The organism is Kaistia terrae (genome assembly GCF_026344005.1).
In the GTDB taxonomy this organism is placed as follows: Bacteria; Pseudomonadota; Alphaproteobacteria; order Rhizobiales; family Kaistiaceae; genus Kaistia; species Kaistia terrae.
Genome location: NZ_JAPKNH010000010.1, coordinates 56635 through 114305, shown reverse-complemented (window position 1 = coordinate 114305; position 57671 = coordinate 56635). Strand labels below are relative to the sequence as shown.

Annotated in this window: 51 protein-coding genes and 1 tRNA gene (2 of these 52 only partly in view); 20 read left to right on the top strand and 32 right to left on the bottom strand. The window is 64.5% G+C overall.

Features of this window, described 5'->3' with window-relative positions; translation table 11 throughout:
* Both OSH12_RS21835 and OSH12_RS21830 read left to right on the top strand, forming a co-directional pair.
* A protein-coding gene (locus tag OSH12_RS21835; RefSeq protein WP_380224839.1) for a transglycosylase domain-containing protein crosses the window boundary here: on the top strand, window positions 1-2476 show its 3' portion. 29 nt of this gene lie to the left of the window's left edge; 2476 of the gene's 2505 nt are visible here — the last part of the coding sequence; its start codon lies beyond the left edge, outside the window; it ends in the stop codon at window positions 2474-2476.
* A gap of 143 nt (window positions 2477-2619) precedes the next feature.
* Window positions 2620-3321 carry a DnaJ domain-containing protein gene (locus OSH12_RS21830; protein WP_266345742.1) on the top strand — a complete coding sequence of 234 codons (702 nt, stop codon included), beginning with the start codon at window positions 2620-2622 and terminating at the stop codon, window positions 3319-3321.
* Between the two features lie 58 nt (window positions 3322-3379).
* Here the strand turns inward: OSH12_RS21830 and OSH12_RS21825 are convergent, their stop codons facing one another.
* The 5 genes from OSH12_RS21825 to phaZ form a co-directional block, all read right to left on the bottom strand.
* Window positions 3380-4234, bottom strand: coding sequence for a sugar phosphate isomerase/epimerase family protein (locus tag OSH12_RS21825; protein ID WP_266345741.1), 855 nt, complete (start codon window positions 4232-4234; stop codon window positions 3380-3382).
* Window positions 4235-4307: 73 nt separating this feature from the next.
* Window positions 4308-5066 (bottom strand): M48 family metallopeptidase, encoded by a 759-nt coding sequence (locus OSH12_RS21820; RefSeq protein WP_266345740.1) that lies wholly within the window; start codon window positions 5064-5066, stop codon window positions 4308-4310.
* 141 nt (window positions 5067-5207) lie between these two features.
* The gene (locus OSH12_RS21815; RefSeq protein ID WP_266345739.1) at window positions 5208-5660 is read right to left on the bottom strand and encodes a DUF3597 domain-containing protein; all 453 of its coding nucleotides are present in this window, start codon (window positions 5658-5660) and stop codon (window positions 5208-5210) included.
* 173 nt (window positions 5661-5833) lie between these two features.
* Entirely contained in the window at window positions 5834-6310 is a 477-nt protein-coding gene (locus OSH12_RS21810; protein WP_266345738.1) for a DUF2852 domain-containing protein, read from the bottom strand.
* A 67-nt stretch (window positions 6311-6377) separates the two neighbouring features.
* Window positions 6378-8072, bottom strand: coding sequence for a polyhydroxyalkanoate depolymerase (gene phaZ / locus OSH12_RS21805; protein ID WP_266345784.1), 1695 nt, complete (start codon window positions 8070-8072; stop codon window positions 6378-6380).
* Between the two features lie 222 nt (window positions 8073-8294).
* Here phaZ and OSH12_RS21800 point away from each other — a divergent pair, with 222 nt between their 5' ends.
* On the top strand, window positions 8295-9662 hold the full coding sequence (locus OSH12_RS21800; protein ID WP_266345737.1) for an ActS/PrrB/RegB family redox-sensitive histidine kinase: 1368 nt from the start codon (window positions 8295-8297) through the stop codon (window positions 9660-9662).
* 133 nt (window positions 9663-9795) lie between these two features.
* A complete protein-coding gene (locus tag OSH12_RS21795; RefSeq protein ID WP_266345736.1) occupies window positions 9796-10353 on the top strand; it encodes an ActR/PrrA/RegA family redox response regulator transcription factor in 558 nt (185 codons plus the stop codon).
* A gap of 71 nt (window positions 10354-10424) precedes the next feature.
* On the opposite strand, the gene OSH12_RS21790 is transcribed toward OSH12_RS21795, so the two are convergent.
* From OSH12_RS21790 to OSH12_RS21735, 12 genes are all read right to left on the bottom strand, one after another.
* The gene (locus OSH12_RS21790; protein WP_266345735.1) at window positions 10425-10775 is read right to left on the bottom strand and encodes a RidA family protein; all 351 of its coding nucleotides are present in this window, start codon (window positions 10773-10775) and stop codon (window positions 10425-10427) included.
* 83 nt (window positions 10776-10858) lie between these two features.
* Window positions 10859-11341: an MmcB family DNA repair protein gene (locus OSH12_RS21785; RefSeq protein ID WP_266345734.1), complete on the bottom strand. Its 483-nt coding sequence runs from the start codon at window positions 11339-11341 to the stop codon at window positions 10859-10861.
* Between the two features lie 95 nt (window positions 11342-11436).
* Complete coding sequence (locus OSH12_RS21780) at window positions 11437-12333, bottom strand: lipid A biosynthesis lauroyl acyltransferase (RefSeq protein ID WP_266345733.1); 897 nt, start codon at window positions 12331-12333, stop codon at window positions 11437-11439.
* A 43-nt stretch (window positions 12334-12376) separates the two neighbouring features.
* On the bottom strand, window positions 12377-13402 hold the full coding sequence (locus OSH12_RS21775; RefSeq protein ID WP_266345732.1) for a zinc-binding dehydrogenase: 1026 nt from the start codon (window positions 13400-13402) through the stop codon (window positions 12377-12379).
* 91 nt (window positions 13403-13493) lie between these two features.
* Window positions 13494-14780, bottom strand: a complete 1287-nt coding sequence (locus OSH12_RS21770; protein WP_266345731.1) for a beta-ketoacyl-ACP synthase — start codon at window positions 14778-14780, stop codon at window positions 13494-13496.
* Between the two features lie 14 nt (window positions 14781-14794).
* Window positions 14795-16012 (bottom strand): beta-ketoacyl-ACP synthase, encoded by a 1218-nt coding sequence (locus tag OSH12_RS21765; RefSeq protein ID WP_266345730.1) that lies wholly within the window; start codon window positions 16010-16012, stop codon window positions 14795-14797.
* Window positions 16009-16476 carry a 3-hydroxyacyl-ACP dehydratase FabZ family protein gene (locus OSH12_RS21760; protein WP_266345729.1) on the bottom strand — a complete coding sequence of 156 codons (468 nt, stop codon included), beginning with the start codon at window positions 16474-16476 and terminating at the stop codon, window positions 16009-16011. The genes OSH12_RS21765 and OSH12_RS21760 overlap by 4 nt, the downstream gene beginning before the upstream one ends.
* A 22-nt stretch (window positions 16477-16498) precedes the next feature.
* Complete coding sequence (locus OSH12_RS21755) at window positions 16499-16780, bottom strand: acyl carrier protein (protein WP_266345728.1); 282 nt, start codon at window positions 16778-16780, stop codon at window positions 16499-16501.
* 205 nt (window positions 16781-16985) lie between these two features.
* Window positions 16986-17879, bottom strand: coding sequence for a transglutaminase family protein (locus tag OSH12_RS21750; protein WP_266345783.1), 894 nt, complete (start codon window positions 17877-17879; stop codon window positions 16986-16988).
* A 2-nt stretch (window positions 17880-17881) separates the two neighbouring features.
* Complete coding sequence (locus OSH12_RS21745; RefSeq protein ID WP_266345727.1) at window positions 17882-20392, bottom strand: circularly permuted type 2 ATP-grasp protein; 2511 nt, start codon at window positions 20390-20392, stop codon at window positions 17882-17884.
* 5 nt (window positions 20393-20397) lie between these two features.
* On the bottom strand, window positions 20398-23775 hold the full coding sequence (locus OSH12_RS21740) for a transglutaminase family protein (RefSeq protein ID WP_266345726.1): 3378 nt from the start codon (window positions 23773-23775) through the stop codon (window positions 20398-20400).
* 114 nt (window positions 23776-23889) lie between these two features.
* The gene (locus tag OSH12_RS21735) at window positions 23890-24864 is read right to left on the bottom strand and encodes an isopenicillin N synthase family dioxygenase (protein WP_266345725.1); all 975 of its coding nucleotides are present in this window, start codon (window positions 24862-24864) and stop codon (window positions 23890-23892) included.
* Window positions 24865-24950: 86 nt separating this feature from the next.
* On the opposite strand from OSH12_RS21735, the gene OSH12_RS21730 reads away from it, so the two are divergent.
* Together OSH12_RS21730 and OSH12_RS21725 are read left to right on the top strand one after the other, a co-directional pair.
* Window positions 24951-25985: a heparan-alpha-glucosaminide N-acetyltransferase gene (locus OSH12_RS21730; protein WP_266345724.1), complete on the top strand. Its 1035-nt coding sequence runs from the start codon at window positions 24951-24953 to the stop codon at window positions 25983-25985.
* 18 nt (window positions 25986-26003) lie between these two features.
* Window positions 26004-27119, top strand: a complete 1116-nt coding sequence (locus tag OSH12_RS21725; protein ID WP_266345723.1) for a mannitol dehydrogenase family protein — start codon at window positions 26004-26006, stop codon at window positions 27117-27119.
* A gap of 101 nt (window positions 27120-27220) precedes the next feature.
* On the opposite strand, the gene acs is transcribed toward OSH12_RS21725, so the two are convergent.
* From acs to tsaD, 7 genes are all read right to left on the bottom strand, one after another.
* Window positions 27221-29161: an acetate--CoA ligase gene (gene acs / locus OSH12_RS21720; RefSeq protein WP_266345722.1), complete on the bottom strand. Its 1941-nt coding sequence runs from the start codon at window positions 29159-29161 to the stop codon at window positions 27221-27223.
* 57 nt (window positions 29162-29218) lie between these two features.
* Window positions 29219-29863 (bottom strand): class I SAM-dependent methyltransferase, encoded by a 645-nt coding sequence (locus OSH12_RS21715; protein ID WP_266345721.1) that lies wholly within the window; start codon window positions 29861-29863, stop codon window positions 29219-29221.
* Window positions 29864-29912: 49 nt separating this feature from the next.
* Complete coding sequence (locus OSH12_RS21710; RefSeq protein WP_266345720.1) at window positions 29913-30341, bottom strand: EVE domain-containing protein; 429 nt, start codon at window positions 30339-30341, stop codon at window positions 29913-29915.
* Window positions 30342-30377: 36 nt separating this feature from the next.
* Window positions 30378-30656 carry a YciI family protein gene (locus tag OSH12_RS21705; protein WP_266345719.1) on the bottom strand — a complete coding sequence of 93 codons (279 nt, stop codon included), beginning with the start codon at window positions 30654-30656 and terminating at the stop codon, window positions 30378-30380.
* Between the two features lie 82 nt (window positions 30657-30738).
* On the bottom strand, window positions 30739-31707 hold the full coding sequence (locus OSH12_RS21700) for an NAD(P)H-dependent glycerol-3-phosphate dehydrogenase (RefSeq protein WP_266345718.1): 969 nt from the start codon (window positions 31705-31707) through the stop codon (window positions 30739-30741).
* Window positions 31704-32159: an NUDIX hydrolase gene (locus OSH12_RS21695; RefSeq protein WP_266345717.1), complete on the bottom strand. Its 456-nt coding sequence runs from the start codon at window positions 32157-32159 to the stop codon at window positions 31704-31706. The genes OSH12_RS21700 and OSH12_RS21695 overlap by 4 nt, the downstream gene beginning before the upstream one ends.
* Window positions 32156-33247 carry a tRNA (adenosine(37)-N6)-threonylcarbamoyltransferase complex transferase subunit TsaD gene (tsaD, locus tag OSH12_RS21690; RefSeq protein ID WP_266345716.1) on the bottom strand — a complete coding sequence of 364 codons (1092 nt, stop codon included), beginning with the start codon at window positions 33245-33247 and terminating at the stop codon, window positions 32156-32158. Before tsaD ends, OSH12_RS21695 begins: the two co-directional genes overlap by 4 nt.
* A 124-nt stretch (window positions 33248-33371) precedes the next feature.
* On the opposite strand from tsaD, the gene hemC reads away from it, so the two are divergent.
* The 11 genes from hemC to OSH12_RS21635 all read left to right on the top strand — a co-directional run bounded on the left by hemC (window position 33372) and on the right by OSH12_RS21635 (window position 45922).
* Window positions 33372-34310 carry a hydroxymethylbilane synthase gene (gene hemC, locus OSH12_RS21685; protein WP_266345715.1) on the top strand — a complete coding sequence of 313 codons (939 nt, stop codon included), beginning with the start codon at window positions 33372-33374 and terminating at the stop codon, window positions 34308-34310.
* Window positions 34311-34316: 6 nt separating this feature from the next.
* Window positions 34317-35048 carry a uroporphyrinogen-III synthase gene (locus OSH12_RS21680; RefSeq protein ID WP_266345714.1) on the top strand — a complete coding sequence of 244 codons (732 nt, stop codon included), beginning with the start codon at window positions 34317-34319 and terminating at the stop codon, window positions 35046-35048.
* A gap of 47 nt (window positions 35049-35095) precedes the next feature.
* Window positions 35096-36337 (top strand): COG4223 family protein, encoded by a 1242-nt coding sequence (locus OSH12_RS21675; protein ID WP_266345713.1) that lies wholly within the window; start codon window positions 35096-35098, stop codon window positions 36335-36337.
* Window positions 36338-36347: 10 nt separating this feature from the next.
* Window positions 36348-37919, top strand: a complete 1572-nt coding sequence (locus tag OSH12_RS21670) for a heme biosynthesis protein HemY (protein ID WP_266345712.1) — start codon at window positions 36348-36350, stop codon at window positions 37917-37919.
* A 105-nt stretch (window positions 37920-38024) separates the two neighbouring features.
* Window positions 38025-38100 (top strand) — tRNA-Thr (locus tag OSH12_RS21665).
* Between the two features lie 1270 nt (window positions 38101-39370).
* Window positions 39371-40303, top strand: coding sequence for a MurR/RpiR family transcriptional regulator (locus OSH12_RS21660; protein WP_323180707.1), 933 nt, complete (start codon window positions 39371-39373; stop codon window positions 40301-40303).
* A gap of 286 nt (window positions 40304-40589) precedes the next feature.
* On the top strand, window positions 40590-41600 hold the full coding sequence (locus OSH12_RS21655) for an ABC transporter substrate-binding protein (protein ID WP_266345710.1): 1011 nt from the start codon (window positions 40590-40592) through the stop codon (window positions 41598-41600).
* Window positions 41601-41734: 134 nt separating this feature from the next.
* The gene (locus OSH12_RS21650) at window positions 41735-42313 is read left to right on the top strand and encodes a hypothetical protein (RefSeq protein ID WP_266345709.1); all 579 of its coding nucleotides are present in this window, start codon (window positions 41735-41737) and stop codon (window positions 42311-42313) included.
* Window positions 42314-42392: 79 nt separating this feature from the next.
* Window positions 42393-43229, top strand: coding sequence for an ABC transporter ATP-binding protein (locus tag OSH12_RS21645; protein WP_266345708.1), 837 nt, complete (start codon window positions 42393-42395; stop codon window positions 43227-43229).
* Window positions 43226-44830 carry an ABC transporter permease gene (locus OSH12_RS21640; protein ID WP_266345707.1) on the top strand — a complete coding sequence of 535 codons (1605 nt, stop codon included), beginning with the start codon at window positions 43226-43228 and terminating at the stop codon, window positions 44828-44830. The genes OSH12_RS21645 and OSH12_RS21640 overlap by 4 nt, the downstream gene beginning before the upstream one ends.
* Before the next feature lie 150 nt (window positions 44831-44980).
* Window positions 44981-45922, top strand: a complete 942-nt coding sequence (locus tag OSH12_RS21635) for a beta/alpha barrel domain-containing protein (protein WP_266345706.1) — start codon at window positions 44981-44983, stop codon at window positions 45920-45922.
* A 784-nt stretch (window positions 45923-46706) separates the two neighbouring features.
* Here the strand turns inward: OSH12_RS21635 and OSH12_RS21630 are convergent.
* Window positions 46707-47936, bottom strand: coding sequence for a multidrug effflux MFS transporter (locus tag OSH12_RS21630; RefSeq protein WP_266345705.1), 1230 nt, complete (start codon window positions 47934-47936; stop codon window positions 46707-46709).
* Between the two features lie 117 nt (window positions 47937-48053).
* Here OSH12_RS21630 and OSH12_RS21625 point away from each other — a divergent pair, with 117 nt between their 5' ends.
* Both OSH12_RS21625 and OSH12_RS21620 read left to right on the top strand, forming a co-directional pair.
* Window positions 48054-49034 carry a LysR family transcriptional regulator gene (locus tag OSH12_RS21625; RefSeq protein ID WP_266345704.1) on the top strand — a complete coding sequence of 327 codons (981 nt, stop codon included), beginning with the start codon at window positions 48054-48056 and terminating at the stop codon, window positions 49032-49034.
* Between the two features lie 769 nt (window positions 49035-49803).
* The gene (locus OSH12_RS21620; protein ID WP_266345703.1) at window positions 49804-50220 is read left to right on the top strand and encodes a VOC family protein; all 417 of its coding nucleotides are present in this window, start codon (window positions 49804-49806) and stop codon (window positions 50218-50220) included.
* A gap of 634 nt (window positions 50221-50854) precedes the next feature.
* Here OSH12_RS21620 and OSH12_RS21615 read toward each other — a convergent pair.
* The 7 genes from OSH12_RS21615 to OSH12_RS21585 form a co-directional block, all read right to left on the bottom strand.
* Window positions 50855-51898 carry a Gfo/Idh/MocA family protein gene (locus tag OSH12_RS21615; protein WP_266345702.1) on the bottom strand — a complete coding sequence of 348 codons (1044 nt, stop codon included), beginning with the start codon at window positions 51896-51898 and terminating at the stop codon, window positions 50855-50857.
* A 5-nt stretch (window positions 51899-51903) separates the two neighbouring features.
* Entirely contained in the window at window positions 51904-52911 is a 1008-nt protein-coding gene (locus OSH12_RS21610; RefSeq protein ID WP_266345701.1) for a Gfo/Idh/MocA family protein, read from the bottom strand.
* 10 nt (window positions 52912-52921) lie between these two features.
* Window positions 52922-53701 carry an SDR family oxidoreductase gene (locus OSH12_RS21605; protein WP_266345700.1) on the bottom strand — a complete coding sequence of 260 codons (780 nt, stop codon included), beginning with the start codon at window positions 53699-53701 and terminating at the stop codon, window positions 52922-52924.
* A gap of 37 nt (window positions 53702-53738) precedes the next feature.
* Window positions 53739-54071: a hypothetical protein gene (locus OSH12_RS21600; RefSeq protein ID WP_266345699.1), complete on the bottom strand. Its 333-nt coding sequence runs from the start codon at window positions 54069-54071 to the stop codon at window positions 53739-53741.
* 264 nt (window positions 54072-54335) lie between these two features.
* Window positions 54336-55463, bottom strand: coding sequence for an ABC transporter substrate-binding protein (locus OSH12_RS21595; protein ID WP_266345698.1), 1128 nt, complete (start codon window positions 55461-55463; stop codon window positions 54336-54338).
* Window positions 55464-55499: 36 nt separating this feature from the next.
* The gene (locus OSH12_RS21590) at window positions 55500-56351 is read right to left on the bottom strand and encodes an ABC transporter permease (RefSeq protein WP_266345697.1); all 852 of its coding nucleotides are present in this window, start codon (window positions 56349-56351) and stop codon (window positions 55500-55502) included.
* A gap of 31 nt (window positions 56352-56382) precedes the next feature.
* Window positions 56383-57186 carry an ABC transporter ATP-binding protein gene (locus OSH12_RS21585; RefSeq protein ID WP_266345696.1) on the bottom strand — a complete coding sequence of 268 codons (804 nt, stop codon included), beginning with the start codon at window positions 57184-57186 and terminating at the stop codon, window positions 56383-56385.
* Window positions 57187-57567: 381 nt separating this feature from the next.
* Between OSH12_RS21585 and OSH12_RS21580 the strand changes: the two genes are divergently transcribed.
* Window positions 57568-57671, top strand: the beginning of a protein-coding gene (locus OSH12_RS21580) for a MurR/RpiR family transcriptional regulator (protein WP_266345695.1). 832 nt of this gene lie beyond the right edge of the window; the window shows 104 of its 936 coding nt (coding positions 1-104); its start codon is at window positions 57568-57570; its stop codon lies off the right edge, out of view.

Below are 57671 nucleotides of genomic sequence, written 5' to 3'. Positions count from 1 at the left end.
GGAAAAGCCTGAACCGGACACCGCTTCCCGCGCAGGGCGCGAGCGACGCGAGCCAGAACTAGGCGCCGCCGACCGCCGCCGCCACGCGGGCGAACCCGATTCTGCCCCCTTTGAACACGACATTGAGGATGCGGAATTCATCGATCTCGGTGAAGATGACCCCATGGCAGTATCCCGACGCTCCAAATCGCGCCGCCCCACCAAGGCGCCCGCCCGCAAGAAGGCGCGCTCCGGCGGTCGCAAGCGGTCATCGGGCGGCTCGGGTATCGGCAAATGGGTGCGCCGCGGCATCAAGTGGTCCGTGATCCTGATGTTCTGGGGCACGATCGCGCTGGCTGGCGGTATCGCCTGGTACGCGACGCAATTGCCCTCGACGGCCAACTGGTCGGTGCCCAAGCGCCCGCCCAATATCAAGATCCTCGCCAATGACGGCACGCTGATCGCCAATCGCGGCGATACCGGCGGCGAGTCGGTACGCATCAACGAATTGCCGCCCTATCTGAGCCAGGCGGTGATGGCGATCGAAGATCGGCGCTTTGAAAGCCATTTCGGTGTCGATCCGCTCGGCCTGCTGCGCGCGGCCTATGTCAATTTCCGTTCCGGCTATATCGTGCAGGGTGGTTCGACCGTCACCCAGCAGTTGGCCAAGAACCTGTTCCTGAAGCCGGAACGCACCATGGATCGCAAGATCCAGGAAGCGATCATGGCGATCTGGCTGGAGACGAAATACTCCAAGGCGCAGATCATGGAATCCTACCTGAATCGCGTCTATCTCGGCGCGGGCGCCTATGGCGTCGACGCCGCGTCGCGGCGCTATTTTGGCAAGTCGGCCCGCGATATCTCGCTGAAAGAGGCGGCAATGCTCGCCGGCCTGCTCAAGGCGCCGTCGCGCTTCGCGCCGACCAGCGACCAGGAGGCCGCCAATTCGCGCGCCAATGTCGTGCTGGGCGCGATGCGCGAAGCGGGTTTCATATCCGCCGAACAGGCCAAGCAAGCCGCCTCGATCACCATCAAGGCGCAGCCCGAGGGCGAAGGTGGCGCCGGCCGCTATGTCGCCGACTGGGTCGCCGATCTGGTGCCGGAAGTCGTCGGCGCGCTCGACCAGGACGTGATCGTCGAGACGACGATCGATCCGCATCTGGAAGAGAGCGCCGGCAAGGCGTTGACCGAGGCGCTCGACAAGAGCGGCAAGTCGTTCGGCGTGTCGCAAGGTGCGCTGGTGGCGATTGACGGCACCGGCGCGGTGCGCGCCATGGTCGGCGGCCGCGACTACCGGAAAAGCCAATTCAACCGCGCCGTCGAGGCAAAGCGCCAGCCGGGTTCGGCCTTCAAGCCGTTCGTCTATCTGTCAGCGCTGGAATACGGCCTTGTTCCCGAGACCATCCGCGTCGACGAGCCGACCCGGATCGGCAATTGGGAGCCAAAGAATTACGAGAGGATGTACAAGGGCCCTGTCTCCCTGCAGACCGCCCTGGCGCTCTCGATCAACACGATCGCCGTGCAGCTTGCCAACGAAGTCGGCCCAGACCGTGTCATCAAGACGGCCGAGCGGCTCGGCATCACCTCACCGCTGCAGCCCAACCCGTCGATTGCGCTCGGCAGCTCCGAAGTGAGCCTGCTGGAGCTGACCGACGCCTACGTGCCTTTCGCCAATGGCGGCTATAGCGCCAAACCGCATGTCATCGCGCGGGTGAAGAACGTCGCCGGCAAGACGCTGTACGAACATCCCTCCGTCAAGGCGACCCAGATCATCGACCCGCTCTATGTGGGCATGATGAACAGCATGATGACCGACACGCTATCGCGCGGCACCGGGCGCAAGGCGGCGATCGCCGGCTGGCAGGCGGGCGGCAAGACCGGCACGAGCAACGATTCGCGGGATGCCTGGTTCGTCGGTTACACGGCCAATCTCACGACCGGCGTCTGGCTCGGCAACGACGATTCAAAGCCGACCAAGCGCATGACCGGCGGCACGCTGCCGGCGCTGATCTGGAACCGATTCATGACCGAGGCGCACAAGGGCGTCGCGGTCGCGGCGCTGCCCGGCAACTACGCCTATCGCGACCCGGCCGCGATGGCGGAGGAAATGTACCAGAACGGACAGTATGTCGGCCCCGAGCAGGGTGGGCTGGTCGATGAATACGGCCAGGTGGTCGGCAGCGGCGCGCCGCAGCAGCAACCGGGGCAACAGCCGCCCTATGGTCAACAGGAACCGCAGTACCAGCCGCAGCAACAGGCCAACCAGCCGAACTATGGCGGCTCAAACGATCCGGAAGCGATCGATGACGGCTGGAACGATGGCGGCTACCAGGCGCCGCCCCCGGGCGCCCGCATCTATCGCGAAGGCGATCCGTCCTATGGCGACGACCGCAACGGCCCGGTTCCGCCGGGATCGGTCGGCGAAGACGGCCAGGCTGGCGTCTATCAGGCTCGTCCGCATCGGCGCAATTTGATCGACCGCCTGTTCGGCGGCTGATCGAGTACCCCCGCTGCCACGGCGCGGTGGACATTGCGGGCCAGCCGTGGATAGTGGCGACGCGCCGGTTCGCGGCGCTTCATTTCAAAGTTCGCCTCTCCGCGAGGAGAGGCCGGGCGCCCGGCCCAGGGAGTCATCCGGCAATGGCCGACAAGCGCAAACTGTACCGCGAGTTGGCGGTCGAACCCGACGCGACCCCGGCCGAAATCGACAAGGCCTATCGCCAGCGCGCCCGCGCCGCCCATCCCGATGCCGGCGGCACTGCCGAGGCTTTTCACACGCTCAGCCATGCCTATGCGATCTTGTCCGATCCCGACCGCCGCAAGGCATATGACGAGAGCGGCTATGAGGGTGAACTGGCAATCGACGATATCGCCGGCCGGGCAATGGAGCGTATCCACGCGCTGGTCGCCTCGGTACTCGAAAGCGACCTCCCCTTCGAAGCGGTAGACCTGATCGCGCCGATCCGCGACACGCTGACCAAGCAGAAGGGCGATATCGGCGTCGGTATCCGCAAGCTGGAGCGCCAGGCGAAGCGCGCCGAGGCGATGGCCGCCCGCTTCCGCAAGCGCGAGGGCGACAACATCATTCGCAAGGTGCTGGAACGCCGCGCCGCCGACACGCGCGAGCAAGCGGAGAAGACACGTCGCGAAGAAGCGATCTTCGCCAAGGCGATCGAGCTGCTCGCCGACTATTCCTTCGATTTCGAGCCGCCCAAGGCCGTTGAACCCAAGGTGGCCGAGCCTGCGAAGCCGGCCCCCGCGGCCGAGCCGGCCCGGCCCGCAGCCGAAGCACACAAGCCGGCCCCAAAGCCCGGCACGAGGACGCTGAACCTGGTCCGCTAGAGCGTTTTCTTAAGGAAGTCGGTTCGGGTTCGCGCAGAGAAAACGCGACGAGGCGCGCCTAGACCAGATTAACGCGCGCTTCCTCAAAATGACGCCGGATGAAATCGCGCTCGATCAGCAGATGGGCGAATTCGTCGTCGTCGGGTCCATCATAGATCAGCGTGAACGGGCCACGGAAACCGGCGGCGTCCGCCGCCGCCAGGCAGCGCCGGTAATCCTCGGCATGCAGGACTCCGCCGCCGAAATCCGCCTTGGCATGGCAGCAGGTGGCGAGATCGAAGATCGCCTCCAGATCGGAATATTTGGTCGGACCCGACCAGTTGCCGAAATCGCCGTTGAGAGCCACCGTCTCGTCCAGCCGATCGAACATGTAGCGCACTTCGCGCGGACCGGGCAGAAGCTCGTACCAATTCTCGGTAATGATGCGAACCCCGCGCGCCTCGCCGTAATGGCCGAGACGTGTCAGGCCGGTGATGCTCGCGTCGAGCGCGGTGCGGGTTGGCAGGGCGCGGCCGGCGATGACGCGCGCTTGCTCGGCCCCGAACAAGGCTGCCGTGTCGATCCAGCTCTCCATCCAGGCCAGGTCACGCTCGCGCGTCGCCGGATCGGTGATGTCGCCATATTCGATCAGCAGGGTCTGAAAGGTGACGCCGGCTTCGTCCAGCGCCGCCCTGAACGCCGCCGCATAGTCTGCGTCGCGGCTGGGGAGATGGAACGAGCAGACCTCGATGCGCTGGATACCAAGCGCCGCCACCGCGCGGGGCATGTCGATCAGTGCCATCCGGCCGGAGCCATAGGTCGCCTCGGGCGGCGGTACGACGTCATGATCGGGCCGGTTCGGATAGGTCAGGCCAAGGGCTCGGTGCAAGCTCCAGCTCGATACGGCGAACACAGGCGACATTTCGGCTGACATGATATCGGTCCCCCTACCAGGGTATCAGCTTCAATCATAGCCGGAGCCCATCCGCAAGGAGCGACGCTGCCCGTCACTCCGCTCCAACGGCGTGCAGCGACGCGCCATGACGGGTGAGCCATGACTTGGCCTCCTCCATGGCGGGGCAAATCGATTTGACATGCCGCCAGAAGCGAGCCGAATGGTTCATCTCACGCAGATGCGCCACTTCATGAGCGGCGAGATAGTCGAGCACAGCGGGCGGCGCCAGGATCATCCTCCAGGAATAGGCAATCGTTCCGGACGAGGAGCAGGAGCCCCAGCGGCTGGTCGGATCGCCGAGCCGGATGGCCTTGACCGTAACGCCGAGCGACGCCGCATGTCGGGCCGTCGCAATCTCGAGATCGCGGCGCGCCTCGCGCTTCAGGAAGTCGGTGACGCGGCGCGGCAGGTGGGCAATCTCGCCGGGTACGACGAGGACCGTTTCACCGTCGCTATCCTGCAGGCTGACAACACCGCGACCCTGTTTATGGACGATGCGCACAGGCGTGCCGCGCAGCGGAATGGAAGCGCCGTCTGCCAGCGGCGTCGCCACCGGCAGGGCAGCGAGACGCGCCTGAAGCCAGCCGCGATTACGATCGAGAAAAGCACGCGCTTCGGAAAGCTTGCCCCGGGCGGGAATGGTGACGACGGGCTCACGCACGGAGCCACGCAGTCGAAGTGTGTAGCGCCGGGCGCGCTCGTTCCAGAGCAAGGTCACCCGCACCGGCTCGCCGTCGATCTCGACATGGCAATGATCCGGCTTGGCGGCGACGCGCGTGGCACTACCGGTGATGCGCTCGAAAAAACCCATGGGTCGTCGGTCAGATGGCTCGTTGATCAAGTGATTCGTCGGTCAAGGATCGCATGAAAGTGTCACAAGCCGAATCCACGACGACGAAGGGCCACACGGTAAGGTGCGGCCCTTCGAAACATTGCCGGAATATAGAGGATATCAGTCCCTAAGATCGGCCGGGACCTTGCCGCCGTTTTCAGCCAGCTTCTTCATCACGGCCTTGTGTAGCCAGATGTTCATCGTCGCCGAGTCGCTGGTGTCGCCGGTGTAGTGAAGCTCTTCAGCCAGCGCCTTGCGGGAGGCCAGACTGCTGTCGAGATCGAGCAGCTTGAGGAGGTCGACGATCGACTTCTTCCAGTCGAGCTTCTGGCCGGATTTGGCGCTCAGCGCCGTCAGCACCACGACGACATCAACGGTCGCCTGGGGAGCCGGGGTCGATGCGGGAGCGGACGACGGTGCGGCTGGCTGCGTAGGCGCCGCTGCCGTGGGCGTCGGGGCAGCGCTAGCCGGAGCCTGGGCCTGCGGAGCGGCTTTCGCCTCCGGGGCGACTTCGGCCGCCTGCGCGTGTCCGGAGCCGAAGATCTTGTTCTTGATCGAACTGAATAGGCTCATGCCACTCTCCCATTGGATGGATCCTGCACCACCAAGTCGCGACGATCATTTCGGTTCCAATCCCGGCACGGCGCTAGGATTGGCCTGGCAGTCTCACAGATCTGGTTGAAAGCAGGACGGTCCATGGAAAAAGGCCGCGCTTGAGGCGCGGCCTTCTCAGTCTCAGCCAGCGATCAGAGATCGATCACCGGCCCCGAGGGGTTCGAGTCGCCCCGCGTGGGGGGCGTCTGGTTCCGACGTGCCGCGGCGCGTTCGGCAGAGAAACGATCGAACTCTTCCTGGTCGCGAGCGCGACGCAGGTTGCGGACGAAGGTTTCAAATTCGGCGCGCTCTTCATCCAGCTTCCGGCGCTCTTCGTCGAGCCGCTTCAATTCGGCTGCGCGATAGTCGTCGAAGGCGGCATTGCCGCTCTGGCTGTAATACGCGCCACCGTTCGACTCACGCCGGCTCTGCCAGCCGCAGCCGGAAAAAGAGCGCTTGAAGTCGTTGCGCATTCCCTCGGCGTTGCGACGAAACTCGGGTAGCCGGTCGCCCCAGATGATGTAGGCGAGCATGGCAAGGCCGAGCGGCCAGAACACAAAGAAGCCGAGGACCATCAACGCGATGGTGAGCGGCGTCCATCCCGGACGCAAGGCCTGAGTATGAGACATTGAACCTTCCTCTCTCGCACCCCCAGAAACGGAAGTGGGAAAGGACGCCCCCCGATTCAAGAAGTATTTATTTGACCGATGCCGTAGCGGATCCCTGGCTCGTCGAGCCCGCCTCTGCCAGAAGCTCTTGCAAAAGCCCCTTGGCCTGCTCGATCCATTTGTCGCGCGCGACACGCCCCTTGAGCGCGAGGCGGGTATCGAGCGCGGTCGCCTGCTTGACGGTCAGCCGGGCGATCTGGGCGAGGCGGGTGATGCCGGCGGCATTAAGGCTCGCCTCGAGCTTTGGACCGATGCCGGCGATCCGCTTCAGATCATCCGCCGGCGCTTCTGTTGCGGCGACCTCGACTGGCTTGGCAGCCCTTGCCTTCGGCCTGGCGGCCACCGGCTTGCCGGCGGCGATGGGTTTGGCTGTCACAGCCTTTGCAGGCGTCGGCTTCGTCGCAACAGCCTTGACCGGCGCTGTATTGGCTTGAGCCGCCTTGGCCTGGGCAGACTCGACGGGAACGGGCTTGCCCGACGGACGAGCGACATCATGCGTCAGGACGAAATCACTGATGCGCGGTGCAATCTCGGCCCGGAAACGCGAGCCATTGAAGACGCCGTAGTGGCCGACCTTGGGCTGCATGTAGTGCGCCCGCATGTCGTCCGGGATGTTGATGCAAAGGTGCTGCGCCGCTTCGGTCTGGCCGACGCCGGAGATGTCGTCGTTCTCGCCCTCGACGGTGAGTAGCGCGACGTTGCGGACCGCTGTCAGGTCGACGGGAACGCCGCGATGGGTCATTTCCCCCTTGGGCAGCGCATGGGTGATGAACACCGTATCGACCGTCTGCAGGTAGAATTCCGCCGTCAGGTCCATGACCGCCAGATATTCGTCATAGAAGTCGCGATGCTTGGTGGCGCTGTCGCCGTCGCCGGCGACCAGATGCTTGAACAGATCCTGATGCGCCGTCACGTGGCGATCGAGGTTCATGCTCATGAAACCGGAAAGTTGCAGAAAGCCCGGATAGACGTCGCGCAAACAGCCTGGATGCGGGAAAGGCACCTGCATCACGACGTTCTCGGCGAACCAATCAAGGCTCTTGCCCTGTGCCATCTCGTTGACGGCGGTCGGATTGATGCGGGTGTCGATCGGGCCGCCCATCAGCGTCATCGAGCGCGGCGCGAAACGGTCGCCGGCCGCCTCCATCAGCGCCACGGCCGCGAGAACCGGGACCGCCGGCTGGCAGACGGCGATCACATGCACGTCGTCGCCGAGGAAATGCAGCATCTCGACCAAGTAGTCGATGTAGTCGTCGAGATCGAAACGCCCGTCCGACAGCGGCACCATGCGGGCGTCGATCCAGTCGGTGATGTAGACGTCATGGCGCGGCATCATTGCCTCGACCGTGCCGCGCAGCAGTGTGGCGTAGTGGCCAGACATCGGCGCGACGATCAGGAGCTTGGGATCGCGGCGGGGTCGTTCAAGCTGGCGCTCGAAGTGAATCAGATCGCAGAACGGCTTCTGCCAGACGACATGCTCGGTGACCGGAACGCGCATGCCGCCGACGAGGGTCGAGGGCAGGTCGAAAGCGGGCTTGGCGTAGCGTCGGGTCGTCCGCTCGAACAGCTCCAAACCTGCCTGCCAGTTACGGCCAAAAGGCGTCTGGCTCATGGGATTGAGCGGGTTCTTCAGCATCTGACCGAACATGTCAGCGGCCGCGCGCATCGGCGACAGCGCCGCGTGATTCAGCTCATAGAGCTGATAGTAGGATAAGGGACCCATCATGCCGTCCACCTGCCGCTCCGCGAAGGGATCGGACCGGCCGGGTATTCCGTCGGGCAGTAAGGGCGGCGGCCAGCCTTGTGCAATGCAATATGTAAGGGCGATTTTAGCCCGGATGCAAGGGTATTGCGGTCGAGAGCCCGTGCGGGATCGCCCATTATCGCCTGCCTCGTGCTATAAGCCGGCCAAACTAAGCAAATTCCAACTTCAGGTGATGCGACAATGCCGGAGCAAGCTTTCCCCTCGCACGGGTTCGGCGCGCGCCGTCTGAAGCTCGATACGCTGGTTCGGCTGCGCTGGCTCGCCATCATCGGCCAGACGGCGACAGTGGTGTTCGTGCGCTTCTGGCTGGAATACCCGATGCCGATCGGGCTCTGCCTGGCGGCGATCGCTCTGTCGGCCTGGCTCAACCTGTTCATCAAGATCCGCTATCCATCCAGCCTGCGCCTGCAAGGCCGTACGGCAGCGCTGCTGCTGGCCTATGATGTGCTGCAGCTTTCCGTTCTGTTGTCGCTGACGGGCGGATTGCAGAATCCGTTCGCCGTGCTGATCATCGTACCGGTCATCGTGTCCGCGACGACGCTGGCCCCCCGCCTGACCGTCATGCTGGGCGGGCTGGTCATCGCCGCGGTGACGGCGCTCGCTCTCTGGCACATGCCCCTGCCCTGGCCCGAGGGCGAGACATTCTCGATGCCGTTCCTTTATGTGGTCGGCTTCTGGCTCGCGCTGGTTTCGGCAGTGTTCTTCATGGGCGTCTACGCCTTCCGCGTCTCCGAGGAGGCACGCCAGCTTGCCGATGCCCTGACGGCGACGGAGCTGGTATTGGCCCGCGAGCAGCACCTCTGGGCGCTGGATGGGCTCGCCGCCGCCGCCGCGCATGAACTCGGCACACCGCTCGCGACCATCGCGCTTGTGACCAAGGAGCTGGAGCGCGAACTGCCGGCAGACAGCCCCTATGCCGAGGATATCGCCCTGCTGCGCAGCCAGTCCCAGCGCTGTCGCGACATTCTGGGCAAGCTGACCTCGCTCTCGACCGAGCCTGGCCAGCATATCGACCGCCTCCCCGTCAGCCATATGCTGGCTGAAGTGGTTGAGCCGCATGCCGATACCGGCATCGACATCCAGGTAAAGTTCGTCGGTGACCGCGACAGCGAACCAGTCGGCCGGCGCAATCCTTCAATTCTCTACGGCATCGGCAATCTGGTCGAGAACGCCGTCGACTTCGCCGAGACGACCGTCGAGGTTACGGCGGTGTGGAATGCAGACGAGGTGGCGCTGACGATCGCCGATGACGGACCGGGGTTTGCGTCCGAAGTGATCGACCATATCGGCGAGCCCTACGTGACGACACGAGCGCGCACGACGGAAGGCTTGGAGGATCATGAAGCCGGCGGCCTTGGCCTTGGCTTCTTCATCGCCAAGACGCTGCTGGAGCGCACAGGCGCGCGGCTTGCTCTCTCCAATCGCGAAGCGCCGGAGCATGGCGCAATCGTCCGCATTGTCTGGCCGCGCGACGCCATGGACCGACTCGGTATTTCGGGCAGATCGGACGAGCGCAAAGGCCTGGAAAGCCATTCAATGGACAGTTGACCGCGAGAGCGGCCCTTTGAGCGCGCGGTTTTGACCATTCTGGTTGCATGGCGGCCTTGGCGCGGGGGCTTGGGATGCCTATAACCCGGATGGAAGGAAAAGATAATTCGGGGAGGCGCGGAGTTAAACGTCTATGACAGACCTGGAATCTGCCGGTCTCGCCGGCACTGATACCTCGCTCATCATCGTTGATGACGACAAGGCTTTCCTGCAGCGACTGGCCCGCGCAATGGAAACACGCGGCTTTGCCGTGGAAACGGCTGATTCGGTCGCCGAGGGCCTGCGCAAGGTGGACCAGAAGCCGCCGGCATACGCAGTTGTCGACATGCGTCTCGAGGACGGCAACGGCCTCGACGTGATCGAACTCCTCCGCAAGCGCCGGCCTGAATCACGCATGGTCGTGCTGACCGGCTACGGCAACATCGCAACGGCCGTGACCGCCGTGAAGCTCGGCGCCGTCGACTATCTCGCCAAGCCCGCCGATGCCGACGAAGTTTTTTCGGCGCTGACCCGCGATCCCGCCGAACGCGCACTTCCGCCGGACAATCCCATGTCGGCCGACCGCGTGCGCTGGGAGCATATCCAGCGCGTCTACGAGCTTTGCGAGCGCAATGTCTCCGAGACGGCACGCCGCCTCAACATGCACCGCCGCACCCTGCAGCGCATCCTGGCGAAGCGCGCACCGCGCTGAACGAACGGCCATACGGACGGAATATGAAAACGGGCGCCGAGGCGCCCGTTCGCAGTTCAAGGTCGTGGCGCTCAGGCGAGCGCGGCGACGACGATGATTTCGACGAGATGCGCGGGGGTTGCGAGCTTGGACTCACCCGTGGCGCGTGCCGGCGGGTTGGCCTTGTCGACCCATGCATCCCAGACGGTGTTCATGGTGCCGAAATTGGCCATGTCGGCCAGCCAGATCTGAGCCGACAGGATGCGCGACTTGTCGGTGCCGGCCTCGGCCAGCAGACGGTCGATGGTGTCGAGCACGGTCTGGGTCTGGGCTGCGACGTCGTCGCCCGGATTGCCGACCTGGCCAGCGAGATACACGGTGTTGCCGTGGACGACGCCTGCGCTCATGCGGGGGCCCGGCTCGATGCGACGAATGCTGCTCATGGGTTTTTCCTTTTGCGAATTGGCCGATCCCGTCTAGCGGCATCGCGCCAACGCTTCAAGCCCGCAGCGTCAACGACATCGGATCAAAGGATCTCACGAAACCCGGCTTCGGGGTCGAACAGGCCATGCAGCCGGTAGGCGGCAGCCTGGGCGAAGCGCAGCGTCATCGCTTTTCTGCGCGCGGCGACCAGCGGCGAAAGCGGCGCCTCCCGGAGAATTTCAGCGCCATAGGCATCGGCCAGGATCAGTCCTGCCTGTTCGGGGAATATTTCCCGGGGCACGCCGGCATGGCTGGCGAAATAGAGCCGGTCGCAATAGAGCGCATAGTCCGGCCATTTGCCGTCGGCGCGAAAATCGGCGATCGACGACTTGATCTCGACGATGGTGATTTCGCCGGAAGGCCCGAGCGCGATGACATCGGCCCGTCGCCCCGTCGCCAGTACCAGTTCCGTCACGACGGCGTAGCCATGCGCGCGAAAGAGGCGGCCGACGCCGCGTTGGATCGCCAGCGCCGTTTCCGACTGACGGCCGTCGCGCGGCACGGCAAGGACAGGAGAATGAACCATGAACAGAGTTTGCCACGCGGCGGCGCGGATTTAAAGGCTGGTGTCCGGCAGTTCTGCCGGGACGTGGCCCGAAGGCCGAGGACGAAAGAGGAAACCTAACGCCAGCGATTGTGCAGCCAGAGCCATTGCTCCGGATTTTCGCGTACCCAGCCTTCGACGACGGACATCACCTTGGCCGTGCCGGCATCGACGTCGATCAAGCCCTCTTCGTCGCGGGGCATGTCGACCGGCGGCGTCAGCTCAACGCGAAAACGGCCGTCGGGCAGGCGGATGGTGCGTGCGCCGTGCACCGGGCAATCATAGTGCCGGGCCAGGCGCGCCACGAGCGGATTGGCATGCACCAAGCGGCCGAAAAACGGCACCTTCGGTCCGCGGCTATGGTGCTGGTCACACAGCATGCCGATATGCTCGCCGCGATCCAGCGCCGCGCCGACCTCGAAGGTAGCGCCGCGGTTGGAAGCGACAAGCTTGCCCATCATCTGCTCGCGCTGCCGCATCAGGTCTTCGGCGATGACGTTGTTGGTTGGCGCGCGGAACAACGATACGACCGGCAGGCCGAAGCGCGCCGCGACAACAGCGAGGATCTCCCAGTTGGCGAGATGGGCCGAGAAGATGATGCCCGGCTTGCCGTCGTCGCGCATCGCCAGGAACTGATCGACGCCGACAACGTCGATCCGCCCTTCGCCAAGACGCTCGGGATCGATATCGACCAGCTTGTCGAGGAAGACATATTCCGCGACCGTGCAGCCCAGATTGTTCCAGACGCCCTGCAGGATCTGCTCCCGCTCGGCATCGGATTTCTCCGGGAAGGCGACGGCCAGATTGCGTCGCGCCAGCTTGGATTCCGGCACGAAGCGGCCGATGAAGCGCGCCACCGAACCGGCGACGCGGCCGGCGCGCTTTTCGCCGAGGCTACGCACGCCGACGATCAGCCCGCGCACGCAGAAGGCGATGACGGCATGGGCCGGACGGCTGCGCGTGACGCGCCGCATCCAGGTCTTTATGGGGTTCTTCTTGCCAGGCAGGGCCATTGGATCAGAGCGTGACGATGATCTTGCCGAAGACCTGGCGTTTCTCGATGCGGTCCAGTGCATCGCCCATGTCATCGAGCGGAACGACGGTATCGATGACCGGCGTGACGACGCCCGCCGCGATCTTGGCGAGCGACTGGGCGATGTTCTCGATGCGGCAGCCGAACGAGCCGATCAGACGCAGTTGCTGCTGGTAGAGCTGGAACAGATTGATCTCGGTCGAAATGCCGGTGGTCGATCCGCAGGTGACCAGCGTGCCGCCCTTGCGCAGCGAGAACATGCTCCCGGCCCAGGTATCGACACCGACATGCTCGAACACGACATCGCAGCCGCGCTTCTTGGTGATCTTGCGGACGACGCCCTCGAAGCGGTCCTCGCGATAGTTGATGACGTGGTCCGCGCCGAGCGCCTTGGCCTTCTCGCCCTTTTCGTCGCTGCCGACGGTGGTGATCACCGTCGCGCCGACCGCCTTGGCGAGCTGGATCGCCGCTGTTCCGATGCCGCTGCCGCCCGCCTGGATCAGGATGGTCTGGCCGGCTTCGAGCTTCGCGTTGTCGAACAGCATGTGCTGGACGGTGCCGAAGGTGACGGGCGTGCAGGCAATGTCGTGAATGGCGACGCTGGCGGGCGCCACGACGACATGGCGGGCCTTGAGAGTCACGTATTCGCAGGCAAGGCCATCGATGTGGAAACCGCGCACGCCAGCGACGTTCTCGCAGAGGTTGTCTCGACCGGCATGGCATGCGGGACAGGTGCCGCAGGTCTCGGCGCCATAGATGGCGACGCGGTCGCCGACCTTCACGCCCTCGACGTCGGGGCCGATCGACTCAACGGTGCCAGCGGCTTCCGCGCCAACGGTGAGCGGCAGCTTGCGCTTGGCGAACGCCATGCCGCGCCAGCCCCAGACGTCGATGTGGTTGAGCGCCACGGCGCCCATTGCCACGCGGACCTCGCCGGGACCGGGCGCGGCGGCCATGGGGACGTCAACGATCGAGAGCTTGCGGTCGGCGAGCAGCTGGAGGGCGCGCATGAGTTTTCCGTCTGTCGTTCTGAACAGCGCCTGCTTTACCGTCTCGGCGCCAAACATGCCAGAGGCACGGGCACGGACCGAGCGTCGCGGATCAGGCCGGGCTGGCAGCGATCACCAGGCAGGCATTCTGCCCACCGAAGCCAAAGGAGTTCGACAGCACCATCGAGACCGGCGCCTCGCGGGCGACGTTCGGCACTACGTCGAGCAACACCGAAGGGTCGGCAACGTCCTGGTTGATCGTCGGCGGAATGACGCCGCTGCGGATCGTCTGGATCGAGAACACTGCCTCGATCGCACCGGCCGCCGTCAGCGTATGGCCAATCATCGACTTGTTGGAGCTGATCGGGATCGTCCTGACGTGCTCGCCAAACACGGCTTCCAGCGACAGGGCTTCCATCTTGTCGTTTTCCGGCGTGCTAGTGCCGTGCGCGTTGATGTAATTGACCTCGTCAAGGCCGATGCCGGCATCGCCAAGCGCCTGGCGCATGGCGCCGATTACGGGCGAGCCATCCGGCTTGGAACGGGTGCGGTGGAAGTCGTCGGCCTGTTCGCCCACGCCGCGAATGACAGCCAGGATCTCGGCGCCGCGCGCGACGGCCGCATCATAATCCTCGAGCACGAGCGCACCAGCGCCTTCGGCCATAACAAATCCGTCGCGGTTCTTCGAGAAGGGCCGCGAGGCCTTTGTCGGATCCTCATTGTTGGTCGAAAGCGCGGAAAGCAGCGAGAAGCGGATCAGCGATTCGGCCTGCACCGAACCATCGGTACCGATGCAAAGCGCCGCATCAGTATCGCCGCGCCGGATCGCCTCGACGCCGAGCTGGATCGCGGTAGCGCCCGAAGCACAGGCCGTCGACAGCGAGATCGGCGCGCCGCGCGTGCCAAAATGGTCGGCCGTCTTTTCGGCGACGCAGGCATAAAGCGCATATTCGTAAGCGTCGGCGCTGTTGAGCGCCATGCCGCTTTCGATCATGCGATCATAGGGATCGTCATTCTCGGAATTGCCGCCGTCGAACAGCTCGCGCTTGACCGACCAGTCAAGTTCGACCGGCGGAACGGCCATGAACAGCATGCCCGGAAAATCGCCCGGCGTGCCGATCTTGGCCCGCTCGATCGCTTCCTCGGCGGCGAGATGCGCCAGCTTTTCCGTCAGTACGGCCGAGCGCGGCGTTTCATCGAACAGGAAATCGACCGTGCCGGCGATCGTGGTGCGAAGATGGTCAACCGGGAAGCGCGTGATGCGATGGATGCCGGACTCGCCGGCGGTCAGCGCCGACCAGTTGGCGTCGATGCCCTGACCGAGCGACGTGACGACGCCCATGCCGGTGACAGCGACGACCGGACGGCCGAGATGATCCCGCGTCTTGCCTGTGCCCATGCTCGTGACCTTTCTCAGTCGATCGCTTCGAGAAGCGCCATGCCCTCGCCGCGCCAGAAACCCCAGCTCGTCGCCAGGATCTGGGTGGGGGCGTCCGTCGCTTCAAGCTCCAGCCCGGATGAATCGGACGGCCGATAGAAACCTTTTCGCGACAGCGCCAGCGCGGCAAGCGCGACCTGGGCCGGGAATGCGGCTTCGAGACTGTTGCCGATCAGGCTCTGCGTGGCGCGGATGGGACCGACCGTGCCTTCGGCAACGAGCGATTCCAGCAACGCGCGCTCTTCGAGCGTGGCATTCGCAATGCCGGTTGCACCGGAGAGCAGGCCGACCGGCTTGTCGCCGAGCGAGGGACGGATCGCGTCAATCTGGTTGCGCGCCACGGCGGCGGCCTGGCCGGGCTCGCGGCGGCTGCGACCGGAAAGCACCGGACCGAGCTTGGCATAGCCGGACTTGCCGCGCGCTTCGGCGTTTTCACGCGATTCGAGCACGAGGAAGACGCCGAGCGAGCCGGTCACCATGCCACCGCCGGCGTTCGCACGCTCCCAGACGGAATTCACGGCGCCCTGCCAAAGCGTGTTGCCAAGCGCGAGGCTCAGCAGCATGTCCTTGCGCTCCGCATTATAGGCGGCGCCGACGAGGAACTGTTCGCCCTGACCACCGGCGCGAATGCGCCTCGCGGCGATCTCCACGGCGCTGATGCCGGCCAATTCCTCGCCCATGAAGGTGCGCGACGAACCGGTCACCTTGTGGACGATCGAGATGTTGCCGGCCAAAAGATTGGAAAGCTGCGCCAGGAACAGCGTCGGGCGGAGATCGTTGGCGAGCCGCTCGTTCAGGAATGCGTCGGGATTTTCCGCGCTGCCGAGGCCGGCCAGGATCTGGCCGTCGACGACGACGTCGCGTTCACCGCCACCCGCCGCGACGATCATATCCATATGCGCAAGGCGCTCGAGATCGCCGGAAAGCCCGGCATCGGCGAGCGCCAGCCCGGCAGCATAGGTACCGAGGCGCTGCCACGGCTCCATCTGACGCTGATCGGCCTTGCGGGGGATCTGCTTGTCGAGTTCGAGCGGCACCATCGGCAGGACGGGGAACGGCGCGAAATGCTCCGTGTCGACGTTGCCGACACGCGGCTGGTCGACAGCCATCGCCTGCCAATGCGCATCCAGCCCCTCGCCGAGCGAGGAGATCAGGCCAATGCCGGTGATCCAGACGTCGCGGGGATCGCTCATGCAGCATCTCCGACCGGCGTCAGGCCGATCTGCCGGACCCGCTCACGCATGTTCTCCACGAGCTCAGGCGCCGGGAAGTCCATGATGCGCAGCATCAGTTCCGCATCGCAGATAGGGCCGTTCGACTCGATCTTCGCTTCGGTCATGGCAAAGCCGGAGCCGTCATGAGTCAGCGTCGCATAGACGTCGAGCTCGGCGCCCGGCTCGATGAACTTGCGAAACTTGGCCTTCTTGCTGCCGGCAAAGAACGGCATGCGGGAAAGGCCGTTCAGGCCGAGGATCAGGAATCCGGATGCCTGCGCCATGGTCTCGATCAAGAGCACACCCGGCAATATCGGATAGCCGGGAAAGTGCCCTTCGAACACCGGGCTCGTCTCGGGGACGAAAGCCTTGGCATGAATCCGACCGGCCGCAGCGTCGAAATCGACGATGCGATCGATCATCTGAAAATATTCAAGACGCATGGTGGCTTCGACGCCGATCCTGTCAGGCGGACTTCTTGGCGACCAGGTCGTCAATGTGCGAGCAGAGGTTCTTCAGGAGGAAGTAATCCTCGACCGAGGCCTTGCCGGCATTCACTTCCTGGGTCCACTGCTCAAGCGGGATCTTGATCCCGAACTTCTTGTCGAGCGCGAACACGATATCCAGGAAATCGAGGCTGTCGATGCCAAGGTCGTCGATGGCATGCGATTCGGGAGTGATCTTTTCGCGCGGAATTTCGCTGGTCTGGGCGATCACATCGGCGACGACGTCGAACGTGGAAGACATGACGGTCACGTAATCCTATCTAGAATGGCTCTCGCTTTTCGGTGCAAGCCTACGCTCTCGCTACGAAGTCGAAGTTCGCGCGGCAGACATGACAACCGATTCCGCAAGCCAAGGCGGCAGGGAATTGCTTTCGTCCTGATACCGTGTGCCGTCGAGAAATACCAGCCTGTCGCGCTCGACTGCCAAATTCGGTCTTGGAATGATGTTATCCGGCATCGGACCCGGAGATGGCGAGCACATCCACTTCGACCTCCAATTGATGATCGCCGGAGGTGACAATGATGCCATCGACCGGCGCGGCATCGGAATAGTCACGGCCAATTGCCAGCACAACGTGATCCGCGGCGGCGACCACACCATTGGTCGGGTCCAGACCGACCCAACCAACCTCGCGCCCACACCAGACGGCCACCCAGGCGTGCGTGGCGTCGGCCCCCTCCAGCCTGGGCTGGCCTGGCGGCGGCAAGGTGCGCAGAAAGCCGCTGACATAGGCGGCGGGAAGCCCCAGCGTGCGTAGACCGGCGATCATCACATGGGCGAAGTCCTGGCAAACACCGGCCCGTTTGGCGAAGGCGTCGGCGGGCAATGTCGTCACGTCGGTGGCCTCCGGATCATAGGCGAAATCGGCCTTGATCCGGCACGTCAGATCGAAAGCCGCCGCCAGAATCGGCCGCCCAGTCGCAAAGCTTTCGAGTGCATATGCTGCGATCGCATCGTCGATGGCGATGACACGGCTGGCAAACAGGAAATGTACCGGCGAAAGCGGACCGAGGTCCGTCTCGGCAACAGCGAGGCGGCGGATCTGCTCCCAGTTCGGCGTCGCCTCGCTGTCGCGCGTTTCGCCGGGATCGACGGCAACGCGCGCCCGCGTCTCCAGCGTCAGTTCCTCATGCGGAAAAGCGAAAGCGACTGTGGTGATGCGATTGCCGAAGAAATCGAAGTCGTCATGTCGCTCGGTCGGCTCTGGCGTGATGACGAGATCGGCGGCGATGACGCGCTGGCCGTCGCGCGCGACCGGAAGCAGGCGCAGCACCTGTCGAGCGAAGGGCACCGGCGAGGCATAGGTATAGCGAGTGGTCTGGCGGATATCGTAGAGCATCGTCATTCCCCGCCATCGACCGGATCGGCGGCGCGCCGGTGGGTGAAGTAGGCAAGCGCGATCTCGTCGGAAATGTTCATCAGAGCCTGCTCGAAACCAAGCAGCTCGTCGCCATCAAGAGCTGCGGCGTCGGCCGTGCCCAGTTCGGCGGCAAGCCGGGTCGCGAGCCTATCCGCCGGCGCCAGCAGGCCAGCCGGCGCGTGGGCGGGCATATCCGCCAGCAGAGCCCGAATGCGGTCCGCCTGGAAAGCGAGTGCGCGCGGATTGCCGCCATCCAGCAGCACCAGATCGACGACCGGCACGCGCGCAGCCAGCATGACATAGCGGATGCGATAGGTAATCTGGCTGTCGGCGAGCTCCAGCAGTGCATCGAGTTCGCCGGGCTTGCCCGACATGCCGCAAAAGCGGGCGGCGCGGGCGATGGCCAGGCCGCGCTCGATGCGACGACCAGCCTCTAGAAAACGCCAACCCTGCTGGCGCACCATATTTTCGTGCACGAGCCCCGAGAAGGCGGCGATCAGCCGTAGAGCGGCATTGGCCCGCTCCAGCATGTCGCTGTCGGTTTCGGCCTCCAGCGGCTGGTTCAAAAGCGCTTCAAGATCGGCAACCGTGCGCCAGGCATCCGGTGACAACCGGTCCCGAATGACCGACGCAGCGCGGCGCGAGGCCTGGGCGAGACGTGGCACGGTATTGAAATCGTCGCGCGCGGTCAGGACGGCGAGAGCGCGTTCGGTCGGGGTCGCTTCTTCGTCTGCCTCGCCGATCGATCCACCTGCAGCCAGCGTTGCGACGAGTTGGGCAACAACCGCCGCTCCGTCATATTCCGCGTCGATATGCCGACCGGCGATGGCGCGCACGATCCGCAGCGTCGCCTCGGTGCGCTCGACATAACGGCCGAGCCAGAACAGATTTTCCGCCGCCCGGCTCGGCAAGGTCTGGGTCTTGCGTTGCAGCGCGACCTTATCCGGCGAAGCGAGCAGCGTGGTCGCTGCCACCGGCTTGTCGGAGAGCACCCAGACATCGGCCGAGGCCCCACCCTGATGCAGCGTCACAGCGCGCGCGTCGGGCTGGTCGGAGATGCGGCAGAACCCACCGGGCATCACCGTCCAGCCGTCATTGGTGCGCGCGACATAGAGGCGGAGGATGGACGGGCGAGGCTCCAGCCGGGCCGTTTCGCCCTCGCCCCGCCAGACGGGGGTGGTCGAAAGCTGAACGGCTTCCTGGCCGACGAAATCGGTGCCGCGCCGACCAATGGCGCGGATCAGATCGGCTTTGCGCTCGGGATCGATCGTCCCGCCCAGTTCCGCGCCCCGCTCAAGCAGTCCGGGCACGCTGGCGCCGAGCGCCGGGGCGATCACCATGCGGTCGAATTCGGCCATGACATGGTCTCGCTCCAACGTCTGGCCGCACCACCAGGTCGCGACATTTGGCAGGATCAGATCCTCGCCGAGGATGCGGCGGGCGAGGCCGGGCAGGAAGCCCAGCATGGCGCGCGCCTCGACCAGCCCCGAGCCAAGCGCGTTGGCAATGGCGACATTGCGCTGTCGAACGGCGCCGGCAAGGCCCGGCACGCCGAGCCGCGAGGCGGGATTCAACTCCAACGGGTCGGCGAAATCGGCATCGAGACGGCGCAGCAGTACGTCGGCCCGCTTCAGGCCGGAGATAGTGCGCATGTAGACGGTGTCGTCGCGAACCGTCAGATCCTCGCCCTCGACGAGCACGAAGCCGAGATAGCGCGCCAGATAGGCATGCTCGAAATAGGTTTCGTTGAGCGGGCCTGGTGTCAGCAGGGCGACGCGGGTTTCCTCGTGCCGGTTCAGGCTGTTGAGCCCGGTGCGAAACGCCTGGAAGAAGCCGGCCAGCCGCTCGACATTGAAGCTGCGATAGAGGTCCGGCAACGCGCGCGACAAGGCGATGCGGTTTTCCAGCGCGTAGCCGGCGCCGGATGGCGCCTGGGTGCGGTCGGAAACCACCCACCAGCGCCCGTCTGGTCCTCGCCCGACATCGACGGCGTAGAAGCGCAGATGATGGCCACCGACCGGCTTGGCGCCGACCAGCGGACGCAAATATTCCGGGCTGCCGGCAATGATCGCGGCCGGCAGCGCGCCGTCAGCCGCGAGCCGGCCGTCGCCATAGGCGTCGCCCAGAACGGCGTCGAGCAACTTGGCCCGCTGGATCAGCCCGGCTTCGAGACGCGCCCATTCCTTCGGCTCGATCAGGAACGGCACATGCGACAGCGGCCAGGGCCGCTCATCCCCATTCTCGGTGCCATAGGCGCGAAAAACGACGCCGGAATCGGCCAGATGCCGGTCAGCGAGGCCAAAGCGATGCTGCACCTCGTCGGGACCGAGCTCGGCCATCGATTCAACGAAGCGCATCCAGTGCGGCCGGATGCTGCCGTCATGGCCAATGAACTCGTCGGCGACGCCGGGCAGCGGCCGGTAGTTGGCGATCAGCCGCTCCGCCCTGTCGGCGGCAACTTTGCTGCGGCGGATCGTTTCCTTGCGCGTCATGGGCATCAGAGATTGGCCGGACGACGGAGATCGAGCGTCATCGGAAACTCCGGCGAGCCGGTCTCGGCCTGCGGCATGAAGTGACCCGCCGTATGGCCGATTGCCTCGAAGCGCGCCAGACGACGGGCTTCCGCCTCATAGGAATTGACCGGGAACGTATCGTAGCTGCGGCCGCCCGGATGGGCGACGTGGTAGACGCAACCGCCCAGCGAACGTTGCGACCAGCTGTCGACGATGTCGAAGGTCAGCGGCGCATGGGCGGGAATGGTCGGGTGCAGGCCGCGCGCCGGCTGCCACGCCTTGTAGCGAACGCCCGCAACATACTGGCCGGCCGTTCCAGTCGGAGTCATCGGCACGCGACGGCCGTTGCAGGAAACGACATGGCGACGTGGGTCAAAACCTTCGACGCGGACCTGGATACGTTCGACCGATGAGTCGACATAGCGCACCGTCCCGCCGATCGCGCCCTCTTCGCCGAGCACATGCCAGGGCTCCAGCGCCTGCCGCAGCTCCAGCTTGACGCCCTGCTGCTCGATGCGGCCGACAAAGGGGAAGCGGAATTCGCGCTGCGCCTCGAACCAGACCGGATCGAAGGCATAGCCGGCGCGCTGCAGATCACCGAGCACGTCGAGGAAGTCCGACCAGACGAACTGCGGCAGCATGAAACGGTCATGCAGCTGCGTGCCCCAGCGCGTCAGCGAACCCTGCTGCGGGTTCTGCCAGAACATCGAGATCAGCGCGCGCACCAGCAATTGCTGCGCGAGGCTCATGCGGTAGTCCGGCGGCATCTCGAAGGAGCGGAACTCGACAAGCCCGAGCCGACCGGTCGGACCGTCCGGCGAGTACAGCTTATCGATGCAGATCTCGGAACGATGCGTGTTGCCGGTGACATCGGTGAGCAGGTTGCGGAACAGCCGATCGATCAGCCAGGGCGGCGGCGCGATGCCGGCTCCGGGCGTCGGCACGCTGGCCATCGCGATTTCCAGCTCGTAGAGCCCGTCATGGCGTGCCTCGTCGATGCGCGGCGCCTGGCTGGTCGGGCCAATGAACAGGCCGGAAAACAGGTAGGAGAGCGAGGGATGGCGCTGCCAGTACAGCACCAAGCTCTTCAACAGGTCCGGCCGACGCAGGAACGGGCTTTCGGCCGGATGAGCACCGCCGACGACGACGTGATTTCCGCCGCCGGTACCGGTGTGGCGGCCATCGGTCATGAACTTCTCGGTGCCGAGCCGCGACTGCCGCGCTTCCTCATAGAGATCGCGCGTGATGGCGACACATTCCGTCCAGTTCGCCGCCGGCTGGACGTTGACCTCGATGACGCCGGGATCCGGCGTCACCTTGATGACGTCCATGCGCGGATCGATCGGCGGGGCATAGCCCTCGACATGCACGGCGAGACCAAGCGCGCGGGCCGATTCCTCCAGCGAGGCCAGCAGTTCCAGATAGTCTTCGAGCTTCTCGGTCGGCGGCATGAAGACGCAAAGCCGGCCGTCGCGCGGCTCAACGGAAAGCGCCGTGCGCACCGTCTCGTCTTCGGTCAGAAATTGCTCGACCTGCTCGCCACGCTCGGCGTCGGCGTCTTCCGCGCCGGCGCCAGCCAGATGCCGGGCTAGGTCCTCCTGCTTCGAAAGCGCCTCATGCCCTTCGCGGTCGCGGCTCGCCAGATCCTCGGGATCGGGCAGCGGTCCCGTGACGGCGCCCGGATCGCGCTGGACGATGAAGGGATAGGACGAGACCGGCACGAAGGGTAGCGACGACAGCGGCAGTCGGAAACCGACCGGGCTGTCGCCGGGAACCAGGAACATCTTTCCGCGCCGGAGCGGCCATTTCTCCGACATCCAGCGCTTGTCGGGAGCGGCCGCCGCCTGCCAGCGTTGCACCGGCAGGATGTAGCCGGACGGCTGCGTTAGTCCGCGTTCGAACACGCGAGCGATCCGGGCGCGCGCTTCCGGGTCATCGAGTTTTGAATCACCGGTTGTGACGTTTTCCGGCAACTCGGCTTCCTTGAGAATCCAGTGCGCTGGATCCTCATAGGCCGGAACGACGTGATCGGCCGAAATGCCCAGCCGCTCCGAGAGATCGGAGAGCAGCGCGCCTGCCTGCTCGGGCGTCGCCTTCAGGTCGTCCGTTTCCGTGGCGATCAGGCTGGAATCGCGCCAGATCGGCTTGCCGTCCTTGCGCCAATAGAGCGCGAAGGTCCAGCGCGGCAGGCTTTCGCCCGGATACCACTTGCCCTGGCCGTAATGAAGGAAGCCGCCGGGGGCAAAACGTTCGCGCAGCCGGCGGATCAGCTCGTCGGCGCGGGCGCGCTTGGTGGGACCGACCGCCTCCGTGTTCCATTCCTCCGCCTGATAGTCGTCGATCGAGACAAAGGTCGGCTCGCCGCCCATGGTCAAGCGGACGTCGTTCGCCTTCAGATCGGCGTCGACCTTGTGACCGAGCGCGTCGAGCGCAGCCCAGCTGTCGTCGGAGAAGGGCAGCGTCACGCGCGGATTTTCGGCGACACGGTCGACCGTCATCTCGAATTCGAACGACGTCTCCGTGCCGGGATCGGCCGCGAACGAGCCGGTGATCGGAGCTGCCGAGCGGAAATGCGGCGTAGCGCAGAGCGGCAGATGGCCCTCGCCGGTGAAAAGGCCCGAGGTCGGATCCATGCCGATCCAGCCGGCCCCCGGCACATAGACCTCGGCCCAGGCGTGCAGGTCGGTGAAATCGACCTCAGTGCCGGACGGACCGTCGAGGGCGGCGACGTCCGGCTTCAGCTGGATCAGATAGCCGGAAACAAAACGGGCGGCGAGGCCGAGATGGCGCAGCGCCTGCACCAGCAGCCAGCCGGAATCGCGGCAGGAGCCGGCGGCGGAGGACAGCGTCTCCTCCGGCGTCTGCACGCCCGGCTCCATCCGGATCAGGTAGCGGATGTCGCTCTGCAGGCGCTGGTTGATCGCGACGAGGAAGTCGACGATCTGCATCTTTTCACGCGGGATCGATGCCAAAAAATTGGTCAGAAGCGGCCCGGCCGGCTCCGGCGCCAGATAGGCGGCCAGTTCCTCCGCCAGCGCCGGCTCATAGGCGAAGGGGAACTGATCGGCATAGGGTTCGACGAAGAAATCGAAGGGATTATAGACCTCGAGCTCCGCCAGCAGGTCGACCTCGATGGCGAATTCAGTCGATTTTTCCGGGAAGACGAAGCGCGCCTGCCAGTTGCCGTGTGGGTCCTGCTGCCAGTTCACGAAATGGTTGGCCGGCGTCACTTTCAGCGAATAGCTCGGCACCTTGGTGCGGCAATGCGGGGCCGGGCGCAGGCGGATGACCTGCGGCCCCAACTGGACCGGCCGGTCATAGCGATAGCGGGTCACGTGGCGAAGCGCGGCGAGGATCGACATCGGCTCTTATGCTCTCCATAGGGCGTTCGCAGCGGGACGTTGGCGGCGGGCGCACCAACCGGAATGACGCAAGATTCGCGCCATGCCGGCATGTTTACTGCGTCCGCCCGAAGCTTAAGCCTTCACGACCGTCGAGCGGAATTTAGATGCGAGATACTCGCCGGAACCGACCGGCGGATACTTTGCCGTCTCGCCCGGCTTCACGCAGGTAGGAATGCAGGCGATCTCGGCATCCCAATTCGGCTGATGAAAGAAGGCCATCGACTGGCGCCGGGCCGAGCGGCCGATATTGCGCGGCGGGATGGTGACGCGGTGCAACGTCGACTTCCACTGGTCATTAGTCCAGCGCTGCATCAGATCGCCGATATTGATGACGAAGCTGTCGGGAATGGCCGGAACCCTGTGCCATTCGCCGTCGAGACCCTTCACTTCCAGCCCGCCCGGTGCATCTTCCTGCATCAGGATGGTGATCGAACCGTAATCGGAATGCACCCCGGCGCGCAGCTGGCCGGGAACGGGATCTTCCGTCAGGTCGGGATAGTTGAGCAGACGCAGCGCGCTCGCCTCCGCGTCGATGAACTTGTCGAAATAGGTCTCGTCCAGATCGAGCGCCAAAGCGAAGAAGTGCATGATCCTGCCGGAGAGCGCAGACATCTCGCGATAATAGGCCTGGGTCGCGAGGCGGAACTCGTCACCGCCGATCGGCCACGGATTGGCAGAGAAGACGAAGGCCTCTGCGTCGTCGCCCGGTTTGTGGTCAAGGCGCTGGAAGGCGGAAGGGCCGAAGGAAAACGTCTCCTTCAGATCGGCGGGCTTCGCCTCACCGAGCGACGCTGCGAGCGTCTCTCCCTTGACCGGACTGTAGCCATAGGGATAGCCCGGATAGGGCATCACGGCGGTCAGCTTTTCTTCGACCGGACGATCGAAATAGGCGCGTGCTGCCTGCCAGCCGCGCTGAACGATTTCGGGATTCGCACCATGACCCGTTATGAGAAAGAAGCCTGTCTCGCGGCAGGTACGACCGATCGCATCGGCGACCGCGCGCGGGCCCTGGGGATCGGAGAGATCGATGATCGGAATGATCGACATGCGGGTCCTTGAACCATGACGAAGCGACACGTCGAGACTATGGGGCGGCTAGGGCGTTGGGAACCGTCAATCGGCGGAGCTTGCACATGAATGACGCAACTGCCGCGTTGTCTGGCGAACGTGCCGGCGCTGCCTCCACGGTTGCCCGTCCTTCCCGCATCGCCGCGCTGGACGTCGCACGCGGCGTGGCGCTGGTCTGCATGGCGATCTTCCACGGCTCGTGGGACGTCGCCTTCCTGCACATCGTGCGTTTCGATCCCGGCGCCTCGATCGGCTGGATCATTTTCGCCCGCGCCATCGCCGGCTCGTTCCTGATGCTGGTCGGCATCAGCCTCGTTCTTTCGACCCGCAACGGTTTTCGCCCGAAGCCTTACCTGATCCGGCTGGCGATGATCGTCGCGGCGGCCGCGCTGGTGTCGGCGGCCACCTATTTCGTCATGCCGGAGGGCTGGATCTTCTTCGGCATCCTGCACCAGATCGCGCTAGCGAGCGTGCTGGGCCTGGCTTTCCTGCGCTGGCCGCCCCGCGCCATCCTGCTTGCCGCCGTCGCGATTTTCGCGCTGCCCTTCCTGTTCCGCGATCCGTTCTTTGCCCAGCCGGCGCTCTGGTGGGTTGGGTTGGCGCCGAAGCCACCGGGCTCGTTCGACTATGTGCCGCTGTTCCCATGGTTCGGCGTGGTCCTCGCCGGTATGGCAATCGCCAAGTTTGCTATTGCATCCGGCTGGGACCAGCGCCTCGCGACCTGGCAGCCGCGCTTTGCCCTCGGCCGGTGGCTGGCCTTTGGCGGCCGCCACTCGCTCGCCGTCTATTTGATCCACCAGCCGGTGCTCTATGCATTCTTCTTCGCGCTGGCCGCGATCTTTGTCCCGAATGGCGCAGAGAACGCCGCGCGGGCCGATTGCGCCGATCGCTGCGTCGCAGTCGGCAAGAGCGCCACCGACTGCCAGAATTATTGCGGCTGCGTGTTCGAGGATCTGAAAGGCAAGGGCCTGATGGCCTCATTCCTGGCGCGCACCATGGCTGACGACCAGACGATCCGGCTACAGGAGACGATCGCCGTCTGTTCCGCCAATACCTTTCCGCCCGTTCCGGAAGCCCCGGAAAGCGGCACATTGAACTAAGCCTTTGAGGAAATACCGATGAGCGAACCTGTCCGCACGCCGATCGTCCAGTTCGGCACCAGCCGCTTCCTGCAGGCGCATGCCGATCTCTTCCTGTCGGAGGCGCGTGGCCGTGGCCAGGACGTCGGCCCCGTCACCATCGTGCAGACGACGGCGTCAGGGGCTCGATCGGGCCGTCTGGCCGCTTTCGACGGCTCGCCGATCCCGATCGTCATTCGCGGCATCGAGAACGGCGGACCGGTCGAGCGCACCGTCGGCGTCACCTCGCTGGTGCGCGGCCTCTCCGCCGTCGACAACTGGGACGAGGTCGAGCGCATCGTCGTCGACGAGGCCGAGATTCTGATCTCCAACACGTCGGATGCGGGATTTGCGCTCAACGAGGGCGAGCGGCTGGGCAGTGACGTGCCGCGCTCCTTCCCGCTCAAGCTGCTGAAGCTGCTGGCCGCCAGATGGCAGGCGGACGGGGCGCCGCTGACGCTGTTTCCCTGCGAACTGATCCCGCGCAACGGCGACGTGCTCAAGGCGCTGCTCCTGACGCTCGCCGCCGAGAACGACCTGCCGCCGGAATTCGTCGCCTGGCTGGAGACCTGCATTTTCGCCAATTCGCTGGTCGACCGCATCGTCTCCGAGCCGATCGAGCCAGCCGGCGCCGTGGCGGAGCCCTATGCGCTCTGGGCGATCGAGAAGCAGCCGGGCCTTCTCGCCCCCTGCATCCACCCGGACGTGCTTATGGTCGACGACCTCGCCGTCCATGAGCGGCTAAAGCTGTTCATCCTCAATCTCGGCCATACGGTGCTGGCAGAGCAGTGGCGTGAGGCCCGTCGGCCGGAAGGGGAGCTGGTGCGCGAGATCGTCGCCGATCCGTCCGTGCGCCAAAAGCTCGGTGCGATCTATGACGCCGAAGTGCTGCCGATTTTCGCTGCCGGCGGCATTGTGGAAGCGCCAGAATACCGGGCGAGCGTGCTGGAGCGGTTCGAGAACCCCTTCCTCGCGCACCGGCTCGCCGAGATTTTTGGCAATCACACCGAAAAGAAGCGCCGCCGCATTGGCGGGTTGCTGGCGTGGAAGCAGGCGATAGGCCTCGACCTGCCGACGCCCCGCCTCGAAGCAATCCTCGCCTCGAACATCGGCTGAGGCGAGCGCCTGACCCGATCCATTTCGGGTCAGGCGCATTGATGACGACCGTTCCGCGAAACCCTCGCAGGGAGACGCGGAACGGCGAAAGCGTTGGCCGCCTAACGCTTGTTCTGGCGATTAGCCACAAGATCATCGACGACGGCCGGATCGGCCAGTGTCGAGGTATCGCCGAGATTGCCGAACTCGCCTTCCGCGATCTTGCGCAGGATACGGCGCATGATCTTGCCGGAACGCGTCTTCGGCAGGCCGGGCGCAAACTGGATCAGGTCCGGCGACGCGATCGGGCCGATCTCGGTCCGCACCCAGGCAACAAGCTCCTTGCGCAGCGTATCGCTGGCCTCGGCGCCCGCCATCAGGGTGACATAGGCATAGATGCCCTGCCCCTTGATGTCGTGCGGATAGCCGACGACGGCGGCTTCCGAGACATGCTCGTGCGCCACCAGCGCGCTCTCGACTTCGGCCGTGCCCATGCGATGGCCCGAAACATTCAACACGTCGTCGACGCGCCCCGTGATCCAGTAATAGCCATCCGCATCACGCCGGCAGCCATCGCCGGTGAAATAGGCGTTCTTGTAGGTCGAGAAGTAAGTCTCCATGAAGCGCGCGTGATCGCCATAGATGGAGCGCATCTGGCCCGGCCAGGAATCGGTGATGATCAGATTGCCCTCGGCAACGCCTTCCAGCACCTTGCCCTCGCCATCGACGATCGCCGGCTGGACGCCGAAGAACGGCAACGTCGCCGAGCCCGGCTTCTGGCCAATCGCGCCGGGAAGCGGGGTGATCAGGATGCCGCCGGTTTCCGTCTGCCACCACGTATCCACGATCGGGCAGCGGTCGTCGCCGACGACGCGGTGATACCACTCCCACGCTTCCGGATTGATCGGCTCACCGACCGAGCCGAGCAGGCGGAGCGAGGCGCGCGAGGTCTTCTTCACCGGCTCATCGCCGGCCTGCATGAGCGCGCGGATCGCCGTCGGCGCCGTGTAGAAGATGTTGACCTGATGCTTGTCGATCACTTCCCAGAAGCGGGAATTGGTCGGATAGGTCGGCACGCCCTCGAACATCAGCGTTGTCGCGCCGTTCGAAAGCGGGCCGTAGACGATGTAGGAATGGCCGGTGACCCAGCCGACATCAGCCGTGCACCAGTAGATGTCGCCATCCTGGTAATCGAACACCTTGCTGTGCGTCAGCGAGGCATAGACGAGATAGCCGCCGGTGGTGTGCAGCACGCCCTTCGGCTTGCCGGTCGAACCCGAGGTGTAGAGGATGAACAGCGGATCCTCGGCGTTCATCGCCTCCGGCTCGCAATGCTGCGACACCGTCTTGGCAAGATCGCCATAGAAAACGTCGCGGCCGTTCTGCATCGGGATGTCGGTAAAGGTGCGCTGCACGACCAGCGTCTTCACGTCGCCGCCAAGCTTGGCCAGCGCCGCGTCGACATTGGCCTTCAACGGGATCTTCTTGCCGGCACGCAGGCCTTCATCCGCCGTGATGACCAGCTTCGAGTCGCAATCCTGGATACGACCGGCAAGGCTATCCGGCGAGAAGCCGCCGAAGACGACGGAATGCACGGCGCCGATGCGGGTGCAGGCGAGCATGGCGAAGGCCGTCTCGGGGATCATCGGCATGTAGATCGTGATCCGGTCGCCCTTCTTGGCGCCCATCTCCTTCAACACATTGGCGAAGACGTTCACCTGCTCGGAAAGCTCGCGATAGGTGATCGAGCGGCTTTCTGTGGGATCATCCCCCTCCCAGAGGATCGCCACCTGGTCGCCGCGCTTGGCCAGATGCCGGTCGACGCAATTGGCCGAGACATTGAGCGCGCCGTCCTCGAACCACTTGATCGAGACGTTGTCCGGCGCGAACGAAGTGTTCTTCACCTTGGTGAACGGCTGGATCCAGTCGATTCGCTTGGCCTGCTCGGCCCAGAAACCATCCGGATCCGCGACCGAGCGCTGATACATGGCGCGATAGGTCGGCTCGTCGATCTGTGCTCGCTTCGCCCAATCGTCCGAGACCGGATAGATCTTGTCGTGCATCTTCATTCCTCCCTGGCAGCCCCGCACATGGCGAAGCACACCTTCATGCCGGCGGCATTATGCGAATCCCCGCCCTCCCGGCAAGGCAGTCTGGAGCGATTCGAAGCGCAACACCCGAACCCGCTTCATTGCGGCATCCTCAAGCGCGAGATGGACGGGCACCTCATAGAGGGCGAGTTCGCGCACGCTCGCAACCGGCCGATAGGTCCGGTCGGGGTCGCCGGCGATCACCGTGACGCCAGCCTCGGAGAGCGCTGCGAACCACGGCATCAGTCGCGCCGCGAAACCGGAATCGTAGAAGACATCGCCAGCCAGCAGCACATCAAAATCCCCAGCCGGGATTCCGATCACATCGTCATGTCGCGCGTGGATGGTTGCTTCGTTTACTTCGGCGTTCAGGAAAATGGCTGCAACGGCAAAAGGATCGATGTCGACGGCCTCGACCGAAAGTGCACCCGACTTGGCGGCGGCGATGGCGACAAGCCCGGAACCCGAGGCGAAATCCAGCACCCGCTTCGCTTTAACCGCCTCAGGGTGATCCAGAATATAGCGCGCCAACCCCTGCCCTCCCGCCCAGGCAAAGGCCCAGAACGGCGGCGGCATGTCGGCGCGGTCCAGCGTCGCTTCGGTCAGATGCCAAAGCGCGGTGGCCTCATCGGCTTGATATAGCTGGATTTCCGGAACGAAGGCGACCGGCGCCAACCGGGTCTGTTCGATGATGAAGCGCGCGGGATCCGCGATCAATCCCGGCTCAGATCGAGGCGGGATCGAGCCCGCCCAGCTCACAGATCAACTTCCATTCGCTCTCGGTCACCGGCTGCACCGAGAGGCGCGAATTGCCGACCAGCGCCATGCCCTCGAGCCGAGGCTCGGCCTTCGCGGCCTCCAGCGAATAGGGCTTGGGGATCGGCCGAATCGCGCGCAGGTCGACGCATTCCCAACGGCCGCTGTCATCGGTCGAGTCGGGGTGGGCCAGCTTGGCCACCTCGACGATCCCGACGACTTCCTTGCCAATGTTCGAATGGTAGAAGAAGCCGCGATCGCCAAGCTGCATGGCGCGCATGTTGTTGCGCGCCTGGTAGTTGCGGACACCATCCCATTCCTGGCCGGCGGCGCCCTTCTTCACGAGATCGTCGAAGGAAAACACGTCGGGTTCGGACTTGAAGAGCCAATAGGCCATGGGACGCTCCGGAAGAGATAGAGAGGGGTCTGCCGATCAGGCCGGCTTGCCGACGGCCCAGCGCCAGGGACGAACGACCGTGTCCTTGAACAGGCCAGCCTTGGCATAGGGGTCGGTTGCGAAGACGGCACGCGCGGCTGCCTCATCCTCGGCTTCGATGATCAGCAGCGAGCCGACCATGTCGCCCTTGTCGTCGAGGAACGGGCCGGCGATGGCCATGCCGGTTTCCTTCAGCCACTCGATGTGAGCGGGGCGGTTCTCGAGACGAACCGGCAGGCCGTCCTCGCGATCGGTCAGAATGGCAACGAAGTGCATGAAAACCTCCAAGAATTGCGGCCGCACGGTAGGCGGCTCGGCCGCCAAGGTAAAGACCTCGAAGCAGGACGCTTCGAGGGGGTCAATCGGCTTCGCGCTTGAGCGGGCGCAGCATCAGCGCTCCTGCCGCAGCTTCGACGGACAAGCTTCCTTCGAGGATGGCGGCGACGGCCTCGGTGATCGGCATCGGCACATCCAGACGACGCGCGAGATCACGGGCCACCGGCGCCGTCGCAGCCCCTTCGGCCAAGGCCGGGGGTAGCGCCGCGCCGCTGCCCAGCGCGTGGCCATAGGCAAAATTGCGCGATTGCACCGAGGAACAGGTCAATACCAGATCGCCGAGGCCGGAAAGCCCCATCAGCGTTTCCGGCAGAGCGCCCTGCGCCTCGCCGAGGCGGCGCAATTCGGCAAAGCCGCGCGCGATCACGGCGGCGCTGGCGCTGGCGCCCAGTTCACGACCGGCGACGATGCCTGCGGCGATGGCCAGCACATTCTTGAACGCGCCGCCGATCTCGACGCCGAGCATGTCGGTCTCCGCATAGGGGCGGAAACTGGAGGAACCGAGCGCATGGCAAAGCGCCATGGCGAGCTTCAAATCCGTCGCGGCGATGGTGACGGCAGTCGGCAAACCGCGCGCCACGTCGATGGCGAAACTCGGGCCCGACAGCACGGCGGGGGCCGCCGGCGGCAGCGCTTCGGCCAAGACTTCGGTCATCCGCTTGGCCGAACCACGCTCAAGCCCCTTGGCGCAGAGCACGACCGGCGTGTCCTCGGCGATCGATTCGAGCAGGCGCGCGACTTCGCGCACCGTCTGGGCCGGCGTTGCCAGCAGGATCGCATCGGCCGCGATGGCGTCCTCTATCCGGTCCGTTATCCGCATTGAAGCCGGCAATTCCACACCCGGCAGATGGGCGGCATTCTCGCGGCTGGCGGCCATCTCGGCGGTGTCGCGACCCCAAAGAGTAACGCGGCGACCGGCGCGATGGGCGGCCAGCGCCAGCGCGGTGCCCCAAGCCCCGGCACCGACGACGGCGATGTGATCGATCGTCATGACGCAGTCTCCAACGCGGGCAGGTTATCGAGGAGCGCGTCCAGTTCGCCGAACAGCGCCTCGCCGAGCGGCAGCTTCAGCCAGAACAGCGCGAAGCGGATCGGTGGACCGCCGGCATCGGGGTGCATTTCCAGCGTCTCCCAGGTTTCCGCGAAGTCTCCGTCAAGCGGGAGATGGAAGAACCACCGCCGATGCAGCCTTTCCGGACCGTCCGGCGGCGCATAGCCATAGGCGCGCTCGCCCAATAGTGTCATGACAGCGGGCGCGACCAGTCCGGTCTCTTCCAGAAATTCACGACGCGCCGCCTGTTCGGGCGTCTCGCCCGCTTCCATCGTGCCGCCAGGAACCTGGATGCCGTATTCCGGAAAGTCCGGCTCGCGAAACACCAGCAGCCGCCCGCGCCACGTCGCGTAGAGCACGACCTTGCGCTTCTGGATGAGATTTTCGCTCACGCCTTGGCCCCCTTGTGGCCGGAGCCGAGCATCGGTGCAGCAAGCTGGTCGAGCGGCCAACGCGGCCGCGCCGGTGCCGCGAGATCATCGAGAAGGCCGAGCGCCAGCCTTTCCGCCCCGGCCCAGGCGATCATCGCGCCATTGTCGGTGCAGAGTACGAGCGGCGGCGCCACCAGCCGGAATCCACGTGCGGAAAGCTCGGCGTCGAGACCGGCGCGCAGCGCCTTGTTGGCAGCAACGCCCCCGGCGACCACCAGCGTCGGTTCGGCAATTTCAGGGAATTCGGCACGGAACCGATCCAGTGCATGGCCGATGCGATTGCGCACCACCAGTGTCACCGTGCGCTGAAAGGCGGCGCAGAGATCATCGACATCGTCTTCCGACAGCGGCGCGATCGCCTCCGCCTCGATGCGGAGCGCCGTCTTCAGGCCGGAGAAGGAAAAATCGGCGCCCGGTCGGCCGAACATCGGCTTCGGCAGCGCAAAGCGATTGGGATTTCCGCGCGCTGCGGCGCGCTCGACGGCGGGGCCACCCGGATGTGGCAGGCCGAGCAGCTTCGCCGTCTTGTCGAATGCCTCGCCCAACGCATCGTCGATCGTGGTGCCCCAGCGCTCATATTGGCCGACACCGCGCACCAGCAGGATCTGCGTGTGGCCGCCGGAAACGAGCAACAGCAGATAGGGGAAGCTAATTCCGTCGGTCAGGCGCGCCGTCAGCGCATGGCCTTCGAGATGGTTGACCGCCACCAGCGGCTTGCCGGCAGCCAGCGCCAGCGCCTTTGCCGTCGTCAGCCCTACGATGACCCCGCCAATCAGGCCCGGTCCCGCCGTTGCAGCCACGGCGTCGAGATCCGCAAAACCGACGCCAGCCTCGTCCATCGCTGCCTGCACGACACGATCGAGCGCCTCGACATGGGCGCGGGCGGCGATTTCCGGCACGACGCCGCCATAGGCCGCATGTTCGTCGAACTGCGAAAGGATGACGTTGGAGAGGATTTCGCCCCGCCCTTCGGTCTCACGTGAAACAACCGAGGCCGCCGTTTCATCGCAGCTCGTCTCAATACCCAGAACCAGGACGGAAGCACTCACACCGGGGCCTTTCGCCGCGTATCGGGCGGCTTGCTTGCAGATGGGCCCGTCGTGGCTAGACTGGCGCCGAATTCTGCCCTGACGGGCATTGATCCGACAGGCCCTAACATCCGGACCCGACCCCGTGCAATCCGCAGTCTCCATCCCCGTCCTCCGCATCGGCACGCGCGGCAGCCCGCTGGCACTCGCCCAGGCGCACGAGACGCGCGCCCGGCTGGCCGTTGCCCACGGCCTCGACGAGGCGTTGATGGAGATCGTCGTCATCAAGACATCGGGCGATCGGATCCAGGATCGCTCGCTATCGGAAGCCGGCGGCAAGGGTCTTTTCACCAAGGAGCTTGAGGAAGCGCTGCTCAGTGGCGCGATCGATATCGCCGTGCATTCCTCGAAGGACGTGCCGACGTTCCTGCCGGATGGGCTGACGCTGATCGCCTTTTTGCCGCGCGAGGATGTGCGCGATGCCTTCCTGTCGCCGGTCGCGGGTTCGATCCGCGATCTGCCGCAGGGCGCCGTACTCGGCACCTCGTCGCTGCGTCGTCGCGCCATGGCGCTGCGCGTCCGGCCCGATCTCGTCGTCGTCGAGTTTCGCGGCAATGTGCAGACACGGCTCGCCAAGCTCGAAAGCGGCGTCGCCCATGCCACCCTGCTGGCGCTGGCCGGCCTGCGCCGGCTCGGCCGCGCCGATCTCGCCACTTCGATCCTCGAGCTGGATGATTTTCTTCCCGCCGTCGGCCAGGGCGCCGTCGCTGTCGAGGGCCGCGCCGACGATGTTCGCGTGCGCGAACTGCTTTCCGCCATCAACGACCCGGCCACGGAGACCGCGCTCGCGGCCGAGCGCGCGTTCCTGACCCGGCTCGACGGCTCCTGCCGGACGCCGATCGGCGGCCTTGCGACCCTTTCTGGCGGCGAGCTTCTGTTCCGCGGCATTGTGCTTTCGCCGGATGGACGGCAGTCGGAGGCAACCCAGATGACGGCCCCGCTCGCAGATGCTGCGCGGATCGGCACGGCGGCGGCTGACGAACTGATCGGCCGGGGCGGCAAGACCTTCTTCACGACCGGCTGACGAACGATGCGGCTGCTCGTCACCCGGCCGGAACCCGAAGCGACGCGAACCGCCGAAAGGCTGCGCGCACTCGGACACGAGCCGGTGATGGCGCCGCTGCTTGAAGCGATCTTCCTCGATCCGCCGCAGCCCGCGTTCCAGCCGGCTGCCATCCTGCTGACCAGCGGCAACGGTTTGCGCGGCCTGCTGCGCTGGTCCTTTCCCGCAAGCTGGTTTGATGTTCCTGTCTTCGCCGTCGGCGACCGCACCGCCGAAGCTGCGCGCGATGCTGGATTTTCCAAGGTACTGTCGGCCAATGGCGACGGCGACGCGTTGGCGACGCTGGCGATCGCGACGCTCGCTCCCGGAGCTGGAACGCTGCTCTATCCCGCCGCTGTCGACCGTGCCGGAAATTGGCCCGAACGATTGATCGCAGGCGGCCATGCGCTGTTCCTCGTCGAGGTCTACCGGATGGACCCGGCGGCCAACCTGCCTGATTCGGTGGCGAATGATCTGCGTCAACGCCGGATCGACGGCGTCCTGCTCTATTCGCCGCGAACGGCCAAAACTTTCGTGCAGCTTGTTGCCGGACTGAATCCACAGCCCCCCGTCGACGATTTACCGATCTACACGCTGTCGGAGACCATTGCCTCCATGCTGACATTCGGCGCGGTTTTCATCGCTGCCGAGCCGACCGACGACGCCCTGCTGGCGCAAATTCCCAAAGGCATGGGAACATCGCCTTCAGGCGTCCGTTAACGCATTGGTCTATACTGGGTCGGAGCGACCGACGAGATCGAGGTGATATGAGCGACGACGACACCTTCAAGCCGGCAGGCGAACCGTCCGGATCCCGCCGCAAGCGGCCTCCCGTAACGATCGATCTCGAAGCCGAGTCGAGCGCAGCGATGCCCGATTCAGCCCCTGCCGAGGCGACCGCCACGACCGATGCGCCTGTCCACGAGACGGTGTCCTCCGAGACGCCAGCGTCCAAAAGCCAGCCCTACGAACCCGAAGTCACCGCAGATGAAACCGTGACGACCGAGACCCCCGCTTCGCGCGATCCCGCTTTGGCGCGCTTCGTCATGCCGGCTATCGCGGCCCTCGGCGGCGGCATCATCGGCGGTCTGCTGGTCGCTCTTCTCTCGTCCTCGACCGGTACTGATCCGATCGCAAGCGCCAGCCTCGATTCGCGTTTCGCCGCCGTTTCGGCCCGGCTCGACCGGGTTGAGTCCGCTGCCAACGAATTGACGTCGAAGCCGGTTGCGACGAACGGCGTCGACCCGGGCCGCCTCGCCGGGCTGGAAAAGGAAATTGCCGAGCTGAAGGCCGCCGCCAGCCAACCGGCCCCCGCGATTGCCGCCGCACCGACGGATCTGGGCCCGATCGAAAGCCGGCTATCCGCGCTCGAAACACGGCCGGAACCGGCAGCGGCGACCGCACCCGCCGCCCCGCCGGTCGATCTATCGCCGCTGCAATCGCGCCTAGACGCGCTGACCACGCGGCTTGATGCCGTGGAGGCCCATCCGCCTTCCGACCCGAAGACGGAGGCCGCCGCCCGCGTCATCGCGATCACGGCGCTTCGCCAGGGAGCAACCGCTTCCGGCCCCTTCGCCGACGAGCTTGTCGCCGTCGCGGCCCTCGGCACGGAAGGCGAAAAAATCGCCGCGCTGCAGCCGTTCGCCGAAGCCGGCGTGCCGTCGAAGGCCGATCTCATCGCCGCCTTCCCGGCCGTCGCGGAACAGATCCGCATCGCCGCCGCCAAGGTTGATCCCGGCGCCAGCCTGATCGATCGCCTCGCCGCTTCGGCCGGCTCCCTGGTCAGCGTCAAACCCTCCGGACCCATGGCCGGACCTTCGGCGACCGCCGTGGTCTCGCGCATGGAAGCGGCGGTCAAGGATGGCAACCTGGCCGAAGCTCTGCGCGAAGGCGACGCGCTCGACACGCTGGCGCGGGCACCGCTCGCCGACTGGGCCGCCAAAGCCGGGCAGCGAATCACCGTCGATACGGCTCTCGCCGGCCTTAGCGCCGCCACCCCTTCCAACTGACGGAGCGACGATGGTCCGCATTCTGATCTACGTCGCCCTCGTCTTCGCGATCGCCGCTGGATTTTCCTGGCTTGCCGACCGTCCGGGCGAGATCGCCCTGAGTTGGCAGGGCTATGACTACCAGACCAGCCTGATGGTCGCGTCGGTCAGCCTTGCTGTCCTGTTCGTGGCGCTGGCAATCCTGCTCTGGATTATCATCACGGTATTCCGCGCGCCGCGCCTGTTCGGCGGCTGGCTTTCCGGCCGCAAGCGGGATCGCGGCTATCGCGCCCTGTCACGCGGCATGATCGCCATCGGATCCGGCGACGTGAAACGGGCCAAACGCTTCGCCATCGAATCGCGAAAAATCCTGAAGGACGAGCCTCTGACCCTGCTGCTCGCGGCGCAATCGGCGCAGCTGACCGGCGATAGCGTCGGCGCACGCGCGGCGTTCGAGACGATGCTGGCCGACCCCGAAACACGGCTGCTCGGCCTGCGCGGTCTCTATGTCGAGGCGCAGCGCAGTGGCGAACACGAGGCGGCCCGCCACTATGCGGAGGAAGCCGTCAAGGCGGCGCCCAGCCTCGCCTGGGCCGGCAACGCCCTGTTCGAGGACCAGGCCGCCAAGGGCGAGTGGTCGGCCGCGCTGTCGACCCTCGGCTCCAATCTCCACGCCAAGCTGATCGAACGCGGGGCGGCACACCGGTTGCGCGCCGTGCTTCTGACGGCACGCGGCCTGCAGTTTGAATCCTCCGACCCCGAAGAAGCGCGCGCCGCCGCCCAGGAAGCCGTCAAGCTCGCGCCGGGTCTCGTCCCGGCTGCGACCCTCGCCGCCCGTCTGTTCACCCGCCAAGGCGACGTCAAGCGCGCCGTCCGCGTGATCGAGACGAGCTGGAAGTACGAGCCGCATCCCGAACTCGCCGAAGCCTATGCCATGGTGCGCCCCGGCGACGCCGCGCAGGAACGATTGAAGCGCGCCGAGAAGCTGGCGGCCCTGCGCCCCGGTCATCTCGAAAGCCGGCTGGCGGTGGCCCGTGCGGCGATCGACGCCCGCGACTGGGCGCTGGCCCGACGTGAACTGGCGGCGATTCCCGACAGCGAGCGCACGGAACGCTTCTGCCTGCTGATGGCGGAAATCGAGGAAGGTCCGGACGGCAATCGCGGACATGTCCGCGAATGGCTTTCGCGCGCCGTTCGTGCGCCGCGCGATCCGCAATGGACGGCCGACGGCTATGTCTTCCCGGCCTGGGCGCCGATCTCGCCGATTTCGCGAAAACTCGACGCCTTCGAATGGCGGACGCCGACGGCAGCGCTTGCTGCCGACCAGCGCCCCACCCTCGATCTCGATTTTCAGGATCCCGAGCCGGATGAACCGCTCGTGATCGAGGCAAAGCCCGCCCCGATCGTGGCACCCAAGCCCGAGAAGGAAACGGAAGCATCGCAGCCTACGGCACCAACATCTTCCGCTGTGGCGAAGAGCCCCACGGCAGCGTCGAACGGGAATGCAGGCAAACCGGCTCCCGTCGTCGTGCCGCCGATCCCCGACGATCCGGGCATCGAAGACAGCGAAGCCGAACCAGCCGATCGACTTCGATTGCAGTGAGGCAGTGGAGAACCATCAGGGAGGCTTGAAACGCTTCCCGAATGTGGCTATGAACCCCGTGGATTTTACAGCAGCCCTCGCGGCGCCGGTCAAATCCCTCGGTAAGCCGCTTTAGCTCAGCTGGTAGAGCACATCATTCGTAATGATGGGGTCACAGGTTCGAATCCTGTAAGCGGCACCACTCCTCCCCGAAAAAATAAGTTAATTCAATAGGATAGAGGGTTTTTGATTTTTTAATCCACCCTACTGCCCACCTCTCTGCTGGCGCTGGCAGGCTAATCAAATGCTGTTAGGCGTACCGTCGGTATGTTCGATTGTCCTAGGTGGCAACTTTCTGCCTTTCAGCGACACAGGGTCGAACGGCAAACGGCATTGGCTATCAGCGCGGCTTTTTCGACTCTGACTGCGCCAGAAAAATACTCAATGACTGAAAGATTACGCATTTAACAACAACGCTCGCGGACTTATGCCGCAAGCGAGCCACTACCGTTTACGCGCCGAGAGACGGAACAAGACTATGCTTTCTTCAGGCGGGATACCTGCCGCCTCTCAGCGGTCGTCGGTCTCAAAGGTGGAGGAATAGCCGCTTCCTCCCAGATTGATCATGATCACCTCATCGCTGGCAGATTCGTGTATCGACCGGGATTTGACACACTCGTTCGCCAGCTCGGAGTTCAGCCCGAAGAACGGTCGGGGAGTGGCGTTTGCCTAGACCGTTTCTCATTTGACTGAATCGTCGAGATTGCCGTTCGTGGGACAATGATAGGCACGCGACGAAAGTCCAAAGACGGCAGCAATCGCCTGGGAAACCGCTGGCGGGCGGAGAGGGATTGGCGGACCCGGAGGCACTAACACGCAGACAAAAGCGACCAACGGCTTCACTTTACTCGGGGGCGGCCGGGAAGTCGACACGGCGCAGGGCCGAGGCGTCGCCGCCATTGCGGTAACCGTGCCAAGCGGTGAAGCGGACATTCCAGCTGCGGCGAAGGCAAGTTTTTCTGGCGGCGGACGAACAGCCAGACGTTGTGTTTCGCGACAGATTGGACAGAAACGCTCTTGTGTCCCTTAAGGCACCCAAAAGGCTAGTGCACAGCCGTCCGAGCTGTGCACTTCGTGCACTCACGCGAACCTCTATCGGATCGCTGTGTATTCCAGCAGAGTGCACGCGCTCATCGTACGAGCATGCGCTCGCACGCGAGAAAGCCGGACTCTACTGAGCGGCGGGCCGCAATGTAACGCGCGCCCCCGACATGCCGCGCGAATAGCGAACACGGACTGCGCGATTTGCTTGAAGAGAAGGGAACGCGCACGAAGCGGGAGACGAAGATCACTGGTCTAGATGGAGCCGGGTAGATACAATTGGCTCGATGAATCTGAAACCGAATCCGACTTAGATCCGTGTCGGCTTGGATTTTGCTTGGTCAGCCGTTACGGATTGACGGGTCGATTCCTTGTACGGCCGCGTACTGTGGATCCATGGCGCTTGCTCCAGCCGGCGAGCGCGTCTTAGGTGCGATGGAGCCATTTTGATTTCGATCGCGGAACGGATTCATTCCAAATACCCGCATATGACGGGTGCCCTGCAGAAATTCGCCGATTTCGTGCTGGCAGAGCCGGTGAAGGTCGCGCGGATCAGCATCCATGAAGCGGTCAAGGATCTCGACGTTTCCGTCGCCTCGGCCAACCGCTTCGCGCGCGCCATCGGCTATTCCGGCTATGCCGAATTCCGCACCGAACTGATCCGGAGCTTTGAGCCGGCCTTCGACCCGGTAAAGCGGCTGCAGGTCCAGGTGTCGCGCACATCGACCAGCCTCGACGTGTTCCGCGCGTCGATGAGCGAGGACATCGCCAACGTCCAGACCACGATGGACGGGCTCAGCGACGAGCGCGCTAACCAGGCGGTCGACGCCGTCCTTGCCGCCAAAAACATCATCGTGTTCGGACTCGACAATGGCGCGAGCTGCGCGGCGATCCTGTGCAACGAGTTGCAGCGGCTGCGCGGCAACGTCACATCGATCGCCAATTATGGCGGCGCGATCGGCGTGGCGCGGCAGTTCACCGAACTCGGCCGAGACGATCTGGCGATCGCCATCGCTTTCCCGAACTACATCCGCGACGTGATCCAGCTCGCAAGCCTCGCCCGCGCCCACGGCACAAGGGTGCTGGCGATCACCGACAGCCACCAGTCGCCCCTGGCGCCGCTCGCCGACATCAACCTGTTCTGCCGGGCCGAGCGCCAGTTCGGCTCGATGTCCAACGCCGCCGCCATCACGCTGATCGAGGCGCTGGTCGCCGCCGTCGCCCACCGCACCAAGCGCGCCGTGGAACTGGCCGAGCAATATACGGCGCTCGAACTGCCCTGGCTCGAACGCCCCGGCCAGTAACGGCCCCGCAGGCCTCCGCAGGCAGTGACGCCGGAATGATCAGCCGCGCTTCGCCTTGCTAGGCAGCGCGACCGCGACCGTTGTTTTCGCTGGTTTTTTCCGCGTTCCGCGTGACGACCATTTCAGCAGTCTACCCAATTGTACAATTTTGAACGTCGTGACAGTCTTTCTGTAACACGATGTTCATTGCCGACCGGAACCGGCTGATTTCCGGGCGATGAAGCCCCGCTTCTCTACCCCTGACTACTCCTCGTCGAACGCACATCATCCTTCGGAGCCTGTGGAAATGGATAGACGGACTTTCATCAAGGTCGGCGCGGCCGCTCTCGCGGCTCCGGCTTTCATCACGTCGCGCGCCCTGGCCGACACGCCCAAGCTCGGAAAGATCGCCTACCAGCTCGGCTGGGTGAAGAACTTCCAGTTTGCCGGCGAATATATCGCCGACACCAACAAGTTCTTCGAGCAGGAGGGCATCGCGGTCGACCTGCTGGCCGGCGGCCCCAGCGTCTCGGCCGAGCCGATCGTCATCTCCGGCAAGGCGCTGGTCGGGCAGAACAGCACCGACAACACGGCGAACGCGGTCGCCAAGGGCGCCCCGCTGAAGATCATCGGCACCAACTACCAGAAGTCGCCGTCCTCGATCATCTCGCTGACCAAGACCGGCCTCAAGGCACCCAAGGGCCTGGTCGGCAAGACAGTCGGCATCCAGGCCAACAACCAGGTCGTGTGGAACGCCTTCCTGAAGATCAACGGCATCGATCCGGCCAGCGTCAACACGGTCCCCGCCCAGCACGATTTCACGCCGCTGGTTTCCGGCGAACTCGATGCGTTCTTCGGCTTCTCGAACGATGACGTCGTGCAACTGCGCCAGAAGGGCCAGGACGTCAGCTACCTGCTGATGGCGGATTACGGCTACCCGATGTTCAACTGCAACTACCTCGTGACCGAGGAGACGCTGAAGGACAAGGAGAAGCGGGCCCAGGTCGTCGCCTTCATGCGCGGCGCGATCCGCGGCTGGCAGGAGGCGGTCAAGAACCCGGCGCTGTCGGCTCAGCTTACCGTCGACGTTTATGGCAAGGGCAACGGGCTCGACCAGGCGGCGCAGGAGAAGTCCGCCGCCGCGACCAACGAACTGATGGTCACCGCCGACACGGAAAAGCACGGCCTGTTCTGGATGACGGACAAGGCCGTCGACGAGACCATCGCCACGCTGGCGACCGCCGGCATCGTCGCCAAGAAGGACCTCTTCACCAACGAGATCCTTGAGGAGGCCTTCCAGGGCAAGACCACGCTCTAGGGCCTTTTTTGAAAGGCGGTTCGGCCCCCTGCCGGACCGCCCACGATCCAAAATCATGGCGGCTGCTGCCCGCAACTTGAAACCCCGGACCACCTGTCCGGGGAATGACGGCCTTCGTTCGACAGGAACCCAGCATGACCCAGAACTACCAGAGCGCGGATGTCTGGTCCCGCACCAAGACGATCAACGGCTATCCCGTCGACGAAGTCCGTTCCGTCTTCCAGAAGTCGGTCCGTCGTGGCTGGCTGGAAGAAGCCATCCTCGCCGCCTTTGAACTGCACCAGAGCGGCCTCGAGACGGAAGAACTGCTCTGGCGCCGCATCGAGATCATCGCCACCGAGGAAGTCGGCTTCGGCCTGGTGACGGCGCCGGCCATCATCGAGGCGCTCAATTCGCAGCGGCAGCGCTATACCGATCGCACCGAGCGCTGGATCTACGCCGTGCAGGCGGTCCGCATCGTCGTCACCAACAAGAAGGACCGCACGGCGCCGCAATTGGCGCAATGGGCGATCGAGGTGACCTCGCGCGGCGAACGCCAGTTCGAAATCCAGGATTTCATGGTCGACTATCACACCCGTCGCGGCGTCGAGCTCGGTCGCGGTCCCGAACACTGGACCAGCGCCGGCGGCGGCGATCTCGAAAACATGCTGGAAGGCGTCGACAGCAAGTATCTCGACTACCTGAACGCCCTCCGCGCCAAGGCTCCGGCCTGATTCTGGCATGGCGCGGCTCCTATCAAGCGCCGCGCCGTCCGCCGGCCGAAATGGGGTCCATCCGATGGAGATGTCCGACGTGAAGTTCGAGATGAAGCCGAAGGCGAACCCGCCGACGCGTCCAGGCGGGGATGCCAGCGGCATTGTGCTCTATGGGCTCTCCAAGAGCTTCTCGCTGCAGGGCCGCATCGTCACGGCGCTGCATGACGCGGATCTGCGCACGCCAGCCGGCTCGTTCGTATCGCTGCTGGGCCCGTCCGGATGCGGCAAGTCGACAATCCTACGGATTCTGGCCGATCTCGAAGTGCCGACGAATGGCAGCGCGCTGATCCACGGCAAGTCGCCCGGCGTATCGCGCGCCAACCACGAGATCGGCATCGCCTTCCAGGACGCCTCGCTGCTCGCCTGGCGCTCGGTCGAGGACAATATCCGCCTGCCGCTAGAGATCAGCGGCATGACGGGCCAGGACGCGGCGATCCGCGACCTGATCGCGCTGGTCGGCCTGCAGGGTTTCGAGAAGGCGAGGCCGGCGCAGCTTTCCGGCGGCATGCGCCAGCGCGTCGCCATCGCCCGCTCGCTCGTCAACCAGCCGAAGGCGCTGCTGCTAGACGAGCCGTTCGGCGCGCTCGACGACATGATGCGCCAGCGGCTCAATCTCGGCCTGCAGCGGATCTGGATGGAACGACGCACCACCACGGTGCTCGTGACGCATTCGATCTCCGAGGCCGTCTTCCTGTCCGATACGGTCGCGGTGATGACCGCGCGCCCCGGACGCATCGTCGAGACGTTGGCGATCGACCTGCCGCGTCCGCGCACGCCGGAAATGATGCGTACGACGGAATTCCACCGGCTTTGCGACGTGTTCAGCGAGCTTCTGTTCGGTTCCAAGGCCGACGACATGGAACCGGTCCTATGACGGCGGCGACCATGGTCCGGCCCGTCGACCGGTTGCGCGCCTTGAACTGGTCCGGAATTCTCTATGCGACCGCTGGGCTCGCGGCGCTCGTGCTTCTCTGGCAGCTGGCGGTGATCTTCATTTCGTCGGGCAACGGCACCATTCCGTCTCCGCTGCAGATCGCGCGGCAGATGCACTTTGACGGGTTCGCCTTCTATGCGGATGCGGCCTCCTACACGGTCTCGGCGGCCTTTCGTGGCTGGCTGTGGGGCAACAGTCTCGCGATCCTCCTCGCCCTCGTCGCCGTCGCCATTCCGTTTCTGGAACGGCCGATCCTGCAACTCGGCATCGTCTCCTATTGCCTGCCGATCGTCGCGATCGGGCCTCTGATGATGATCCTGTTTTCCGGCGATACGCCCAAAGTGGTGCTGGCGGCGCTGTCGGTGTTCTTCACCACGCTGATCGGCACGGTGACGGGCCTTCGCCATGTCGACCGCACCATGCTGGACCTGGTGCACGGCTTTGGCGGCGGCACCTGGCACAAGCTGTTCAAGGTCCGGCTGATCTCGGCCCTGCCGCACCTCTTCGCCGCGCTGCGCATCGCGGCCCCGGCCGCCATCCTCGGCGCGATCGTCGGCGAATATATGGGCGGCACCGAAACCGGGCTCGGTCTGATGCTGGTCAATTCGCAGCAGGCGATGGAGATTCCCCGGACTTGGGCGATCGCCGTCGTCGCCAGCGTGCTCGCGGCCATCGCCTATGCGGCGACCAGCCTCGTCGCCCGCCTGATGACGCCCTGGGCGCGGGAAGTCTCGACAGACATCGGCGGTCTGCATGCAAAGGCCGACGGTGGCGGCGGATGGGCGATGGCGATTGCCACGGCGCTCGGTTCGCTCGGTCTCGTGCTGTTCGTCTGGTGGGCGATCCTGCGCGGTTTTTCCGTGCCGCCCTTCTTCGGCAAGGGACCGCTGGAAGTGTGGAACTATCTCGTCGACCCGCTGACGGGCGCCCAGAACCGGGCTCAGTTGATGCGCGAGGCGGTCGTCACGATCCGTGACAGCGCCGCCGGGCTCGTCGTTGGCACCGTAGCTGCCGTCCTCGTCGCGATCGCCTTCAATCTCTGGGGCGGAGTCGAGCGGGCCTTCATGGGAGTTGCGATCGCGCTGCGCTCGATACCGCTCGTCGCCATGGCGCCGCTGGTGACCCTGGTATTCGGCCGCAACATGCTCGCCGTCGTCATGATCGGCGCGATCGTCACCTTCTTCCCGACGCTTGTGAACATGACGCTGGCGCTGGCGCAGACGCCCGCCCGCTCGCGCGACCTGATGAAGGTCTTCGGCGCCTCGCGCTTCAAGACGCTGATGACGGTGCAGATTCCAAGCGCCTTGCCGGCCTTGTTCACCTCGCTGCGCACCGCCGCGCCGCTCGCCATTACGGGCGCGTTGCTGGCGGCCTGGCTCGCGACGGGCAAGGGGCTCGGCTATGCGATCGTCACCACGGCCGCCGTCTCGGACTATGAGGGCCTCTGGGCCCGCGTCGCGCTGACGACCGCCTTTTCCATTCTTCTCTACGCGTTGATCGGGCTGGTCGAACGCATCGTCCTGAAAGCCTACGCCAACTAGCCCGGCCACTTCCGCACCAGGCAAAGACCGCCGCCGCCACGCGGGGCGCGATGGGGCTCGCCTTGCCCGTGGCCGACGCCCATCCGCTTCCACCTGGCCAGCCGTCCTTCGCGCCTGAACTTCCTCACCGATCGTTCCCCGGAGTTTGCCATGAAGACCACCCCCGTCACGCCCGAAGACCTTGTTGCCTCCATCATCGCGCTACCGCCCATCGCTCGGAACCCGGATGGCGGCATCAACCTCGGTGAAAGCCGCAAGATCGTCGACTGGCTCGCCTCGGCCGGCGTCAGCTCGTTCATGTATGGCGGCATCGCCAACCTGTTCAACGCAAGGCTCAGCGAATATGGCGCTGTGCTCGACCTGATCGAGGCGGTCACTCCCTCCGACGAAGCCTGGATGGTGCCGGCGATCGGCGGCGATTATGGCAAGGCGATCGACCAGGTGGCGATGCTGCGCGAGCGCGACTTCCCAACCGCGATCCTGCTGCCGTTCTGGCTGGTGCAGCCGAAAGGCGTCGCGACCGGCATCCGCAAGCTGGCCGATGCCTATGGCAAGCCGCTGATGGTGTTCTTCAAGGCGCTCGATTATCTGACGCCGCAGGACGTCGCGGCGCTATTGAAGGATGGTGCGCTCTGCGGCGTCGAATACGGCATCGTCCCGGACGAAACCGGCCAGTCGCCGCATCTGACCGCACTGCTGGACCTGGTCGGCTCGGCCGACCGCCTGATCGACGGGGCCGGCGAATTGACCATCGTCGAAAGCTCGAAGTTCGGCATCCAGGGCTATACCTCGGGCACCGGCCTGCTGGCGCCGCATATCTCGCAGGCCTTGCTGGAAGCCGTGAAGCGGGGAGACCGCGCCGCAATCGACAGCCTCAGCCAGGTCTTCGTGGATTTCGATGCTGCCCGCGGTGCCTATTCCGCCATTCCCGTCGTGCATGACGCGATCCGCTTGGCGGGGATCGCCGATACCGGACCGATCGGCCCGTTCTTCGAGACCGCGTCGGACCAGGCGATCGTCTCTGACATCACGCGCATCGCCAGGGAACTGATGAAGGCTAACGCAGACTTCAGGCGGATGGGAGGTCGCTAGTGCCCTCAAATCGGGGTGCGAGGAGCATTGGCTACCTGACTTGGCTCGCCCGAAAGCTGCCAGACGGCTCTGCGCCCCCATCTCTGCCATCCAGGGGGGCTCGTCATCCCTCCAAAAGCGGACATTTGACCGGCATGATCCCCTGTTGCGGCTTGGGACTTTTTCGTCCGTCGGCTATCGGGCAACAAGTTGTTGGCGACGACCTAATCTTTCCTTCGCGCTGTAAGTTGGTTCTCGAGACGGAAAACATGATGGAGGTTCGGGGTTCGCGAAAATCGGTTGCCGGGCGTGAAGTCCGCTCGAACGCACCGCCTCCGGCAGAGGCCAGCGGTTGCCAGTGTCGGTTTCCGTGGAGATGAGGGGCGCTACCGCTCCGAGAAGAAACGACGATCGCACATTAGTGACCCTAGTTGATAGGTCCGCACTGCTGACTTCGCAAAAGGCAATGGCTGCTTCCAGGCCATCGATGCACGGTATGCTGAATAGCCGAAACAGTTGCTGCCGCCGACCGCCATAAGCTCCCGATCCGAGGACGATGGCGCTGGCGCCGTCCTGACGGAACAGGGCAATGCTGTCGACAGTGCCCTTTCGGTCCTGGCAGTTCTCGTCGTCGTTTTGCTGGGGATGGCGTTCGGTGGGAATGCCGGCGAAGTGTGGGGCGATATCGAGGCGAATGATCTCCTTTTCGCCGTCGCGAGGCTCTGCATGCATAGTCCTGCGGAAGGACCGGCCAACGCCAGCGCATAGTCGCCATGCTCGTCGACGGCCTGCGCTACGGCGCCGGTTAGGCAAGGGCCGCGGGTTCAGCCGCCTGGGTCCCATCCCCGAACAGGCGGCCTTTTTCGGCGACGAGGAAACAGACCAGCACGCAGGCGCCAAACAGACACAGGCTGGCCATCACCGGCCGCAACGTCCCGTCGAAGGACTGGGCCACCGCCAGGCCAAGCAGCGCACCGCCGACCGTCTGGACGGCGCCGAAGATCGACGCCGCCGTGCCGGCCACCTCCCCGAGCGGTTCCATCGCCAACGCACCGGTGTTGGTGAAGCAGAACGCGACCATCGGGGTCACCAGGACCATCATCAGCAGATACAGCCAGAGCGGCGGCGTTCCCAACAGCGTCATGCCGAACCACACGACGCTGCCGGCGACAAACAGCAGCATCGCGCCATGCGACAGCCGGCGCATGCCGAACCGCGCCACCAGCCGGGTGTTGAGCAGGAACCCGACGATCGCCGTTGCCGGCAGGGCCGCGAAAGCGAGCGGATAGTACGGGCCGAGCCCATAGAGATCGACATAGACCTGCTGCGAGGTGTTGATCAGCGCCAGCACGATACCAAGCAGGAACGCGCCGGAGAATCCGTAACCCACCGCCATCCGATTGCGGATCACCATGGCGAAGCCGTCCGCCACGCTGCCGAAATCCAGCCTGCGACGGTTCTCGCTCGTCAATGTTTCCGGCAGGCGGAGGAGGGCCCAGCCGCCGAGGATCGCCGCGACGGCCCCCATGACGACGAAGATCAACTGCCATGGGCCGAGGAGAAGAAGGATCTGTCCGACGCCGGGCATCAGGAGCGGCACGAGCAGGAAGATCGACATGGCAATCGACATCACTTCTGCCATCGCCTCGCCCTCATAACGGTCGCGGACCGCCGAAAGGATGCCGACGCGGATCGCCGCCGCGGCGACGCCTTGGCCGAAGCGGATGGCCAGCAAGGCTCCGAACTCCGTGACGGCAGGTGATGCCAGCGCGGCAGCGAAGTAGGCGGCGATGCCGATCAGAATCGGCGGCCGGCGGCCGAAGCGATCGCTGAGCGGCCCGAAGAGGATCTGCGGCAAGCCGAAGCCGAGAAGAAATACCGTCAGCACAAGCGAACGGTCGTTCGTGTTCGCTACATGGAAGGCGGCGCCGATCTCCGGCAGCGCCGGCAGCATGATATCGATCGCGACCCCATCGATCGCCATCAGCGCCGCGACAATCGCCACGAATTCTCTCCAGGAAGGGTCCGATTTCATTGCCGTGCCTCCTCATTTTTGAGACGTCGACTTGAAGGATGCCGTTCGATGGGCGCTATACTGGTTCTGGCTGCAAAATCGGGGAAATGAATTGTTATCATAGGGAGTATTCGCCAGATGAATTGGGGAACTCTCGACCTCAACCTACTCCGGGTGCTCGACACCATGCTGTACGAGCGCAATACGACGCGCGCCGGCGAGCGTCTCGGACTGAGCCAGCCCGCCGTGAGCGCGGCCCTCACCCGGCTGCGCGGCATCCTCGGCGACGCGCTGTTCGTTCGCGAGGGCAACAAGATGGTGCCGACGCCATTCGCCGCGTCGATCGGCGATCCCTTGCGGCAGGCGCTCGGCCGGATCGAGCTGGTGCTTGCCGGCAATGCGCCGTTCGCCCCGGCCAAATCGACGCGGCTCATCCGCATGCTCGGCGATGATTATTTGGCGGAGATGGTTCTCCCGAAGATCCTGACGCTGTTGCTCGAATGCGCGCCGGGCATCCGCTTCCAGCTGTTGCCGACGAACCCACGACCGCTCGCGTTGCAATTGGCCGAGGACGGTATCGACCTTGCATTTGGCATCATCAAGGACGCGTTGCCGGAATGGGTGGTTCGCGTCCTCGCCATGCACGCTGCCCCGACGCCGGTGGCGAGCCGGTCCAATCGATATCTGGCCCGCGCCGGAATCGAGGACCGCCACATGATCCCTCTCGACCTCTTCTGCGAAATGCCGCAGGTCTTCTTTGGACCGGACGGAATGCTGGTGGGCGAGGAGGATGCCGCCCTTGCCGGCATCGGACGCAAGCGCAACGTCGTGGCGACCGTTCCCGATTTTTTCAGCGTTGCCAGGGTAGTCGCGCAGACCGACCTGCTCGCCCTCCTTCCCGACAGGTTCGCCCTTTCCGTGGCCGATGTTCTGGGGCTGCGGATCTATTCGCTGCCGTTTCAGATGCCCGTCGTTCCGCTTCACCTATGCTGGCACAAGCGCCACGACGACGACCCCGAGCATCGCTGGATCCGGGAGCTCATCCTGGAGCAGCTCGAACCCCTGGACGCGATCCGCTACCCCGTTTCCTTCGCCCCGGCAGAGACGCCGCGAGGTTAGGATGAGGACGCAGGGCCCATCCAGGAATGGCCCTAAGAGGACATGCCGGACGCCCTCGATGAGGCGGGTCGTAGGGCCATCCGCAGCCCACCTCGGCCGCTACCCAGATCGTCTCCTGCAGGGCGCCGGCGTTGGTCGCAGTCGTCGGCGAAGATCACCGGGACCATACCGGTTCACAGAAAAGGCCTGACGAGACATGAGAGTAGCCCACATGCCGAAAAACGGTACGTTTCAGTATTTGCGATCCGCAGTCTACGCCGAGATCCTCGGCTTCGATAAGCTATTTAGATCGTTAAAGAATTTGTCGAGCCAAAGAGACTCGAAGCTGCTGATTGTCTCGAAAGCAAACGCATGTCTGCGTTCCTGGCCTCGCTCCCGAAAAGTCGTCAGTCCGTTCACAGCCCCGAACGGTTGTGACTCGCGCGTTTCATACTCGGCCAATCAAGGCCGAGGAGAACTTCCGCTTCGACGCGCAGATATGTTCCCTGCCTGTCGGTCTTGGGGTGGTTTACTGCCTGTCGGCTCTTGGGTGGGTGGAGACCAGAAGCGGACGATCCCTGTTGGCACCCGAAGTCCGGCTCCTCTCAACTTATCTGGTTCTCATGACAATCACCATTCGCGATGCTGCCGAAGAGGACACCCTTCCCGCGAAGTGGGTTGGTGCGGGGGGCCGCTCTAAAGCATCCAACCTCAGTGTCGTAGCCATGGTGTTGCCGCACAGCGCGAATAGGCGCTAGTGAAGAACAGAAACGAACTTGGAGATTACGCGTTGACCGCTACCAAAGCCGCCATTGCTAGGTTGGAGGGAATCACTGTGCTCGCGGATGACGTAGCGAAGCTCGCTACCTTCTATCGTGACGCGCTCGGCCTTCGCGTTGACGTCACGGAGCAGAACTACGTCGCCTTTGGAGGCGAAGGCATCCGCTTTGCCATCTTCTCTAGGATCGGCATGAGCGCCAATACGCACGATCACCCTGATTACCGCACGCAGTTCACTGGCCAAGCCTTCGAGCTGAATTTCGAATGTGCATCGACAGACGATGTCAACGAACGGTTTAGCCACATCGTGGCGAATGGCGGGCGATCCATCGCCGACCCCACGAAGAAGCACTGGGGACACTTTGCCGGCTTCTTTGCCGATCCGGAGGGCAACATCCACAGCCTCTTCGCCGTACTAGCTGAGTAGCGTTCGTCATTCACTCTGTCACGATCGCTGTTTTGCGTTGCGGTGCGGTCGGCGCAACGAAGCGAGCCGCCGATATCCCACCCTAGACCCCGCGCAATTGCATGGCCTACCCACTCCGGCGATTGCTCATCTTTCCGCGTCTTAGTCTTAGCCTTTGCCAGCACAGCAAGAGCCTTCATTCGTTCGTCATCCGAAGGGCCGCCAACTGGGTGCCATTTTTCCACGACGCCCACCTCGTCCCCTGCAGAACCAGGGCCATTGCCGAGGTTGACCGAACTATTCGATACCACTCGGCCTCTTCCGAGCGGGGCGCCATGTTGGCCTTCCCAATGGTAGCTCTGAAGACATTCGATCCCTTCAAGACTCCAAACTTGGCCATCTCGGAGTCGGCAATCGGCTATATGTGGCGAACCACTCGCGCCGCGGCCAGGAGAGCTGAAGCACCGCGAGCGTCGTCTACGCTCGCGGCTTGTCCGCTGGGCTTGCGGGTGTGATGCACAAACATGATTGCGCATTGAGTCTGTGCCGCGACTTATCCCCACGTCTTGAGGACAAGGTCAATCGCAGAATTATCGTTCTCATCGACTTGATGAGAACTGATGAACGAGTCGATGATGAGAACATTGAGCCATCGCTACAGCGTGACCACCTGCTGGGTGTGGATCGACTCGTCCGCTGCCAGCACGATCTTGAGGCTTTTGACGCCATCGTTCATGTGGTCGGTCAGGTCGAGGTCCTCCTCGATCGCCTTCAGCAGATAGAGCTGCTCACGTTCGCACAAGGCATTGTGATCCGGTTCGTCCGAGACATCGATGCGCTCGTCCGGCTTGCTCATGTCGGCGTAGTGGCGAAGGATCTGGCTGGTCTTGGTGTGGGCGTTGATGTCGTCCGACTTCACGCCCGAATTGTTCTCCGCCATGACGATCGAAGCCGAGCCCTTCGGGCCGAACACGTCCTTCACGAAGAAGGCCTGCTCGGACACCATCGGTCCCCAACCGGCCTCGTACCAGCCGACGGAGCCATCCTCGAACATTACCTGCAGCTGGCCGTAATTGTTGATCGGCACCTCGTCCGTCAGCCTTGCGCCGATCGCATGCACACGCACCGGCTTGGCCGAGGTCATCTGGCACATCACGTCGACATAATGCACGCCGCAATCGACGATTGGCGGGAAGCTCTGCATCAGCCGCTTGTGCCACTCCCAGGTCTCGCCATTTGACTGCTGGTTCAAGTTCATGCGGAAGACCAGCGGCGTTCCAAGTTCGCGCGCAATCTCGATAAACTTCACCCAGCTCGGATGCTGGCGCAGGATGTAGCCGATGACGAGCTTGCGCTTGGTACGCTTGGCGACTTCGACGACCCGCTCGGCATCGGCGGCCGAGATTGCCATCGGCTTCTCGACGAAGACATGCGCGCCGGCTTCCATCGCCTTGATGGCGAAGTCCGCATGCGTGTCGGGCATGGTGTTTACCGAGACGACGTCCGGCTTCAACTCGGCCAGCGCGGCTTCAAAATTGCTGAACTTCGGCACGCCCTGCAGCTGCGGCGGCAATTCGACCTTGTCGATGTTGCGCGTGCAGAGTCCGACCAGTTCGTATCCGTCGATCTTCGCATAGGCGAGCGCGTGGCTCATGCCCATATTACCGAGACCGACGACGAGAACCCGTTGCTTGGCCATTTCGCTCACCCCTGTCCGATCCTGATGACGTTGCCCGTTCGGGCAGATTCTTCCGCTGCCAGCGTCGCCTCTAGCGCCGCCGCGGCATCCGTGGGCACGCCCATCACGGGCGTCTCGCCGGCCAGCGCGCATTTGGCGAAATAGGAGAACTCGTCACGCAGCGCGCCGCCGCGCACACCGTTGAACTCCGGCCAATAAGTCGTGTCCGGACTGTGCAGCTTGTCGCTGGAGACGATGCCGAGGTTCGGGAAGGTATCCTGCACATGGATGATGCCTTCCGTGCCGATGATCGACATACGCTCGTCGATGTCGAACGGCGTCTTCTCCGGCATGCACCAGACGGTCTCCAGCGTCGCCGTCGCGCCGCTTGCGAAGCGGTACATGGTTTGGCCGATATCGGGATGCGTCAGGTTTCGCACCGAGATCGTCTGCGCATAGGCCGAGACGATCTTCTCGCCGGTAAACCACAGCATGACGTCGGTGTCGTGGATGGCGTCGCCGACGATCGGGCCGATCTTGTTGAGGATGGTCGGCGTCCAGGCGGCGGGTATGTTCCGCCGCGACGACAGCGCGACGATCTTGCCGATCTTGCCGGCGTCGATCGCCTGCTTCGCCATGCGATAGCGCGGGTTGAAGCGCACGATATGACCGACGAACAGGATGCCCTTCGCGCCCTTCGCGGCCTCGACGATGGTGCGCGCATCCTCGACGGTCGAGGCGATCGGCTTTTCGAGGAAGACGTGCTTGCCGGCCTTCAGCGCCGCGACGGCCGGTCCGACATGCTGGTCCCACATCGTGCAGATCGACACCGCGTCGATCTCGGGATCGGCGAGCATGTCGTTGTAGTCGGTATAGGTCTTCGCCACGCCGAACTTAGCGCCCATCGCCGCGAGCCGGTCAGGCTGGCGGGTGCACAACGCCGCCAGTTCGAGATTGGGCACGCCGATGATCGTCTCGCAGTGGATCTCGCCGAACCAGCCGAGGCCGATCACGCCGATGCGCAGTCTATCCATTCCATCCCCCTCAGAAATCTTCGATCGTCAGTTCGCGCGACATGACGATGTTGCCGGCCGTCAGCCCGCAATCGACCGGGATCGCCGCGCCGGTCACGGCGCTGGCAGCGTCCGACGCCAGAAAGGCGACGACGCGCGCCACTTCGGCCGGCTCGACGATGCGGCCGAGCGGATACCAGCGCTGCAATGTCTCCAGCACCTTCGGATCCTTGGCGGCCCGCTGCTCCCAGAGCGGCGTCCGGACGGTTCCCGGCAGCACGATGTTGGCGCGGATGCCATAGCGGCCATATTCCATGGCGATCGCCTTGGTCATGGCGATCATGCCGGCCTTGGCGGCGCTGTAGGCGGGGTCGCCGAGCGCATAGAGCGCGTTGACCGAGCCGACATTGACGATCGCGCCCGAGCGCCGGGCGACCATGCCGGGCAGGACGGCATGCGTGCAGGCATAGGCGCCGCCGAGATTGCCGTGCATGTCCGACTGCCAGCCGGCCGGATCGGTCGAGGCCATGGTCGGGTGCGAGGAATAGCCGGCATTGTTGACGAGAATGTCGACCTCGCCGAGCTCGGCAAAAGCTCCGGCGACCGCTTCCGCCGAGCTGATGTCGACCACCGCCGCCCTGGCAGGAATGCCGTCGGCCGCGAGTTCATCGGCGAGCGCTAGCACCTTGTCGCTCTTGTCGAGGGCGAGAATGGTGGCCCCTTCGCCGCCGAACAGCCGGCACAGCGTCTGCCCAATGCCGCCCGCCGCACCGGTGATGGCAACGCGCTTGCCCGCGAACGTACCGCTCATTCCCTATCCCTCGCTGATATCCAAACGGCGTCGCCCATCACTCGAACCAGCCGTCCTTCAGGTAACGCATGTATTCGAACACCATGCCGTGCTTGAGGACGAAGACGACTTCGAGAAACTCGCCGACGATGAAGGGCGGGATCAGGATCTCGACATCGGTCAGATGCGGCTCCAGCTCTGTCACCCGGTAGGCGACGTGCGGCGTATTCTTGATGATCTCCGGCACGGTGCTGTCCGGCGCATAGCGCAGGAACTCGATGTGCTCGGGATGGTTTCGCGGATTGGTGACCCAGATCCGGCTCTGCTCGACCCAGTTCTCGTCGGGCTGCGGCTCGGTGGTAGTGATCCCGACATGGTCGAACTCGAACATACTGTGTCCCTTGGTCTAGTCTGACCCAGCCAGTCGTCCTCTTCGGAGAACGCGCTTTGCAAACCACCGTCCTCAACATCCTGAGGAGGCCCGAAGGGCCGTCTCGAAGGACGCAGAGACTTCTTGCACCGCCAAAAGAACCCTGCCCTCAGGCCCTGCGTCCTTCGAGACCGCTTTCTCCGAAAGCCTCCTCAGGATGTTGGGCACCGAGTGTTGCAAGCCGAATTGGAGGGCGGCAGCGCGTCAACGCCGCCGCCCGAGATATCAGAGCGCGGCCTCGATGGCGGCGACGTCGACGGCCTTGTAGGCGTCCGAGAGCTGGAACGCTTCGGCATCGGCCTTCACCTTGGCGTGGTCGAAATCATTCGCCGCCGCGATGAACTGGTTGGTGGTCACGTCGGCGGCCTTGAAGACCTTCGAGACCTGGCCGATTTCGGCGATCGCGTCGAAATAGCCCTGCCAGCTATCCTCGATGTGGAAGCCCCAGGCCTTGCGCTCGTCCCAGCGCGCATGCATCAGCGCCGTCTGCTGCATCAGCGATTCCGTCGCGACGGTCGGATCCATCTGGCTCGCCAGCCCCGGGAACTGCTCCATGGTGATCTGGGTCGCGGCGCGCGGGTTGACCCAGCCGAACTCCATGCCCATCGCCCAGCCACGCAGATACTTCTCATAGACCGCGACCTTGGCCGCGTCGGCGAGGTCGGACTTGCGGATCACATAGGAATTGGCCGGGAACTTCGAGACGTTCTTGCCGAGCAGATAGTCGAAATCGAGCCCCTGCCCGCGCCACTGGGCGCGCAGGCCTTCCCAGGACAGCGCCGCATCGGCCTGGCCCTGCGCCAGTGCCTGGCCCCAGGCGCTGACCTCGACATACTTGACCTTGCTGGTATCGACGCCGGCGGCCGCCAGCATCGGATTGGTGATCGCCTGCCAGCCCGAAGAGCCGAGCGCGATCGTTTTGCCTTCGAGACCCTTCAGGTCGGCCGGAGCCTTGCCTTTCGGGAAGGCGAAGTTGAACACGTCGCCGGCCATCACGTGATAGGCAGAGACGAGGTCCATGCCCTGCTCGAGGCCGAGCGACAGCACGCCCGGCGAGGGATAGCCGAAATCGGACTGGTTCTGGTCGACGAGCTTGACCGTCGCCGTGCCGTCCTGCGGACCGGCCTCGATCACCGTGTTCAGGTCGCCGAAATAGCCGTATTTCTTGGCGACCCAATAGGCGAAATCGTCCAGCACCTCGAGCGTGCCGCGCGGCGACACCCAGCGGATGGTGATTTCGTCGGCTTGCGCCGCGCCGGTGCCGCCAAGGCCGATGGCCGAGATGGTCACGCCCGCCGCCGTCACCTGCAGAAGCCGGCGACGATTGATCATCAGGTTCGAAATGTCAGTCATTGCAGTTCCCTCGTTTCTGTCAGGCAACGGCCGGTGTCAGGCTTCCCAATTGGCCCATTTCTTTCCGACCCAGAAGAAGAACACGTAGATCGAGATACCGATGATCGCGAGAAGCGTGATGACCGCGAAGAATTGCGGCATCCGGATCATCGACGAATAGTAGTTGAGGCGATTGCCGAGGCCTTCCGCGCCGCCGACCATCTCGGCGCCGACCGTGGTCAGCAGGCCGAAGATCGAGCCCACCATCAGCCCGACGATGATCATCGGCATAGCCATCGGGATGCGGATCTTGGTGAAGATCTGGAAGGTCGAGGCGCCGAAGGAGCGTGCGAGCGCGATCTTGGCGAGATCGACGCGGCGGAACCCGGTCGCCGAATTGATCATCACCATCGGCCCCGACGCGAGCGCCACCGCGATGATGCGTGGCTCCCAGCCGAAGCCGAAGCGCAGCACCAGCAACGGCACGAGCGCCAGCATCGGCGTCGTCACCAGCAGCAGGATGTAGGGGGTGACGATCTTCTCGGCGAAGGGAAACTGGGTGATCACCGCCGCCAGCACGAAGCCGATCGAGGCGCCGATGGCAAAGCCGATCAGCAGTTCGCAGATCGTCACCACCAGGTGCGGCCAAATGAACTTCCATTCGGTGATCAGCGCCATGCCGATCTGGCTCGGCTTCGGCATGATGTATTGCGGCACCTGGAAGATACCGAGCAGCAACTCAGTGCCGCCGATGATCACGACGGCGACGAGGATGATGATGAAGGTCTCGAAGGCGCTGCGTCCGCCGCCCGAGGTGAGCGAAGTGAGGCCGCCGGAAAGGCTGGCGCCGCCGGCAGCACCCGGCTTGGCACCGAAGGTCGGGATCTGGTCGCGAAGTTGGCTGTCCACGTGCACTATCCTTGAACTTTGACTGCGACCGTCAGGCTTTGCGGTGGTCGATCATCGCCTTGATGGCATTGACGCGCTCGATGAACTCCGGCGTCGACTGCACGTCGACGCCGCGCGGCCGCGGCAGGTCGACGTCGACGATCTCCTGGGTCCGGCCGGGACGCGCCGACATGACGACGATGCGGTCAGCGAGGAACAGCGCCTCGACGATCGAATGGGTGATGAAGATGATCGTCTTCTGCGTCTCCATCCAGATTTCCTGGATCAGCAGGTTCATCTCGTCGCGCGTGAAGGCGTCGAGCGCGCCGAACGGCTCGTCCATCAGCAGGACGGACGGGTTGACCGCCAGGCTGCGGACAATCGAGGCACGCTGCTGCATGCCGCCGGACAGCTCGCGCGGCATCTTGGTCTCGAAGCCCTTGAGCCCGACGCGCTGCAGGAGCGCATTGATCCGCGCCGTGTCCGGCGGGATCCGCTTCAGCTCGAACGGCAGCTCGATGTTCTTCTCGAGATTGCGCCAGGGCAGCAGGTTCGCTTCCTGGAAGATCATCGCGATTTCGGGATGCGGCTTCAGGATCGGCTCCTGGCCAAGCCGGATCCGGCCCGCGCTGAGGCCGTGCAACCCCGCCATCGACCAGAGCAGCGTGGACTTTCCGCAGCCAGATGGCCCTAGGATGCAGAGGAACTCGCCCTCCCGCACTTCGAGCGAGACATTGTCGAGCGCATGCACGACGCCGCTGCGCGCCTGATAGAACTTGCTGGCTCCCTCGACGACCATTTTGGCCGGTGCCGTCGCATCTGCGCGCGGCAAGCCAAGAGCTTCGATAGCGTTCACGCTAGCGCCCCCACATTCCCTGAAAGCAGCCGGCGGCCTTTGCGGCTCATCCCGGCAACTTCATTCCCCGTCCGCCCTTGTGGGCGGCTCATTCCTGAAATCATGTTACAATAATTCAAACTCCGCAAGGCCGAATGATGTTGGAGCGCGAAACACTTCCACGGCCCCAAAATCCAGCCTTTTTGCGGGATTTATTCGACCGCGATACAAAACACGCTGTACCGTCATGTGGAACAGCACCGTATCGGCAAACAGCCGCCCTGCTTGCCGAAGGTCGGAAAACGTGTAATTCAATTTCTTGTACCGCCTGCGCCCGGACCATCAATCCGCCGGGATCGCTCCGTTTCCGCGGCCTCGCAGCCCGCTGGAGAAGACCACCGCATGTCGCCTCGCAAGAACCCCGTCACAACCGCGGCCATCGATATCGTCTCGCGGATCGAGCGGGTCGAGTTGGACCTGTCGCCGGCCGAGCGGCGCGTCGCGGA

Excerpts from the sequence above, each read along its gene's own strand:
- OSH12_RS21650 (WP_266345709.1), top strand. The coding sequence starts at position 41,735 with ATGACCCAGAACTACCAGAGCGCGGATGTCTGGTCCCGCACCAAGACG.
- OSH12_RS21745 (WP_266345727.1), bottom strand. The coding sequence starts at position 20,392 with ATGACGCGCAAGGAAACGATCCGCCGCAGCAAAGTTGCCGCCGACAGG.
- OSH12_RS21810 (WP_266345738.1), bottom strand. The coding sequence starts at position 6,310 with ATGTCTCATACTCAGGCCTTGCGTCCGGGATGGACGCCGCTCACCATC.
- OSH12_RS21700 (WP_266345718.1), bottom strand. The coding sequence starts at position 31,707 with ATGACGATCGATCACATCGCCGTCGTCGGTGCCGGGGCTTGGGGCACC.
- OSH12_RS21730 (WP_266345724.1), top strand. The coding sequence starts at position 24,951 with ATGAATGACGCAACTGCCGCGTTGTCTGGCGAACGTGCCGGCGCTGCC.
- OSH12_RS21635 (WP_266345706.1), top strand. The coding sequence starts at position 44,981 with ATGAAGACCACCCCCGTCACGCCCGAAGACCTTGTTGCCTCCATCATC.
- OSH12_RS21795 (WP_266345736.1), top strand. The coding sequence starts at position 9,796 with ATGACAGACCTGGAATCTGCCGGTCTCGCCGGCACTGATACCTCGCTC.
- OSH12_RS21605 (WP_266345700.1), bottom strand. The coding sequence starts at position 53,701 with ATGAGCGGTACGTTCGCGGGCAAGCGCGTTGCCATCACCGGTGCGGCG.
- OSH12_RS21710 (WP_266345720.1), bottom strand. The coding sequence starts at position 30,341 with ATGGCCTATTGGCTCTTCAAGTCCGAACCCGACGTGTTTTCCTTCGAC.
- OSH12_RS21595 (WP_266345698.1), bottom strand. The coding sequence starts at position 55,463 with ATGACTGACATTTCGAACCTGATGATCAATCGTCGCCGGCTTCTGCAG.
- OSH12_RS21735 (WP_266345725.1), bottom strand. The coding sequence starts at position 24,864 with ATGTCGATCATTCCGATCATCGATCTCTCCGATCCCCAGGGCCCGCGC.
- OSH12_RS21670 (WP_266345712.1), top strand. The coding sequence starts at position 36,348 with ATGGTCCGCATTCTGATCTACGTCGCCCTCGTCTTCGCGATCGCCGCT.
- OSH12_RS21790 (WP_266345735.1), bottom strand. The coding sequence starts at position 10,775 with ATGAGCAGCATTCGTCGCATCGAGCCGGGCCCCCGCATGAGCGCAGGC.
- OSH12_RS21600 (WP_266345699.1), bottom strand. The coding sequence starts at position 54,071 with ATGTTCGAGTTCGACCATGTCGGGATCACTACCACCGAGCCGCAGCCC.
- phaZ (WP_266345784.1), bottom strand. The coding sequence starts at position 8,072 with ATGGGTCCCTTATCCTACTATCAGCTCTATGAGCTGAATCACGCGGCG.
- OSH12_RS21785 (WP_266345734.1), bottom strand. The coding sequence starts at position 11,341 with ATGGTTCATTCTCCTGTCCTTGCCGTGCCGCGCGACGGCCGTCAGTCG.
- OSH12_RS21825 (WP_266345741.1), bottom strand. The coding sequence starts at position 4,234 with ATGTCAGCCGAAATGTCGCCTGTGTTCGCCGTATCGAGCTGGAGCTTG.
- OSH12_RS21680 (WP_266345714.1), top strand. The coding sequence starts at position 34,317 with ATGCGGCTGCTCGTCACCCGGCCGGAACCCGAAGCGACGCGAACCGCC.
- OSH12_RS21655 (WP_266345710.1), top strand. The coding sequence starts at position 40,590 with ATGGATAGACGGACTTTCATCAAGGTCGGCGCGGCCGCTCTCGCGGCT.
- OSH12_RS21830 (WP_266345742.1), top strand. The coding sequence starts at position 2,620 with ATGGCCGACAAGCGCAAACTGTACCGCGAGTTGGCGGTCGAACCCGAC.
- OSH12_RS21615 (WP_266345702.1), bottom strand. The coding sequence starts at position 51,898 with ATGGCCAAGCAACGGGTTCTCGTCGTCGGTCTCGGTAATATGGGCATG.
- OSH12_RS21820 (WP_266345740.1), bottom strand. The coding sequence starts at position 5,066 with ATGGGTTTTTTCGAGCGCATCACCGGTAGTGCCACGCGCGTCGCCGCC.
- OSH12_RS21675 (WP_266345713.1), top strand. The coding sequence starts at position 35,096 with ATGAGCGACGACGACACCTTCAAGCCGGCAGGCGAACCGTCCGGATCC.
- OSH12_RS21775 (WP_266345732.1), bottom strand. The coding sequence starts at position 13,402 with ATGCGCGCCCTCCAGCTGCTCGCCGACCGCAAGCTCTCGATCGTTGAC.
- OSH12_RS21630 (WP_266345705.1), bottom strand. The coding sequence starts at position 47,936 with ATGAAATCGGACCCTTCCTGGAGAGAATTCGTGGCGATTGTCGCGGCG.
- OSH12_RS21770 (WP_266345731.1), bottom strand. The coding sequence starts at position 14,780 with ATGGGCACAGGCAAGACGCGGGATCATCTCGGCCGTCCGGTCGTCGCT.
- OSH12_RS21780 (WP_266345733.1), bottom strand. The coding sequence starts at position 12,333 with ATGCGGCGCGTCACGCGCAGCCGTCCGGCCCATGCCGTCATCGCCTTC.
- OSH12_RS21725 (WP_266345723.1), top strand. The coding sequence starts at position 26,004 with ATGAGCGAACCTGTCCGCACGCCGATCGTCCAGTTCGGCACCAGCCGC.
- OSH12_RS21765 (WP_266345730.1), bottom strand. The coding sequence starts at position 16,012 with ATGAGCGATCCCCGCGACGTCTGGATCACCGGCATTGGCCTGATCTCC.
- OSH12_RS21640 (WP_266345707.1), top strand. The coding sequence starts at position 43,226 with ATGACGGCGGCGACCATGGTCCGGCCCGTCGACCGGTTGCGCGCCTTG.
- OSH12_RS21760 (WP_266345729.1), bottom strand. The coding sequence starts at position 16,476 with ATGCGTCTTGAATATTTTCAGATGATCGATCGCATCGTCGATTTCGAC.
- OSH12_RS21815 (WP_266345739.1), bottom strand. The coding sequence starts at position 5,660 with ATGAGCCTATTCAGTTCGATCAAGAACAAGATCTTCGGCTCCGGACAC.
- OSH12_RS21755 (WP_266345728.1), bottom strand. The coding sequence starts at position 16,780 with ATGTCTTCCACGTTCGACGTCGTCGCCGATGTGATCGCCCAGACCAGC.
- OSH12_RS21740 (WP_266345726.1), bottom strand. The coding sequence starts at position 23,775 with ATGTCGATCCTCGCCGCGCTTCGCCACGTGACCCGCTATCGCTATGAC.
- OSH12_RS21750 (WP_266345783.1), bottom strand. The coding sequence starts at position 17,879 with ATGCTCTACGATATCCGCCAGACCACTCGCTATACCTATGCCTCGCCG.
- OSH12_RS21625 (WP_266345704.1), top strand. The coding sequence starts at position 48,054 with ATGAATTGGGGAACTCTCGACCTCAACCTACTCCGGGTGCTCGACACC.
- acs (WP_266345722.1), bottom strand. The coding sequence starts at position 29,161 with ATGCACGACAAGATCTATCCGGTCTCGGACGATTGGGCGAAGCGAGCA.
- OSH12_RS21800 (WP_266345737.1), top strand. The coding sequence starts at position 8,295 with ATGCCGGAGCAAGCTTTCCCCTCGCACGGGTTCGGCGCGCGCCGTCTG.
- OSH12_RS21705 (WP_266345719.1), bottom strand. The coding sequence starts at position 30,656 with ATGCACTTCGTTGCCATTCTGACCGATCGCGAGGACGGCCTGCCGGTT.
- OSH12_RS21610 (WP_266345701.1), bottom strand. The coding sequence starts at position 52,911 with ATGGATAGACTGCGCATCGGCGTGATCGGCCTCGGCTGGTTCGGCGAG.